We start from the raw sequence: 42,990 nt of genomic DNA on the forward strand, positions 1-42,990 counted from the left end.
CACGCCGCCAGCGTTCGTCCTGAGCCAGGATCAAACTCTCATAAAAAAATTTGATTCAGTCTTGCGACTGTTAAGCTCTTTTTGTTGACTTTGCTCGCATTTTTTGCTTGCATGTATTTTTGTTTCTAATTTAATAGAAACACCTTACACAATTGGTTCGTTTGCTTACTTTGTTCAGTTTTCAAAGGTCTACTTTGTTGTGCTGTGACAACTTTTAAATCATATCATCTATTCAAAAGAATGTCAACATTTTTTCATTTTATTTTCTAAATTTATTTGAAAACATTTCTGAAAAACTCAACGTGGTAAATCATAACACGGCATTTATTATTCGTCAACTGGATTTGGCAAATTAATTATTAAAAAATTCGCTTGTCTATCGAACCCCAATCACGAGAGATTCTAAACAACAAAAAACCAAAACCATAAAGTCTGCTCACCTTTATGGTTTTGGTCAGTATTCCAAAGGATTTCTGTTACTGAGGTCCTTGCAGCCTAAACTGCTTATTTTTTCCATAATTGTCGAATGCATCTCACCCATGTTGGGCGATCATCATTCGTTTTGGTAGATTGTTTTGGCTGGTTTGCTTGTTGTTGCTGTGCTTCGGCCACGAAAGTCGCTTGGGCAGAGAAAGAATGCTCGCTTTTTCTCCGTTGATAGGTGCCATCGTCTTGCAAATAGTAAGCCTTCAGGTCATCTTTTTGGTAGGTTTGGATAATATGAGCCATTTTATGCTTTAATTGGCTTTCTTCGATTGGCGCTGCAATTTCTACCCTCAACAGCATATTTCTAGTCATCGCATCCGCGGATGAAATCCAGTATTCTTCATGATCACTCGTAAAGGAATAGATGCGGCTATGTTCTAAGAAGCGACCAACAATACTTTTCACTTCAATTGTTTCACTCTTATTAGGTATTCCTGGTCTCAAGCAACAAGACCCCCGAACCAACAACTGAATTGGTAATCCCTTTTGACTCGCATCATACAAGCTTTGAATAATCACTTGATCCGTCAAAGAATTCATTTTAAAGAATAAATGACCGGTCTTTGTCTTTTCATAAAAAGCAGCCGTTGTTGCAATTTTTTCAACAAGCATTTGCCTTATGCCTTCAGGTGACACTGCAATTTTTTGGTAATCAGGTCGTTCACGGTACCCACTTAAATAGTTAAAAAAGGCGGTGACGTCTTCAACATAGGCTACATTTGAAGAAAATAAACTTATGTCAGTGTAAATTTTTGCGGTTGCTTCGTTATAATTGCCTGTCCCAATGTGAACGTACTGATGTAGCTGATTGCCAACTTTCTTTACTACCAAGGTTGCTTTACTGTGGGTTTTTAAGTGCATTAAGCCATAAGTGACATAACAACCTGCCTCTTCTAATTCTTGTACCCAATGAAGGTTATTCTCTTCGTCAAAGCGCGCCTTCAGCTCGACCAAGGCCGTTACTTGTTTTCCTGCCCTTGCCGCACTCTTCAATGCTTCCACTATTCGCGAATTTTTTGCCATACGGTACAAGGTTTGTTTGATAGCGATGGTATGCGGATCTTGGGCAGCTGTTTCGATAAATGAGACCACAGATTCATAGGAATCATATGGATGTTGAATCAAGACATCTTGTTTCTCCAATGTCTCGTATAAAGCTGTGCCTAACCATTGTGGATTGACGTAGGGTCGAAACGGTGGAAAGACCGATGTTGGCATTGCTGTGCTTAGCTCTCCAAGATACGCAAATAGATAAGTCAAATCCAGTGGCCCAGGTATGCTATAAACATCCCGATTTTTTAATTCAAGCATCTGTGTCAAAAACGTAATATCAATGCTTTGATGATCAGCCAACTCAGAAATTTCCAATCGCGATGGCAACCCTTTTGATCGTTCTTGGATGTATTCTTCCATTTGGATAAACAAGTTTTCTTCGGTATCTTCCTCGAATGCCAAATCTTTATCGTACGTAATGCGAAAGACAAATGAATGAACGACCCTCCACCCTACAAATAATTGTTGCAGATGCTGTTCAATTAAATCTTCAATTAAAATTACCTGCTTTAGTCCATCAACTTGAATATAGCGTGGAAACAAAGCTGGCAATGGAATGATGGCTCGTTCTTCCCGATCGCCATCTTTGACCCGTACCAGAAAATGGGCTTTTTTTTCGACAATTTTAGGGAATGCGTGGTAGGCATCCAGTGCAATTGGCGTAAGAGAAGGCAAAATCATCTCTTGAAAATAGTGGGTCATTTTTTCTTGCGCCGCTGCTGGTAACGCTTGATAGGTCGTCGTTTCATACCCCATCTTTGTCAATTCTTCAATCAAGTAATGGTACAGGTTGTATTGTTTCGCTACGTTTTCTGTCTGCATAGCAAAGAGCTTCTCCAATACTTCTTCTTGTGTCCATCCTGTTCGAGAATCAATTTTTTCTCCTGCCATTCTGGCTAAGCTTTGAATCCCCGGCACTCGAATCATAAAAAATTCATCTGCATTATTGCTTGCGATAGCCAAATAGCGCAAACGTTCGATTAACGGTATCTCGCCCTCTTGTGCCTCTTGAATAACGCGTTGATTGAACAACAACCAACTCAAATCACGATGATAATAGTCTTTCGCTGTATAAGGAGAATCTTGCACGGATTTCCCCCTCCTTTTTTAGCTTCTAGTGAACTCTAATCTTATTGCCTTATTAATGACTGTTTCAAAATTTTTCTTTTGGCGATTGCCACGATACGTCTCTGCTAATGGATCTTGGGACCATTTTATTTTTAAGACATAGGTTTTTTTTGCATCTTTCTCTAAAGAAATTGATTGAATTTGATTGACCCTTGTCACAAGTAAGGATTCTGTAAACTTAATTAAACTACCTGCTTGGCGAATCAAATTTAATTCTTGCGTGCTAAACCAACCGGGAACAATTTGGAGAAATTTGCGTGTTAACGATTTATTTTTATAACTAGCTAACAACGCTAGTACTACACGTTCTTTGTGCGAAAAGCCATTTAAATTACTATTAGCCAATAGATAAAAAGAATGCATAGAACTGTCATCTTCTTCTATATATGAGCCAATATGATACAAAAAAGCAGCGTAATGCACGTATTGCAACAACTTTTGATCAAGTTCAACTAAACCTTCTTCTTGACATAGAGTCAACAATTTTTCAGCGAGTTCTTTGCGTTTCTTAGCGAGCGGTACGTTCATATCATAGGTTTCAGTCATTCGTGCCAGCACCCCTTCTACGACACGATCTGGATTATACAGTTGTTCCTCTGCTTGATTTAATTCTTCTAGCAACAATCCTTCGCGCAATCCTTTATTACAAAAAACAAATTTGGTTGCCCCTGTCTTTTCACACAATGCTAAAAACGTCAGATTGGCTGGTAAAATGATATCTGCACGGTCCTTGCTCAACCCGTCCAAGTTCTGCAATTCAGATAAATTCATACTTTGGAACAATTCACTCGTCTCCACGAGATTCTCTTTGGTCATTTCGTATTCATGGATACCCGATAAAGGATAATTTGATGAAAGTTGATGGACACTTGCAATATTGCGCGCACTACCACCAATAGCAATAACGGGTAAGTCTCGTGGCTTCAGCCATTTTAAACTTGAAAATTGCTTTAACACGTACTCTCGAGTCTTTTTGATGGCTTTCGTATCATTCGGCTCCTTGTTTTGGAAAAAAAGATTCTTGAGCGTCACAACGCCAAACGGAAAACTATGCGAGTTTTTAATTTGATTTTCTTTGAAATACGTAATCTCGGTACTTCCTCCACCCATATCCACGGTATACCCTTCGGAAAATTGTGTTGTTCGCACGATGGCATACTGTCCAAAATAGGCTTCTTCCTCTTCTGAAAGCAGTCGCAAATGAATGTTGGTTTTTTCAGCAACTTTTGACAGCACCGCTTGGCTATTTTGCGCTTGACGAATGACTGCCGTTGCCGTCGCAATCACTTCATCTACGGCAAATTCACTTAAAATTTCTTGAAATAGTTGGATTACCTCTACTAATTTACTGGTACCTTCCTCGCTTAACTCTTGCTTTTCATCTAAATATTGATACAATCGAACAGGCAATTTCACATTTTGTAATTGCGAAATATTGCCCAATGGACTCACTTGGTAAACGACCAAACGAACAGTATTCGAACCAATATCAATAATCGCAACCTTCTTCGTTTTTCCCACCAGTTTTCCTCCTCTGTCTTTCACTATTATCATACTAAAAAAAGCGTTCATTTACACAATGAATCACTTGAAAATGAGCGAAAATTGCAAAATTTTTGTAAAGAACTTGTAAAATTTTTATACAAAAAATAAATGATCCTTCTTGCCACTGTGTAGAAGGAGAATCATTTATTTTTCTGTTGATTTGACTACTACTGCTTTGTTAATTCTTTTAAACTTTTTTCAAGTGCCTCTTTTTTTTCAGCAGAAACTGTTGGGAACGCCAAATCCATGTCAGCAAGGCGTTGATTGATAATCTGACTAACGATGAGCCGAGATGTCCATTTGTCATCTGCTGGGATTATATACCACGGATTCGCCTTTGTCGCCGTTGCTTGAATGGCCTTTTCGTATGCTTGTTGATAATCGTCCCAATATCCGCGCTCTTTCATATCCGCTTCGGAAAATTTCCAATTTTTTTCTGGCAATTCAATTCGCCGGATAAACCGATTTTTTTGCTCCTCTTTTGAAAGATGTAAGAAAAACTTCAATACGACAAAACCTTCTCTGGTTAAATACGATTCAAATTGCTTAATGGTCTTGTAGCGATGGGTATAAAATTTTTCTTTAATATCATCGAGTGTTTTAATACCTGGAAGACGTTCATTTAGTAAAATTTCAGGATGAACCCGAGTAATCAAAACATCTTCATAGTAGGAACGGTTAAAGATACCAATATCCCCTCTTCTAGGAACAGCTTGGTGAATGCGCCACATGAAATCATGATCTAACTCTAAGGTCGAAGGTTGCTTAAAGCTCGTAACAGTACACCCTTGAGGATTAATACCGCTCATCACATGCTTGATCATGCTATCCTTACCAGCCGCGTCCATCGCTTGAAACAAAATCAAGACACCTTTTTGCCCTCGCGCGTATAATTTTTCTTGATGCGACTGAAGTTCTTGTATATTCTTTTCAATTGTTTCTTTCATTTCTCCTTTTGACAACTTCAAATCAATTGCCGTTGGTTGTTCTGCGAGTTGGAACGTTTTTCCTTTCGTCACTTGGTACACTTTTTCTATGGGCATATGCTCACCATCCTTTCTTTCCATTAGACAGCGTTTTGCTTTCATCAGCAAGTCAAACGCTCATGGCTGGTACATTTTTTTTAATCCTGTCACAAATAGCTGATACGTTTTTTCGTATTCTGTTTCCAATTGTTCATCCGGAAGATAGACGTGCTGTTCATCATGTGATGGTTCGGTAATCATTGGCAATTGCTTGGTTAACAAATAGGCACCAAAATTAGGGTCGTTGGTGTCTGCGTGGATCACCTCTTTTTGCAAAATCGTCGCTGTTAATTGACTCATGGTCGGGATAGCAAAGAACCCACCTGAAACCGCGACGATTCGCTCCGCGGTCTCCAAGCCATCTGCAATATACCGCAGATTAAATAAAATCCCTTCCACCCCGGCTCGTAAAAAATCCGCCTTTGTATGATGCCAGTCAACACCAATAAAATTAGCCCGTACTGCTCCATCCCACAAAGGAGCGCGTTCACCAAATAGATACGGATAAAATAGCAATGACGATTTGGTTGCCTGCCCTTGTTGACTATACAAGGTTGGTAAGTAGTCAAAAATAGCCTTCTCATCCGGCAAGAATAATTGACTAAGCCAAGTCAGTACTTTCCCACCATTATTAGTTGGCCCACCAATCACCCAGATATCGTGTGCAAGATAATAACAAAATAAACGCCCTTTTGGATCAATCCAGCGCCGATTAGATAAGATTCGCAATGCCCCGCTTGTACCAATCGTCAAGGTCATTGCAATACCATTTGCTTGGTAACTAGCGTAACTAGCCAAACAACCATCTGAGCTCCCAATCATAACACGGCATTCTTTACTTGGTGACTTGGGTTGAAAGCACGCACTCATTGGGAATTCTTCAGTTGGTTCTACCGCAAGGGGAAATTGGTTGCTAGTCAATTTCAATAAGTCCAAAATGCCTGAATCCCAATTCATTGTGACACTATTCCATAGACCAGAAGCTGAAGCATTGGAATAGTCTGTCACCCAGTTCCCAGTCAATTTTTCCATTAGATACCCCTTCAGGTCTGTCCATTGTTCGACTGTTTGGAACCATTCTGATTGGTGTACTTGAAAATACCGTAACTTCAAAAAAGGACTCATTGGGTGAAGAGGTGTCCCCGTCCGCTGATAGATGTCCCTTCCCATAGCGGTATGGATCATCTCTTTCGCTACAGTCGCACTTTGAGTGTCTTGCCAAATATACATCACAGGTTCCTCAGCAGTCCCAAGAGGAATCAATGTATGCATAGGTGTACTCAAAACAATTAAACAAAGTGGCAACGTTTGATTGGACAACTCTTCATGAATTTTTTGCCAAATAGCGGTTGGTGATTGACAGACCAATCCGTTTGCACCATAGTGTGTGTCGACGAAATCCTGCTTTTGGTAGACCTTCTCCCCACTTTCCTGTTGATAGCCCACATATTTGATAGCGGTTGTCCCAATATCAATTGTAAAAACAATTTCCTCCAACATGCTTCTTCCTTTCGTGGTAGCATTGATTGTTAAGTACCTTCAACTGTAAAGAGAAAAGAAGGGCCGTGCAGTATTTTTCAAAAAGAACAGTTTACTCAAAAACTTTCGCAGCCTGTTCAAAGTCAGCGATAATATCCGTTGCCGACTCAATCCCTACTGACAGACGAAGTAAATCAGCTGTTAACCCATAAGACTCCCGCAACTCTTTGGGAATGTCGGCATGTGTTTGTGTCGTTGGATACGTAATTAGCGTCTCCACGCCCCCCAAACTTTCAGCAAATGTCACCAATTGAAAAGCTTCCAAAAAGGCGCCGACTTTGGTTTCATCGGCCACTCGCAAACTAACCATTGCACCTTTGCCGGGGTAAACTACTTCTTTGATTCCTTTCAATTGTTGCAAAGCGGCAACAATCGCTTTTGCATTTGCTTCCTGCTTTTCAAAACGCAAAGGGAATGTTTTCAAGCTCCGAATAAAGAGCCAACAATCAAAGCTGCTTAAGGACGGCCCAATTGTATTGGATAAAAAGACCAATCGTTCCCCTAGTTCTTTGGTTTTGGCAATGACAACACCTGCTAAAATATCATTGTGCCCAGTTAAATATTTCGTTGCAGAATGAATAACCAAATCAGCGCCCTCGTCCAAAGGTTTCTGTCTCAAAGGCGTCAAAAAGGTATTATCCACGATGAGTAAGGCATCCTGTTTATGCGCTAATTTGGCAACTTCTCGAATATTGGTTTCTGCCATCAGTGGATTCGTTGGGGTTTCCAAGAACACAGCCGTGAACTCATCTGTTAGTTGCTCCGTTAATTCTTCTAAATTGGAAAAGTAGCAGAATGAAGCGATCCCTCGTTGCTCCAATTCGTTAAAGTAGCGGTAACTCCCCCCATACAAATCTCGTGAAACAAGAAATCGACTGCCACTGGGGAACAAATCAAAAAGCAACGCAATCGCACTCATGCCAGAACTGGTAACCACTGCTTGCGCGCCATTTTCCAAAACAGCCAGACCCTCTTCTAAAAGATCTCTCGTTGGATTTTTGGTGCGTGTATAATCATACCCCGTGCTTTGCCCTAACCCTGGATGAGCAAACGTTGTTGATAAATAAATTGGTGCGCTAACTGAACCTGTTTGTTGATCTGATCGATTTCCCAACTGTGCTAGATATGTCTCAATATTGCGTGTCATTTTTTTCTTCTCCTTTATTGCTTTGCAGCCAATAGAATTTGGTTTATTGCTTGCTCAATATTTTCGGGTGTTGTCGCCAAATTAATCCGGATATATTGACGATAGTCTGGCGAAAACCACTCTCCATAATCAATCGCCAATTTGGCTTTCTGTTGTATAAATTCTTGCGCGGTTTCACCCTTTAAAAGAGGTTCGATATTTAACCATGCAAGATAGGTTCCTTGAAGTGGACTTATTTTGACACTAGGTAATTCCTTTTGAAGCGTCGTTTTAAGAAGCAAATAGTTGGCTTCCACCACTTTAAGAAACGCTTGATGCCATTCGTCGCTTTTTTGGTAGGCCGTTTTAGCTGCTACTTGACCCAACACGCTGATTTCCGTTTGTCGGTGACGTTTGGACCATTCCCCAAACGTTGCTCGTAGTGTTTCATCCGGAATCCAAATATGAGATTGCAACAAGCCAGCAAGATTAAAGGTTTTAGAGGGAGAATTACACATGATAACATTGGAAAAGCCTAGCTCTTCTGCGACGGTCAAAGCAGAGGTAAACTGATTATTGAACACAATCAAATCGGAATGAATTTCATCCGAAATGACTCGAATATTGTAGGTCTGACAAAGCGTAAAGAAGGTCACTAATTCTTCTTTTGTCCATACTCTTCCTAAAGGATTATGTGGTGAACAAAGGATGAACAATCGAATATCTTGTGTTTGAAAGAGCATTTCTAATTGGTGAAAGTCCATCGTATAGGTTTCTTGATTATTCACCAACGGCGTCTCAACCAATGTTCGCTTCTGATCTCGAATACTATTAAAAAACGGATAATAAACGGGTGGTTGAATCATGATTTTGTCCTGCTCTTCTGTAAAACAGGCAATTAAATCATACAACGATTGCACCACACCTGTAGAGAAGAAAAGCCATTCTGGGCGAACCTTTGTCCCTTCATGTCGATTCTGCCATCCCTGATAGCTACTCACATAATCACTTGCGCGTGTCGTGTACCCGTAAGCACCTTCACTGACTCGTTTAATTAAGGATTGTTTAACTGCCTCATCGGTGGAAAAATCCGCATCCGCAACCCACAAAGGCAACAAGTCAGCTGAACCATAGCGTTCCTCCAATGCATCCCATTTTAAAGAGTCTGTCTTTTTTCTTGATATCGCGTACGTTTGAATAAATGTTTCTGCGTCCATGTTTTCCACTCCTTTATTTTTCTTGTTCAAGCCATTCATCTGGATGATGAAACTCAATTTTCCCAACTTGTTCTAAGTCGAATGGTGTGCGTTGGTATACATCATTCACCCAATTCATAAAGAGCAGCGAAGCTTGCGACCGCCAGTTGTTTGGAATTTGTTGATTTTCAGGATCGTCGTTTTGATAGTAGTACTTTGGTTTGGCAGTATCTAAACCAGCCTGTAGATCTCGTAGGTATTCTTCGTGCAGCGTTTTGGTATCATACTCGAAATGCCCCAATACAAAAAGATTTTTGCGGTTATTTGATGCAAGCATACTAGGACCAATCTCTTCACTACTAGTCAAAATTGTCAATGGTGCGCTCTTCAGTTGATCCACGCAAATACCGGTATACCTAGACTGAGGGGACGCAAACGGATCAGAGAATCCTCGAATAGCCGGATGATTCTGAAGAATATTTTGAGAAAAAATACCAAACAGTTTTTCTTTGTATAATCTTTTCTCCACCCCATAATGATGAAACAATCCCGCCTGTGCGCCCCAACAGATATGCAAAACAGACGTACAATGCTCCTGGCTCCAGTCCATGATTTCGACAAGCTCTGGCCAATAATCAACGGCTTGAAAAGGTTTTTGTTCAACTGGCGCGCCTGTAATAATCAACCCATCTAAATTTTCTTTTTTCATTTCATCCGGCGTTCGATAAAACTTTTGTAAATGACGTTCACTAGTGTTCCGACTTTTATGATTAGCCATCCGAACCAACCGAATATCTAACTGCAACGGACTCATTGACAACAAACGAAGCAATTGAATCTCTGTTTGAATTTTATTCGGCATTAGATTGACGATTCCAATTTTTAATGGGCGAATATCTTGTTGTTGTGCAGAATGATCCGTTAATGCAAAAATAGATTCCGCTTTTAAAATTTTGGCTGCAGGTAAATCCTGGGCGATGATGATTGGCATAACAATCCCCTTTCCATTAAATAAAAAAAAAGCCCCTTTATCGCAAAAAAACGATAAAGGGACGTCAACTACGTGTTACCACCCTAGTTTGTATTACTTTCACAAGTAATACCTCACTTAGTATTAAATACTGCGTTCGCTAACGGGAACGATCCGCTTGTTTCGCGTAAACCAAACAAATACTCAGAGTTCATCTTCATCTTGTCGTTCACTCTCCTTTTTCACCATCCGGAGTCTCTTTATGTCCCAACTAGATTACTCTTCTCATCATTGCATTTCTCATATTATTTTCACCATTCTATAATGAATGGAAATCATTTGTCAAATCCAACCAAATGTTTGACACGCATAATAAATACCGTCATCAATATTGGCCTTGGTCACAAAGGTTGCTTTGTCCTTTAATTCCTGTACCCCGTTCCCCATCGCGATACTTGTCCAACGCGGATCGAACATCACTAGATCATTCACATCGTCCCCAAAAACCACAACATCTTTAATCGGCGCCTGCAGTTGTTTCATCATATGCAAGATGCCTAAATTTTTATCATCGAATTGATACATCAAATAATCTGGTACATAATACAAATTGTCCAAGCTGTCTTGAGAAGGCAACGTTTGCTTTGAATGCTGAGGAATCGCAAAATACATTTTATAAATCGCTGGTACGTCATCAATCGCTAGTGTCGGATTGATAATATAATTGGTTGGCTCTTTGCGTTCTCCCACTTGCTCACGAAAAAGATCATTGGCTGCATACACATTGATTGAATCATCCAGAGCTAACAGTGCACCAATCCCAGCTGCTTGCGCTTCGCGATAAATTTGTTTGGCTTTCGTCAAATCAAGTGAACGATTTTCACGTAACTGCCCATTAATGACAATTGCGCCGCCACCCGCACAAACCATATTGTCAATTCCAAGAGTCTTCATCAAGGGAACCGCCTTATAATGCGCACGCCCTGTTGCAATGGCAACAAAATGGCCTTTTTCCTGCAATTGATTTAAAGCAAGCTGCGCACTTGGCACGATTTGATTGGTTTGACGATCCGTTAGTGTTCCATCGATATCAAAAAAGAAATATTTTTTGTTCATCCACAACGCTCCATTCTATTCTCCTCCTATTTTACGCAGGATAAACTTTCTTTGTAAAGTACTTCAATAAAAATGGGGACAAAAGGGTGCTGACAATAATGACAATGACCATGGGACCAAATAAGATATGAGGGACAATTTGGACTTGATCCCCTAATTGCAAAATAATCAGCGCCATCTCACCACGCGAAACCATCCCCGAGCCAATCATCCAGGCTCCATGAGCCGAAAAGCCTGCTAAACGACTCCCCATAAAGCCTCCAAGCAATTTACTAGCAAAGGCCACTGCCAACAAAACGAAAATCAACCCTCCTTGATCAAGCAACTGTTGAAAAGAAATTGATAAGCCGATGCTGACAAAAAAAACCGGAATAAATAAACTGTACCCAACAATTTCAACATTTTTAAAGACCTGATCCTTCGCAGAAGTTTGCCCAATAGCGATGCCCGCAAAAAACGCCCCAATCACCGAACTCAATCCCACTAAGTCTGCCAAAAAAGCCATTCCTAAACAAAGTACCAATGAAGCAATCACCACCGAACCCGTGACGAACAATTTTTGACTTAGAGCAATGAGTCTTGGTGCTAACCAGCGGATTGTGAAAAAAATAAACCCAAAATACAGTGCTTGTTCGCCAAATAGAAGTGCGAGCGGGGTAGCCGTTGAGTGACCCTCCTGAAAATAAGGCAAACTCAAGCTAAAAAGCACGACCACAAGTAAATCATCAACAACAGATGCTCCTAGAATGGTCGCACCTTCTTTGGTCTGTAGTGCTTTCAGTTCTTTTAATACCTCTACGGAAATACTGACCGAGGTCGCCGCTAAAATCATCCCTGAAAAGAGAGCCACTTTTAATGAAAATCCAAAAAGGAATGTTCCGGTTGCTCCGAGTATAATCGGCAAAATAACACCAAGAACTGCGACAAGAAACGCAGGTTTAGCATAGCGACGCAACAAGGCCAAATCACTTTCCACTCCCGCTAAAAACATTAAGAGAATGACCCCTAGCTCTGAAAACTCGTGAATCATTTCCGATGATTGCAAAAGCTGTAGCCCTCCGGTTCCTAAAAAAATACCCGTCAACAATTGACCCACAACTGCTGGAATACCGATACGCTTGGCCCCATGTGAAACAAGCGTTGTGGTCACCAAAATCAAACATAATTGACCAATAAATAGCATGCTTTTTTTTCCTTCTTTCCATTTTTCAATTCGATAAAAATAAAAAAAGCATAGACTCCACGTGTGTTTCTCCCGCCCCTGAAGAAACGCACCTTGAAAGCTATGCTCAACCATTTTTTATTTGTTTATCTATTATAACAGATAATTAGAAAATTTACTTTGCCAAATGATCAAAAATTTGTTGGCTAAATTCTGACAACGATACTTCTGTTGCTCCTGGAAGCAAGCGAGCAAAATCAAATGTAACTCTTTGAGAGGCAATCGCCTGCTCAATGGCTTGCTCAATGGCATCCGCCACTTCATTCCAGCCAATATAGCGGAATAATAGGGTACCCGAAAGTAAAACAGAACATGGATTCACCTTATTTTGCCCTGCAAATTTTGGTGCTGTTCCATGGGTTGCTTCGAAAATTGCATGACCCGTTTGATAATTGATGTTGGCCCCTGGTGCTATGCCAACCCCACCAACTGTCGCCGCCAGTGCATCGGATATATAGTCTCCATTTAGATTCATCGTAGCAACAATCTCATGATCTTCAGGACGGGCAATCAGTTCCTCTAAAAAAATATCAGCAATGCAATCTTTGACAATAATCTTGCCATTTTCCTTGGCTGTTGCCAACGCTTGATTTGCTGCAGCCTCGCCCTGTTCACTTTTCAATTGGTCATACGTTGTCCACGTAAATGTCTGTTCAGAGAACTCTTCATTTGCAACTTCATATCCCCATTTTTTAAAGCCGCCTTCTGTAAACTTCATAATATTTCCTTTGTGTACCAATGTTACTGTCTGACGTTTTTGTTCAACGGCATAATTTAGCGCTGCTCGAACCAAACGTTTTGTCCCTTCGGAAGAGATGGGTTTGATCCCAATGGAACTGGTTTCAGGAAAGCGAATCGTTTGAACGTTGAAGGCTTTTTGCAAATACGTAATCAATGAGCTGGCTTCCTGACTGCCCGCAACAAACTCAATACCTGCATAAATATCCTCCGTATTTTCCCGAAAGACAACCATGTTTGTGCGTTCAGGGTGTTTCATCGGTGAAGGTGTTCCCTCAAAATACCTGACCGGGCGAACACACGTGTACAAGTCTAATTGTTGTCGTAAAGCAACATTTAAGGAACGAATGCCCCCTCCAATAGGTGTGGTCAGCGGGCCTTTAATGGCCACCAAATATTCCCGAATGGTAGCTAAGGTTTCTTCCGGTAACCATTCCCCTGTTATTTGGAATGCCTTTTCCCCAGCAAGGACTTCCTTCCACTGGATAGCATGTTTTTCACCATAAGCCATTTTAACTGCCTGATCAAAAATTTTTTGCGCTTGTTCCCATATTTCTGGACCAATGCCATCCCCGCTAATAAATGGAATAATGGGAAAATCCGGAACGTTTAGTTTCCCTTCACTCATGCTAATTTTCTGAAACGTCATACCATACTCTCCCTTTCGTCAAATGATACATATACCCGATCCCGCTTGCCAACGTATTGTGAACGTGGCCGAATCAGATGGTTGTCTCTTTTTTGTTCAGCAACATGGGCCAACCAGCCAGATACGCGGCTCATCGCAAAAACCAATGTAAACAAATCTTTGTCAATTCCCAATACATGGTAGACCGTTGCCGAATAAAAATCGACATTGGGTATTAAATCTTTTTTTTCACGGATGACCCGTTCAATTTCTTCGGAGATAAAGAACCATTTTTCATCAACGGTTCCTTGGGTCATTTTTTTGGCCATGTCCTTTAAATAAATCTGTCTTGGATCTACTTTGGTATACACACGATGCCCAAACCCCATGATTTTTTCTTTGGAATTTAGTTTTTCTGTAATATACGCTTCTGCATTCTCCACCAGATCGATTTCTTCGAGCATATCGAAGACCCGTTCATTTGCGCCACCATGTAATGAACCTTTTAAAGTACCTATTGCAGTGGTGATGCACGAATACACATCCGATAGCGTTGAAGCACAAACCCGAGCTGCAAATGTCGAGGCATTTAATTCATGATCGGCATGTAGAATAAGCGCCCGATTTAATGCTTCCACCGCCGTTTGTGAAGGGCGTTCCCCATTCAACATGTATAGGAAGTTTTCGGCAATCCCTATCGTTGGATCAGGTTCAATCGGATCGAGTCCGCGTCGCAGACGATAAAATGCCGCAATAATTCCTGGAATTTTGGCCTGTAGCGCGATACTTTGTTCATAAACAGAGTCCAAATCAGTATTCTCAGCAGATTTGTCAAACACTCCTAGCAAGGACACCGTACTACGCAAAACACTCATCGGATGCAAATTTTGTCGACACTGAATTCGCAAACAAGCCTCCACCGCTTCACCGATACCATACTGGGACCGCAAACGAGTTAAAAATAAGCGGTATTCCTCTGTCGTCGGCAACCGATGATTCCACAATAAGAAAATGACTTCTTCAAAATCGCAATTTTGTTGCATAAATTCATCTATATCATAACCGCTATAGCTTAAGCGCTCATTTTCAATCGCACTTATCTCGGTTTCACATGCAAATGTATTTGCGAGCCCATTATTTGCCACCATGACGCTCTCCTCACTTTCTGCTTAAACAACTTCTCCTAAAAATGCTTTATTGGATTTCGTGAACTTTTTTTCGAACAACCATTGGCAAAATCCCCTGGTTTTTGTAATAACGAATATCAGCTTGTGAATCGAAACGAACCAACACTGAAAAATCAATTGTTTCACCATTTTTCTTCGTGGCAGTTACAGGAATGATTTCATGAATGCCTGTCGTTTCCGTCACATGAATCGCAAAGGTCTCCTCCCCTGTCAATCCAAGTGTTTCCGCATCTTCGCCAGCTAAAAATTCCAATGGCAATACCCCCATCATGACCAAGTTGGAGCGATGAATCCGTTCAAAGCTCTTGGCAATGACTGCTTTGACACCTAACAAATTCGTCCCTTTGGCTGCCCAGTCACGCGATGAGCCCATGCCGTAGTCTTGGCCAGCCAAGATAACTAAACCAACCTTTTCTTGACGGTAACGCATCGCCGCATCATAGATTGACAGCGTTTCTGAAGTCGGCCAATAATTCGTAAAGCCGCCCTCTACTCCAGGGACCAATTGATTCCGAATCCGAATATTCGCAAAGGTACCACGCATCATCACTTCATGATTTCCTCTGCGTGAACCAAATGAATTAAACTCGCGAGGAAGAACACCTCTGTCCTGTAAGTAGGCTCCAGCAGTTGATTGACTGCCAATAGCCCCAGCCGGAGAGATATGGTCCGTTGTCACTGAATCACCAAATTTTGCCAAAACTTGCAAATCCGTCAAAGACGCAATCGGCGGAACAGTTAATGTCATGTCATCAAAATAAGGTGGGTTGGCAATATACGTTGACGTTTCTTCCCATTCATAGAGCGGTTCATCCGTTACATCAATCGCATTCCAAGCTTCATTAGCATCGAAGACTCGTGCATAATGGGTTTGATAAAGTTCAGGTGTGACGTATTCTTTCACATAACGTTGAACTTCTTCCGTTGTTGGCCAAATATCCTTCAAATAGATTGCTTCACCTTGCCCATTAACCCCGACTGGTTCGCGAGTCAAATCCTTGGTCACCGTGCCAGCTAGCGCATAGGCGACCACCAAGGGCGGCGATGCCAAAAAGTTGGCTTTGACTAACGGATGGATACGTCCTTCAAAATTCCGATTGCCACTTAGAACGGCTGAAACCACTAGCTCATTCTCTTGAATAGCTTCACTCACTTCATCCGCGAGTGGGCCAGAATTTCCAATGCAAGTCGTGCAACCATAACCAACCACCGCAAAACCAAGCTGTTCCAAATATGGAAGTAACTGTGCATCTTCCAAGTACGCACGAACCACCTGTGATCCTGGAGCTAAGGAAGTTTTGACATTTTGAGAGACGGTCAATCCCTTATCAACAGCTTTTTTCGCCAATAAGCCTGCCGCCAACATCACATAAGGATTGGATGTGTTGGTACAACTGGTAATAGCTGCAATAACCACATCACCTGTATGCAAAGATTCTTCCCCCTCTGCATAATGAACGACGGTCGTTTTTTCTAGTTCATCAGCAGTTAAGCCAAAACCTTGGTTTCCTTCAGGTGCAGTCATCGTTTTCACAAACGTTTCTTGCATTTCTGAAAGTGGGATTAAGTCTTGCGGCCGTTTTGGTCCAGATAAATTCGTTTCCACTTCTCCCAAATCGATGGCTACAATCTTGGTATAGGTCGGAATCTGATCAGGAGTATAAAATAGATGATTGTGTTTTAAATACGCTTGCGTCAACGCCACTTGTTCATCTGAACGACCGGTTAAATGCATATATCGTAAAGTTTCATCGTCAACTGGGAAAAAGCCACACGTTGCGCCGTATTCAGGTGCCATATTGGCAATCGTTGCCCGATCCGCCAAGGAAAGCTGCTGCATACCTGAGCCAAAGTATTCCACGAATTTTCCGACTACTTTTTCCTCACGCAATACTTGGGTAATTTTCAGGGCCACATCCGTTGCCGTTGCCCCAGAAGCCAGCGTTCCTTTTAAATGAACACCAACTACTTCTGGAAGAGGAAAATAAGAAGGCTCGCCTAGCATGCCCGCTTCTGCTTCAATTCCTCCCACTCCCCAACCTAAAACGCCAAGGCCATTAATCATTGTTGTATGTGAATCTGTGCCAATCACGCTGTCTGGAAATAACCATGTTTCATGATTCACTTGTTTTTCGACAACCACATCTGACAAGTATTCAATATTTACTTGATGGATAATTCCTGTAGCTGGCGGAACCACTCGGTAATTCGAGAACGCTTTTTGGGCCCATTTTAAAAATTCATACCGTTCTTTGTTGCGTTGAAATTCGAAGGCAACATTTGCAGCCAACGCTTCAACTGAACCGGCCTTATCCACTTGCACGGAATGATCAATGACCAAATCAACAGGAATCGCCGGATTGACTTGTTCGGCTACGCCACCAAAATGGATAATGGCTTCTCGCATTGAAGCCAAATCAACGACAACCGGAACTCCTGTAAAGTCTTGTAACACGACGCGCGTTGGTTTGAAAGGAGCTTCCCCCTCTGGATTTTGAGGGTCCCATGTTAATAATTGCTTGATATGTTGCTCTGTAATATCGATACCATCTTCTTGTCGCAGAAAAGACTCCAGCAAAATTCGCAACGAATAAGGCAAGCGAGCAAGCGAGGTGCCAAATTTTTCGGCAGCTTTTTTTACATCAAAATAGGTATACGTTTTATCATTTAAAACAAAGGTTGCTTTCATTAATTGATTTCGCTCCATTGGGTCGTAGCCTCCATTTCAGGTATATATTGAAGAAAGTATACACGGTTTCTTTTTCATTGTAAATTCATGTAACCAATTGCATTCTCATCGTTTTTTCATAAAAATTCTCGAAAATGGCGATTAATTTGGTTTTTTTTTGAAAAAAAATCTTTTTTGCTTCTTCTTTAATCTGTCACCATCATGTCACAAATAAAAACAAAAAAAGAAATTTCCCTATTTTTTTGAGAAATTTCTTTCTTTGCTTCTGACTATTTCATTTTTTGTAAAATACTGACAAAGGCTGCTTTTTCTAAATTTGCTCCGAATAATTCGCTACCTGGTTCAAGCTTGATGCCTTCTGCCAATGGACCTAAAAACAAGGGATCGAAACCAAAATCCTCAATCATCGTCGTTACTTGGGCGATACCTGCTTCGTCATTGCCAGCAAAAGCAATAACTTTGCGTTTGGCCTCCCCTTTTGCTCTGGCTTCATCAGCCAAATCATGATACCCCATATGATTGAAAGCTTTGATAACTCGGGCGTCTGGAAGAAGCTGTTGAACTTTTTCAGAAGAGGAGCTCGCGCCATCAGAAAAATTGTTTTCCTGTCCATCCACTTCCCACCAATAGTTCATGGCATCAATGACCAATTTATGGGAAAAGGAATCATCCAAAAGATGGGAAAATTTGCTCAATGGCAACGCAAGAATCACGGTTTCATTGGCGGAAAGTAACGTAGCTGTATCAACGGCCAACGCTCCAGGAGCCAATACATCGACTGTTAGCGCAATAGCTTCAGGTGCTCTCGAACTCGCAATCATCACTTCATAACCAGCTTGAACACCTAACTGTGCCAAGGTTAAACCGAGTTTGCCAGCCCCGATGATTCCGATTTTTTTGTCATTCATTTGACTCACCTTCTGCCAATAATTCCTTCACTCTTGGAATCACTACTTCGCCATATAGTTGGATTGTTTTGAAACGATCAGTTTGCCGCTGTCCCCCCGCACCGTAGACCAAATCGAAACGATTGACACCCACCTTGGGCATTGTCCGCGCGATTTTTTTCGCTACCGTCTCAGGATCACCTACATAGTACGAACCCTCTGATACCTCAAAGTCAAAACGTTCTTTCGTCATTTTAGCCCAACCACGATCCATACCAATACGGTCCATACTTGTTTTTAGGTAATCCCAAGCAATTTGATAAGCTTCTTCATTCGTATCCGCAATCACGCCATGCGAGTGCATGCCTACAGGTAAAATGGGGCGATTCATCTGTTTTGCTGCCCGTTGGTACAAGTTCACATACGGAGCAAAACGCGCTGGTTCGCCCCCAATGATGGCCAACATCACTGGAAAGCCATACCGCACTGCCCGTAAAATGGACTCTGGTGAGCCACCTACTCCAACATAGGTATCCAGCGTTCGCTTGTTTTCCATTTTTGGAAAGATGGTACTATTTTGTAGGGATTGAGTGAATTTTCCTTGCCAAGTAACCGGTTCTCCTTTGATAATTTCACTATACATCGCAATTTTTTCTTCAAATAAATCGTCGTAATCACGCAAATCATACCCAAATAGTGGAAAAGATTCCGTGAATGATCCTCTCCCCAGCATCACTTGCGCGCGACCATTTGATAATGCATCCAATGTTGCAAAGCGTTCGTAAACCCGCACAGGATCATCAGAACTCAGAACTGTCACACCCGTTCCCAATTTGATGGTATTGGTCGCAGTTGCCAATGCCGCCAAAACAATATCTGGGCTAGAAATAGAGTATTCCTCCCGATGATGCTCACCCAAAGCCAACACATCAATTCCTAACTGGTCTGCTAATTTACCTTCTTCAACAATCATTCGTAAAGATTCCGCATAGCTAAAGCGCTCATTTGTCCGATCATCAATCGCCACATCGCCGAATGTATCTAATCCAAATTCATAGTTCGTCATGTTTGTTCCTCCTGATTCATTTTCTTATAATCACTATAACAAGAAATAGCGCAATTAACGATTAATATGCTTACAATTTGTAAGTATATTTTCTTTACAATTCTTCGCGTTTGTCTAAGTAAAAGGAATTGCAAGTTTTCAGAAAAAGGCATACTCTTTAATTAATTATTTCATAAGGAGGATCAACCATGTTGGAAAAAGAATTATATAACAAATTATTTTCAGAATCATTCTCACTCCCTGTAACCGTTAAGTATTGGGACGGAACCGAAGAAGCGTATGGAAATCAGGACACACAATCGCCAATAATCATTACCTTTAATGAAAAGATTCCTCTCAGTGCCATTACGCACAATGCCTCACTTGCTCTCGGAGAGGCCTATATGGATCAAAAAATCACTATCGAAGGAAACTTACAAGCCCTAATCACGGACGCTTACCTCAATGCCAATAGTTTTTTGCGTTCCTCTTCTTATATCAAATGGTTGCCAAAATTAGCGAAACACACTAAAAAGAACAATATCCACGATATTCATGTGCATTACGACTTAGGAAATGACTTTTATCAACTATGGCTCGATCCAACTTTAACCTATTCTTGTGCATATTTCCGTACCCCTGAAGATACGCTTGAACAAGCACAACAAAATAAAGTTCATCATATTTTAGACAAACTATTTATCCAACCTGGAGAAACCCTCTTAGATATTGGCTGTGGTTGGGGAACGTTGATGATTACAGCTGCCAAAGAATACCACGTAAAGACAACTGGCATCACTTTAAGCCAAAAACAATATGACTTCATACAAGAACGAATTCAAAAAGAAGGCCTCGAAGACCAATGTACGGTATTACTTGAGGACTATCGTGAAGTAAAAGATTGCTTCTTTGATCATATAACAAGTGTTGGTATGTTTGAACACGTGGGAGCCGACAGCTTAGAGGAATATTTTGCCGTTATCAAACGCTTGTTAGCACCTAAAGGAACGGCTCTTATTCATGGAATCAGTCGTCAACAAGGCGGTGCCACCAATGCTTGGATTAACGAATATATTTTCCCTGGAGGCTACATTCCAGGGGTAGCAGAATTGACGCAACAAATGCAAACCAATGATTTACAACTAATTGATTTAGAAAGTCTGCGCAGAGATTACCAGTTGACTCTGGAACACTGGACAAAGAACTTTCATCGTGTGAAAGCAGAGGTTTTGCAACAACAAGATGAACGATTCTATCGGATGTGGGATTTATATTTGCAAGCCTGTGCTGCATCATTTGAATCCAGCAACATTGACGTCATTCAGTATTTGTTGGTTCATCCATTTAATAATACCATTCCTATGCATCGCAATTTTTAACCGTTTCGCAATTTAAAGAGGTAGGCGAGCCATAATCAAACGCACTGTGCGCATGGTTACAACTTACCTACCTCCCTTTTTTGATGTTCTTTTGAAAGAAGCAATCGAACTTCAGGCTTTTTGGAAAAGTATCAAAGAATCTATCAATCATCCATCCGATATGGTTATCATTCATACCACCTTTTAAGCTAGAACGTGAAGCAAATTAAAAAGATGGCTAATAAACTAAAATTAATGAGAGAAAAATAGCTAAAAAAGCGTCCCTTTTGATCGCTACTATAGGTTGAAAAGACTTTATAGCCAATGAGATTTGCTAATGACGCAATGATGGTCCCCATCCCACCAATATTGGTTCCAAGCACCATTGCACGACTATGACTAGTGAATGGGGCCAAAAGAATAGCTGCCGGAACATTGCTGATTAGCTGACTGACACCAGCCGATACCCATAACGTCATACGTTCATTTTGCACACTTTGTCGTAGCAAGTGGGCCAATGTGTCATTTTCTGCTAAGTTGCCAACAATTAGAAAGAAACAAAGAAAGGTGCCTAATAACAAATAATCAATTTTTTTAATGCTGTTGGGAAAAGGCACCCCTACCAAACACCCTACTAAGAACACCCACAACCAGCTAGTAAGGAGATTGGTTACATACGCTAGCATGAGCAACAAACCAATGAACGGTCCTATTTTCCATGTAACCGTGGGGGAAGACGTTGTTGGATTGAGTTGAAAGGACGCCTTGGAAATCAGCAGCGTTAATCCCCACATACTCCCCAACGCTAAGCCAAAGAAGGGCAACACCCATATAAAAAAGGTCGACAAGTTCAAATGGTAATAAGAAAATAAATAAATATTTTGCGGATTTCCCGTCGGAAAAACACTACTTCCCAAGTTAGCAGCTACTATCAGTAAGACTGTACCCAAAACCAATTCCTTTTTGCTAAGCGCCTGTTTCGCAATCAGCAAAAAAATGGGCAACAACGTCAAAATTGCGACATCATTCGTCAAGAACATCGAAGCAAAAAAAGATAAGCCAACTAGAGATTGGACCAATTGTCGCTTGGTCTTGGCAAGGGTGGTGATGCGCCCCGCTAGCCATTTTAATACCCCCATGCTTTTTAATGCTTCAATGACAAGCATCAAGCCAAAGAGTGCCAGAATCACTTTAAAATCAATAAAGGACACGCTGAACGTTCCGAACAAACAACTAATTATTGCACCAACCAACGAAATCGTGAAGGTTACATCTTTCAACAAATACTTTTTTATTTTTTCAGTCATTATTGACACAACGCTTTCCATTCAGAATAATCCTAGTATAGCATTGATTGCAGAGAACATAGAGAAACATCTCTCAAAAAATTGGTTTGGCTACTTCTCGTGCATCCGCTTGCCACTTGCGGTATGCTTATAGGTAGTCACTGATGAATATCCACTTGCTCGTTATCGAAACGCGGGTAAAAAAAACGTGTTTCTCTAAATCGTTTAAGAAAGGAGCATAGCTAATGTCCTTACGAAAAAAATGGTTTCCTTTTATTTTGCTCCTTAGCCTTTCTTTTGTGCTTGTTCTCCCGCAAATTGTGACCAGAAACAGTATCATAGGTGCCGACTATCTTTTTCATTACAATCGATTCTATGAAACAGCCATGCAAATCAAACACGGAAACTTTCAATACTTTCTTTCTATATACGGATTCCAAGCTTCAGGCAGAATCGTAAATGCTTTGTACGGTCCTTTAATGGCCTATATCCAAGGGGCGCTCGTTCTCCTCGCGGGAACCTGGTTTCGTTATCAAGTGTTATCAAATTTTCTGATGTATTGGCTGTCTGGAACGGCCATGTTTCTCCTATTAAAAAAACACGGACGTACCACTAGTGTCGCTCTGCCTATTAGTATCGTTTATATGACTAGTTATTGTACGCTCTACTGGGTTTTCCGTCAGTCTTTCACAAGTTGGGGGGCAGCCATTTTTCCACTGGCGTTGATTCCGTTAAAAGCATTCATTGAAGAGAAAGAAATTCAGCCAATTCCATTCGCACTTAGTTTCGCATTGATGGCTCAAACCCATCTTTTTTCTAGTCTCCTTGTTACAATTATTTATTTCCTAGCGTTCTGTTTTGTATTACCCCAAAAAGTTCCTTGGCGATTTTTTGGTCAATTAGCCAAAGCGAGTGGTCTGTTTCTACTTTTAACGGCTAACATTTGGGGCGCATTCTTCTCCATCTATCGAGGCGATACCATCCAAGCTCCATTTGTAAATGATCAAATGGCTTCTTACTCGATTAATCAATTAGGAAAAATTTGGGTTTTGTACCCTGGCTTTCTTTTACTGCTTCTTTTCGTACAAGCAATCCTTTACATGGTCCATTTTAAGCACTACTCTCCTTTTTTCCATTTTGTCTTCTGGGTTAGTTGCTTCTTTGGTATGCTATCAACATCGCTTTTACCATGGAATGAATTGGTAGCCGATCAGATTCCATTTGTCTCATTGATTCAATTTCCTTTTCGCTTTAGTGTGCCATTTATTGTGCTATTTCTTTATACTTTTGCCTGGCAAATGCAGACCATGGCACGAACAAAACCAACCAGCTGGCTCTTGCTTGCTGTGCCACTTTGCATCCTTTCGATTGGGCAAACACTTCATGAAACTTCAATAAAATTAGCCGAGTGGCCCCAATTAACACTCGCAGATTTTGAGGCCAAACATACCTATCTACAAACAGATAATAGCCAACAAATCAGAGATAGCTTTCATCAGAAAGACTTGCATCAATTGCTTTCACTTGTCATCAAATCAACACCCGATTATTTGCCAACCAATCCTGAAATTCCGGGAAATCGCTACACGATTTATGAAAAAGAAATTCTTTTTTCTCCCACCCATTTTACCAAGATTGTCCGCAAGAACGGTGAGTTGACGGTCAGTTGGGTTGCTAATCAAACGAGTCCTGTCACCTTGCCTTTAGTTGCTTATCGCCAGACACGACTCACATTAAATGGACAGCCGATTCAGCTAGACACCACCATGCAGTCTGCAATTGGTGCGATCACACTCACACAACAAAAAGGACAAAATCATTTGACCCTGCATTATCAAAAATCTCTTTTGGTACGTATTAGCCTTTGGATCAGTCTCTTTACATGGCTTTTCTGCCTATTCGCGTGGCTGTTCAACAATTGGCTAATGAAAAGACAAAGAGTCACTAACTGAGAAACGAATACGTGTTTCCTTTTCAAACAAAAAGAGTCAGTCCCTAGCAATTGTTGTTCCACGCAATATTACTACGAACTGACTCTTTCAATTATTTTTGATTGATTAATAATCGTAACCCATTCACAATTACGACCAAGGTGCTTCCCTCATGCACAATCACGCCAAACGTGATATTTGCTAAGCCCATAAAGTTTAAAACCACCAAAATACCGACGACAGCCATAGAAAAAATAATATTTTGCCAGACAATCTTATTTAGCCGTTTTGATACTCGATACGCTTCACTTAATTTTTCTAAATCATTGTTCATAACGACAACATCCGCCACATCAATCGCCACATCAGTTCCATCACCCATAGCGATTCCGATATCCGCTTTGACAAGTGCGGGAGCATCATTCACTCCATCACCAACCATACCAACTATGCCATAGGTTGCCTTTTGTTCGTCAATCATTTTTGATTTTTCCTCTGGCAAAACATTGGCAATCACTTGATCAACACCTAATGTCCGACCAACTGCTTCCCCAGTTAATTGGGCATCACCAGTAATCATCGTTGTCCGTACATTTTGAGAACGGAAATAGGAGATGGCTTGTTTGGCTTGTTCATTTGGCACATCCATCAAAGCAATTAACCCAATCACTTGTTGGTTGCAACCAATGTAAATAACGGTTTTTCCTTCGTTTGCCAAACGTTGCTGTTTAGTCTGCATTTCCTCACAAACTGTTTGAAACACTGAGGGTTTACTTATTTGATATAAGTTTCCATCAACCGTTGCTTCCAAGCCAACTCCAATAACATTTTCTACCAATAATTCCCGGACCGTTACTTGATCTTTTAAGTATTGAACAATCGCCGTTGCAAGGGGATGATTGGATTGGCGTTCCATATTGTAGACAATTTCTTTTACCAGCGGTTCTGCGTCAGGTACAACCAACTCAAAATCGGTCACGCTAGGTTTCCCCGCTGTTAAAGTCCCCGTCTTATCGAACGCGATGGCTTTCAAATCAGCTAAGTTGGCTAAAAATGCGCCGCCTTTGAACAATACACCTTTTTTGGCAAGGTTGGAAATTCCTGATAAGGTCGCTGGAACCGCACTCGCTGCTAAGGCACAGGGTGAAGCAGAAATCAAGAAAACCAATCCTCGATAAAAACTATCTTCCCAAGTCCATTGAAAGACAAACGGTCCAGCAATGATAATAAGTGGCAATAAGAGCAAGACGAAGGAAACATATCGTGGTTCAAATTGCTTAATTTTACTAGCGGTAGGGGAAAGATTGGCTTGCGATTGATTAACAAGTTGCAAAATTTTTGCAAAAACCGTATCCGAACTATCTTTCGTCACTTCAACCGTGATAACACCACTACCGTTAATCGTACTCCCGAATACTTCATCGCCAACCGTTTTTTCTTTTGGCATGCTTTCCCCATTAATAGATGATTCGTCGATTGCAGTTGTCCCACTAATAATTTTGCCATCTGTTGGTACTTGAGCCCCATTCAAAACTTTGACTCGATCCCCAATTGACAATTTAGCTACCGAAACCGTTTTAGTCGTTCCATCGGCTTGAAGTAATTGCGCTTCAGTTGGGTTCAAATTCAACAAATTGGTAATTTCCCGACGACTCTTCCCTTCTGCATACTCCTCTAAAAAGTGCGCTCCGGCAAAAATCAAAATTAATAAGGCCGCCTCCTCAAAATTACCCAGTAGCATTGCGCCTACCGCTGCTAACGTCATTAATAAATGAATATTCGGTACAAACTTTTTGGCCGCTACGCTTGCTCGATAGGTGTCTCCAAATCCTTCACCTATCACGTGGTAACCAGAGAAGACAACCACAAGGAAAAAGAGGCCATTCGAAAATTCTCCTATCACACGATGTAGCAACAGCCCCGCGATAAATAAAAGCAACCCAACGAAAAACAAAACCACCGGTGACTGACCATGATTATGCCCATGCGCATGTTCATGATTGTGTGTATGTTCATGGGTATGTTCAGGTGTGTGTTCGTATTTTTGACAGTTAACATGCTCTTCCATACTCTTCCCCTCCAAACAAATGTTTTATTAATCATATGTTAATTCATTCATATTATAATACACACATGTGTTTTTGTAAACAAAAAAAAGCAACAAATGAAAACGATTCATTTGCGCTCTTCAGGGAAGGATGATTGGCTTGGTTTATTTTTCTGCGATAACTTCAATTTCAACTAGTGCACCTAATGGCAAGTCTTTGACTGCAAATGCACTTCTGGCTGGATATGGTTCTTCAAAAAAGCTGGCGTACACCGCATTGACAGCTTGAAAATCATCAATGTTGGCTAGGAGAACCGTGGCTTTTACCACATTGGCCAATGTCAATCCATCTTCAGCCAAAACTGCCTCAACGTTTTTCAATGAAAACGTGGCTTGATTCTCTACACCCTCGACTAACGATCCCGTTTCCGGATTGATGCCTAATTGACCTGATACAAAAACAAGACCTTCCGTACTTCTGGAACGAGAATAGGGTCCTACTGGTTTTACTTTTTTCTCACTCATTGCTATTCCTCCTAATGTTGAAGCTTTTCATTAGTTTAAACCATGCCTGAAAAAAAATACAGTCCAAACGTGTTAATCGATAATAAAAATACCAAAGAAGATTTGGCCCCTCTTATACGGGGTGGGTTCCGATTAGATAGCCCTGAAAAGGCGATCATATCAGCGTATACAGCTGGTTTTCCATGTCCGCAAACAGGACAAACTGTCAGTGTAGATTAGCTCATTTGTCCAATTTACGGACAAACTGCTAACTTTATTATACACAAAACAATAATTAAGGAAAACGATTATTTCACTATCCTCATACTGTCCAAATACTCTTCTAAGTAGGCAATAAATTTCTTGCCTAAAAATGAAAATGTTGCTTGGTTTTTATAAATCAACACGAGCTGGTTGTCTTCCTCATTTTCTAAAGGAATTAATTTAATGCCTTGCCTTTCGGGGTATTTCACGAGACCTGAACCGGAGCCATAAGCATCTGTTTCATGTAAGATGCCGACCAAGGTGGCACGATCAGTGGTATGGATGACTTGTTCTGCATCAAAGAAATCCAAGATATCCTCTGAAAAGAAGGTGTAATGGTTGTCTTCTTGCGTAAATCGTACTTGCGGGAAGGGTTCTAAATCCTGGACGGTGACTGATTTTTTACGGCTTAACGGATGGTGCTCACTTAAAAAGATATGGGTTTGAAAATCGCCCATGACTCGATAGGTCAAATTGCCGCCTTCTAGCAAACGTAACAACCCTCGCCGATTGCGATTGTTGAAATACATCACGCCAATCTCGCTGCGAAAGTTTTCAACATCTTTGATCACATTCATAGTCGTATTTTCAAAAATTCGAAAATTGGTGTACTCAGGAAACTCTTTAATTAAGCGGCTCATCACTTCAGCAACAAAATCGTAATGTTGACTAGCAATGGAAAAATGATGTTCTCGCTGTTCTCTGGACAAAAAGCGATTTTCTAACAAACTAACCTGAGCCAAAACCTGCTGAGAATATTGTAGAAAATCTTTGCCATCCGAAGTCAATTTTGCGCCATGGTTGGTGCGTTCAAAGAGCGAGAGCCCAATTTCATTTTCCAATTCTTTGATTGCATGCGAAAGACTAGGTTGAGAAATATACAATTTTTTGGCCGCTTCACGAAAACTCCCGTTGTTGGCAATTGCGACAACATAGCGCATTTGCTGGATGTTCATGTTATCCGCTCCTTTTTCTTAGATTCTTCTATTATATATGGAAAACGTTTCATCGTTGCGATTCTTCTCCGATTTTTTCAATAAAACGAACGAAATAGTCCACAGCTGGCAGCAATGCCTGGTCATCCAAGCGGAAACGCGGGTCATGCAATTCATAGGGGCCGCCCGAGCCAATCATCACAAAACAACCAGGGATTGCTTCTTGGTAGTAAGCAAAGTCTTCGCCAATAGCAGTTTCCTTAACAACGCGTGTATCATAACCCATTTCTTTTGAAACTTCTAAGGCAAGTGCCGTCCACTTTTCATCATTAAAAACAGAAGGGCAATTGCCAAACCAATCCAAATCAATCGTGACATCATTTGCAATGGCTAGTCCAGCCAGGATGGCACGAATGCGTGTTTCGATGAACGCTCGATCTGCACGACTAAACGTGCGGACAGTGCCCTCAAGCATCGCTTCTTCGGGAATGACGTTCCAGGTATTGCCACCGTGAATCTGCGTAATGCTCACCACCGCATGGGCATCGGGAGCCAGATTTCGACTTACGATGGTTTGAAAGTCTTGAATAATCTGAGCAACAACAAGCAGCGGATCTTTGCCTTCATTTGGTTTGGCACCATGCGCTCCAGCACCGTGAATCTGAATGGCAAAGCGATCAACAGCAGCTGTTAATGCGCCTGCTTTCGTACCTAGTGCGCCCACGGGTAAGGATGGATCGTTGTGAAAGCCAAAGATAGCGGAAACATTTTCGAGTACGCCTGATTCTAAAACGGATTTCGCGCCAACACCCGTTTCCTCTGCCGGTTGAAACAAAACAATGAGTGTCCCCGCCAAATCTGCCTTGCGTTCATTTAGGGAAAGGGTTGCACCCAAAATCACCGCCATATGAAAGTCGTGGCCACACGCGTGCATAACTCCTGGATTTTCTGAAACATAGGGCACGCCCGATTTTTCTAAAATAGGCAAGGCATCGATATCAGAACGTAACGCAATCGTTGGGCCAGGCTTGGCTCCTTGAATGCGGGCAAAGACCCCTGTTGGTAAATCAACTGGCAGCAACTCGACCTTAGCTTCTTCCAAAATTGTTCGTAAACGACGTGTTGTTTCAAATTCCTTTGTTGATAATTCAGGGTGCCGATGCAATTCATGCCGAAAGTTGATTAAAAAATCGCCTCTATTTATTCCATCATTCATAGTGTTCTCTCCCTCTCAATCAGTGTATGCTTTCCCATGCGAAACAATTGCCTTTCTAATAAAAAGAAAACCTCCCAGTACCAATGACTGAAAGGTTCCTTTTTTTCGCTATCTGCTGTTGTCTAGTTGGTACGCAGCTATCAGTATGCGTCATTCGATTTTGCTTAGTATACCACTGCTTGAAATGGACTGTCTACATGAAACGAGTGAACCTCATTTAGCGGAATGCTTTTACTCTACGGCGCGAAAAGCTTCATCCAAGGCTGCAAGCAAATCATCAATCTGTTCAATGCCTATGGACAAACGAATGGTATTTGGTTTAATGCCTTGTTCCAAGAGCTCTTTTTCCGTTAGTTGAGAATGTGTCGTACTGGCAGGATGAATCACCAACGACTTCACGTCGGCGACATTGGCTAACAAAGAAAAAATAGGCAAATGATCAATAAAGTTCTGAGCTGTGGCTGCATCGCCTTTTATTTCAAACGTAAAAATCGACCCTGCTCCCTTTGGAAAATAGCGTTGATACAATGCATGGCTCGTCTCTGTTGGCAACGATGGATGATGAACCGCCTCGACTTGCGGATGATTGGCCAAATAGTCGACAATCTTCAGAGCATTTTCCACATGACGTTCCACCCGTAATGACAACGTTTCTAACCCTTGTAGAAACAAAAAGGCATGGAAAGGCGAGACCGTCGCGCCCGTATCACGCAATAAAATCGCTCGAATATAGGTAGCAAACGCCGCTGGTCCAGCAGCTTCTGCAAAAGCTATGCCATGATAACTTGGATTTGGATCTGCTATCCAAGGAAATTTATTGGCCGCTTTCCAATCAAATGTGCCTCCATCAACAATCACCCCACCAATTGCCGTACCATGTCCGCCAATAAATTTCGTGGCTGAATGAACCACAATATCTGCCCCATGTTCAATTGGTCGTAGCAAATACGGTGTCGCAAATGTCGAATCAATCACCAACGGAATATTATGCTCATGGGCAATTTTGGCAATTGCTTCTATGTCAATAATATTTGAGTTGGGGTTGCCTAGCGTTTCAATAAAAATGGCTTTGGTATTGGGCTGAATGGCTGCTTCAAAAGCTCCCTCTACCTGAGGATCAACAAAAGATGCCGTCACCCCGGCTACGAGTGGTAACGTATTGGCTAACAAATTATACGTCCCCCCATAAATGGTTTCTGACGCAACAATGTGTTCACCCGATTTGGCCAAAGCCGTAATCGTATAGTGAACGGCCGCCGCACCGGAAGCAACGGCTAACGATGCGACACCACCTTCTAATGCCGCGATCCGTTTTTCAAATACTTCTTGCGTTGGGTTGGTCAACCGACCATAGATATTTCCTGCATCCCGCAAACCAAATCGATCCGCAGCATGTTGGGAATCCCGAAAAACGTACGAACTGGTTGCATAAATTGGAACGGCCCGCGCGTCAGTCGCTGGATCCGCTTGTTCTTGACCAATATGCAGTTGCTTTGTTTCAAAATGCCAATTTTCTGAACTTGTTTGTTTTCCCATTCTCTTTTCCTCCACTCATTGTTGCTTCTTTTTCCACCTTACCATCTTCGAAAATCGTTTGTAGCCAACCCTGCCAGCTTCATACCCGCCACCTCTCATTTTTTAAAATAAAAAAAGCCCTTCAGAAACAATCTGAAAGGGCGTCATCACGCGGTACCACCTTATCTTCGTTATCTTTTTTGCCAAGATAACCTCTACAAGTATCCCCTGATACTCGGTGTTGTTAACGGACACTCCCGTCAATCCCTACTCATTTCGGAATCGACTGCTCCGAGACCATTTTCCTTACTCCTCATTTATCCATTTTCACCAGTCTGGACTCTCTTAGAAATGATTGAGTACCTACTTATCTCTTCTTTGCAGGCTATTTAATTGTAGCTAGCATAGCGATGTCACCGACAAGTGTCAATCGCTGGGATGATTCGTCTTTTCTATCACGACGTCCGAAAAATGAAAAAATAATGAGAAAACTTACGGAACCTTCATCTTAGCGTGATAATTTTTTTCTATCATGAAGCAGTTACAAAGCAGAACAAATTAACCAATAAAGCTGGCTTTCAGAAGGCTGTGATTTGCCAAGAATGGAAAATAGATTAGAATAAAAGCAGAGTACGCAAAGGAGGCAGCAATTATGGGAAAAGAAGTCATCTTGCAAGGATTTGAATGGTATTTACCGAACGACGGTACGCATTGGCATACAGTGGCTAGGATGGCTGATGAACTGGTAAAAATTGGCTTCACTGGCATTTGGTTACCACCTGCCTATAAAGGGGCTGCTGGCAAAGAGGATGTTGGCTATGGTGTCTATGATTTATTCGATTTAGGTGAATTCGATCAAAAAGGCACGATGGCCACCAAATATGGCACGAAAGCGGACTATCTTGCTGCCATCAGTGCGCTGAAAGAAGCCGGTCTTTCCGTTTATGCGGATATTGTCTTTAATCACATGATGGGGGCCGATGAGTTAGAAAAATTTCCCGCTGTTCAATACAATCCTGATAATCGTACGGAAGAAGAAAGTGCACAAGAGGAGATTGAAGCCTGGACCAAATTCACCTTTCCAGGTCGTGCAGGGAAGTACGATGACTATGTCTGGACTTGGAAAAATTTTTCGGGTGTTGATTATGACGAACGATCCAAAAGCCATGCGCTTTTTAACATTGGAGACAAGGGTTGGAGCGAGGAGGTCGATGATGAAAAAGGAAACTTCGATTATCTGATGGGCTGCGACTTGGATATGAATAATGAAGACACAATCGCCCAACTAGAAAAATGGGGCTCTTGGTTTTATGATTTGACCCAAGTTGATGGTTTCCGCTTAGATGCTGTCAAACACATCGAGTTTTCTTATTATGTTGACTGGTTACTCAATCGCAACAAGCAAGCAGGACGGGAATTGTTTGTTGTCGGGGAATACTGGTCAAATGAAACAGAAAAACTGGAAGATTACCTAAAATCATCTGGTAATATGGTCAATTTATTTGATGTGCCGTTGCATTTTCAGTTTTATGAAGCTTCTCATTCCAATGGTCAATTCGATATGCGGACGCTATTTGACAATAGTTTAGTTGACCGTCAACCTGATTTTGCTGTGACATTTGTCGACAATCACGATACGCAAATTGGTCAGATCCTCGAGTCATGGGTAGCTGGTTGGTTTAAACTCCATGCCTATGCATGTATCTTATTACGGCAAGAAGGGACGCCTGTTGTTTTTTGGGGTGACTTATATGGGATTCCAAGTAAAGACATCGCTCCAGTTGGGCAACCTCTACTTGATTTGTTGGCGGTTCGCAAAGCACTCTTAGGAGGAAAGGAAGTCGATTCTTTTGATGATCCATCCATTATTGGTTGGGCAACCATTAGTGAAGACAATCAATCAGATGGAGGCTTTGTTGTCTTAATGACAAACGCATCCGGCGGGGAAAAAGAAATGACACTCCATCCACGGTACGCGAACAAGTCCTTTGTTGATCTATTGCATCATAATGAAGCCATTGTCACTTTAGATGAGACAGGAAAAGGTGTATTCCCTGTCAACGATGGTCAAGTTTCTGTATATGTTCAAGAAGCATTTTACAAAAAAATAAAATAATAGTTGATTTTTAATTAATTTTTTTATTATTTTTGGAGGTATTTTTTTTGGACTAATGGCTGATAAATACGGTCGCGTCAAAGTTTTTTCATCTACTGTTCTGCTCTTTTCCATTGCTTCGCTATTGATGTACTTTGCTTCAAATATTTATCTTGTGTACCTATTTCGTTTTATTGCTGGGATTGGTGCAGGTGGCGAATATGGCGCTTGTATGGCACTTATTTCAGAGAGTGTTTCAAAAAAACATTTGGGTCTGGCAACCTCCATTGCTGGAATTGGTGGACAAGTTGGCGCGGCCTTAGCAGCAATTTTAGCTTCTCTTATTATTCCAACATTAGGATGGAAAATGCTTTATGTCATCGGAGCTCTTCCTGTTTTTATGGTCTTATTTATTCGCCGTAACTTAAAAGAACCCCCAGCTTTCCATAAAGTAAAACAAACCAAGAAACGTAGTCGGTTACAAGATCTATTCACAACAAACCACTTAATCCTGCAAACACTTGGCTTAAGTATCATGGTTACTGTGCAAATTGCTGGTTACTTTGGTCTAATGAATTGGTTACCTTCCATTATGCAACAACGCTTGAACCTCTCTGTCTCAGGTTCCTCACTCTGGATGGTCTGCACGATTCTCGGTATGTCTCTGGGCATGTTAACCTTTGGCACTATTATGGACAAAATCGGTCCCCAATTTGCTTTTGCTATCTTCCTACTCTTTTCTTCTATTAGTGTGTATTTACTGGTTCTGGCGACCAATAAATGGACCTTAATCGCCGCAGCTATGGTGGTTGGTTACTTCATTAATGGCATGTACGGTGGTTATGGTGCCATCATTAGTAGTTTGTACCCAACAGAAATACGTGCCACCGCAAACAATTTTATTATGAATCTTGGCCGAGCAGTCGGTGGGTTTTCCTCCATCCTCATCGGTTTTTTGATTGACCACTACTCCCTTGCTGCTGTCATGCTTTTTCTCAGTCTCATTTATTTGATAAGTCTGGCTGTCGTGCTTCTGTTGCCTGGCATGAAACAATTGCAACGAACAAAGGCCATCACTCGCATAAAATAATCCTAGTAGCGGCTGTCTAAAAAAGGCAGTTGCTACTTTTTTCTATTATGCTTTACATACTAGTTAATCCTTGCTATACTTCTTTCATCGACTAAGTTGTATTACATACTAGATGAAAGGATCGACTTATGAAAAATACGCAATTGCTAAAAGGTGTATTGGAAGGATGTGTTCTTTTGCTCATTCAGAAAAAAGAGGTCTATGGTTATGAATTGGTTCAAGAGCTAAAGCGAATGGGGTTTACCGAAATGGTAGGCGGGACTGTCTATCCTCTTTTGCAAAAATTAGAAAAAAAAGGCGCACTGACCAGTCACATGAAGCCTTCTGCAGATGGTCCCGATCGCAAATATTACCAAGTAACAGCGATTGGTGACGAACTGGCTGAAGCATTTCTTAAAGAATGGCAAGCACTGCTTACTACCGTCGAGCACTTTACTCAATTAGAAGGAGGATTACAACATGACTGACGGAAATACCGAACGACTTATTGAACAAAACAACCAACTGCGGGAACAACTGACAAAGGAAAATGAAACCTATTATTCTGATTTGTTGGTGTACACAAGAATTCGGGGATTCTTCCTAGATGAAAAAAAGTTAGAAGAACAACTACTTGAAATCCTGCAAGATATTCTTGATGCCCAGAAAGAAGGTTTGACGGCAGCCGATTACTATGGCCATCACCCCCAAAAGCTAGCTGAACAATTACTTGATACCCTTCCGAAATCAAGCAAAAAAAATCTGATGAAGTGGGCGGGATATATTTTTGGCCTCAGTAGTTTTTATACACTTATCTCTCAATTTAGCGATACAAGCAATCAGTTACGGCTTGGAAACTTTCTAATCAACGGGGTTTTGACAATTGTTTTCATTGCTTGCTTGTTTTTAATTATTCAAAAAAGCATCTATACTCAACTGATTAAAAATAAAATACTCCTTTACATAGTACTTTTTGTTGTTGCAGGTACGTTATTTTTTGGCGTGATTGGCGCGCAACTCTTCTTGCCGAACTTTTTTGCTATTTCTGTTTCCAATTCTTTCATGATTGGCTTCATTCTTCTTTTTCTAGCCGTCATCACCGGTTATTTTTTTATGAATCGCCAAAAACAAGCCGAACTATTGATAGCTATTCTCCCCTTTGTTTATTTTTCTGCTATCTCTGGTTTATTATTGCGTATCCCTGCTCTCCACTCTTTTTTTACCCAGTTAGCTGGTAAAATGACGCTCGTCGCTGGTAGCATCGCTTGTTTGATTTGGTTTTATATTCGCTTATTCGCATTTACCAAAAAAAAGACAACGCCATAACACGATGAATAGTTAGATAAGGCGCCATTCGTTACCTGAATCAAACAATCCCGCATCCCATCTAATAAATGGCTCTGACCGTGGATGCTTAACGGCCAAGGTGCTTGTGGTCCTCCTTAAATGAACTTGCTTTTTCATTTGATTTTCGACCCTCACTCGCAATTTCTATTCATTGAACGATAACCTATTCAAAAAAACAAACGATGGAGAATAATCACACAAGGCTCCATCGTTTGACTATGAAAAATTGCTTATACGGCAGATGCTTCTGTCAGTTTGTCACCTTCTTTTGCATCACGACTCTTCCACCAAGTTGCTAAAACCGAACCAGATAAGTTATGCCAAATAGAAAAGATAGTGGCGGCGACTGCTGCTTGCGGTGTAAAGAATTTCAAGGCAAGGGTGGCAGCTAAAGCTGAATCTTGCATTCCAACCTCAAAGGTGATTGCCTTTTGTTGGGGGTGATCCAATTTAATCACTTTTGCAAACAAAAATCCTAAGCCATAGCCACATAAATTATGCAACATCACAACTGGAATAACTAAAAATGTTGCTGCTTCAGTAAATGTTGCATGATTGGCAGAAAATACAGCCACAATGATTGCCAAAATAGCTAGTTGTGAAACCATGGGTGTAACTTGATTCACCTTATCCAACTTGTGACCAAAAAAGGTATGCAAAACAACCCCTAAGACAACTGGAATCAAGACAATTTTTACCGTATTTAAGAACATGGCTTCTGCTGGAACATCGATATAACTACCTGCTAAGACGGAAACCAGTAACGGCAACATAACAGGGGCCAACAATGTTGATAGAAACCCAATTGAAACATCTAATGCGACGTCGCCTCCTGCAATAAATGCCATTACATTGGAGGAGGTCCCTGAAGGTGCTGATCCAACCAAAATAACGCCAACAGCCAATGCTCCATCTAAACGAAAAAGCTTCACCAAAAGAAACGCCAATGATGGCATAATCACATAATGAGCGATGGTCCCAAGAATAACGGGCAATGGATTTTTGGCGATTCGTTTAAAATCAGCTACACTTAGACTCAAGCCCATTCCAAACAAAACAAGCATTAATAAATAAGAAGTATACGGAACAATAGCTAATCCGACACTTGGCACGACAAAGGCAAAGACTGCCACAACGACGACTAAGAGTGTAAAATATTTTGAAACCCACTGACTAAATACTGCTACTTGTTTCATTTTTTCATTCCTTCTTTCTTCAATTCAACACACAACTAATGAACCATTCATCAATAGAACTGCCTATTTAGACTCACCAAAATACTAGGGCTCAATCAAAAACACTTTTCTTCTTTAAACGCTCCCCCATCTCAAATTTCTATTCTTTGAGGTCTTCCGAGATTGCGTATTTTTGTATAAAAAAAATCCTATTCGACGAAGACGAATAGGACCTAGTCATTAGCATTCACTTTGCTAATTGTCTATGTCCTACACCTAATAATAATGACTAATAAAACTTTGACTTGTTTCATGTCTTTCACCCTTTCTTTTGATGAGTTTTCCATTAGTTGTTAATTAAAATAATCCTAATTTATAATTAAGTCAATGATTTTTCAGAAAATTCTTTCATTATTTTGTCACTTTTCGCTTTTTGGCTAAAAAAAGAACATCTTTCGCTAATGAACGCTTTGTTGTTCATTGGTGAAAGATGTTGTTCTTAGGTTTGTTCAAAAAAAGTATCGGGAATGAAGAGGTTTCCCAAAGTAACTGCCATGATTGCCTTAATCGCATGCATCCGATTCCCGGCTTGTTCAAAGACTTTGGACTTTGGCCCTTGAAAGACCTCATCCGTTATTTCCAATGCTGCAACTTGAAACTGATCCGTCAATTGTTTTCCTTTACTTGTTTGCTTATCATGAAAAGCAGGCAAACAATGCAAAACAATCGTGTCAGGATTGCCTGTTTTTTGAAGTAGATCCGCGTTAATTTGGTAGGGCAACAACAACTTCACACGTTCGTCGACGTCAATCGACTCACCCATTGAAATCCAGACATCGGTGTACAAAGCATCCGCCCCTTTGACGGCTTCTGTTACTTCTTCGGTAATAAAAATCGTTGCACCGGTCTGTTCGGCATAACCTTCCGCCAGTTCACGAACCCATTTCTCTGGTTGTAATGCAAGTGGTGCCCCTATCTGAATCGAAACACCAAGCATAGCACCCGTAACTAGTAGACTGTTGGCCACATTGTTTCGGCCATCTCCTACATAAGCCAGTGTTTTGCCTTCAAGTGTGCCAAACTGCTCCTTGAGTGTCATAAAATCAGCGATCATTTGAGTCGGATGCCAACTATCCGTTAAGCCATTCCAAACAGGAACCCCGCTATCGGCTGCCAGTTGTTCAACCACTTGTTGGTCAAATCCCCGAAATTCGATTCCGTCAAACATACTTCCCAAAACTTTAGCCGTATCACTCACCGATTCTTTTTCCCCAAGCTGGATATCCTCTTTTCCTAAAAATTCCGGATGGGCTCCTAAATCATTGGCGGCAACCGTAAATGCTGAGCGCGTTCTTGTGGATGTTTTTTCAAACAAAAGTGCAATATTTTTACCAGCTAAATAAGGGTGAGGAATATGTTGCTTCTTCAATTGCTTTAAATGAATGGCAAAATCAATCAAATAATGTAACTCACTACCTGTAAAATCAATCTCTTTTAGAAAAGATTTTCCTTGAAAATGCATACGAACCCTCCTATTGGTGAACCATGCTCATTTGTAAGACTTGTTTTATCTTTTGACTTGCTTCAATCAGATCAGCGCCTTTAATGACAAGTGGGGGTAATAAACGTAGCGTATTGCCGTGTGCAGATAGTGTCAACACACCTTCTTGGTGCAATGCTTGAATAACGTTGCCTACAGGTAGTTCAGGTGCTAGGTGGATGCCTATCATCAACCCTTTCCCAGAAAGACTTTCTACAACTGCTAAATTGGCTAGGTCTTTTTCTAAATAATACCAGAATAAGGCAGCTTTTTGCGTGACAGCCTCCAAAAATTCATCATCCAAAATCGTTAAGACTTGATTTGCAGCGGCCATTGCAAGCGGATTTCCACCAAAAGTTGTCCCATGAGCACCTGCTGAAAAGGCCGAAGCGAGTTCTTTTTTCCCAATCATAGCTCCAACTGGAATCCCGTTTGCCAACCCTTTGGCCGAAGTGACAATATCCGGATCCATCGCATAATGTTGATACGCGAAAAGTTTGCCTGTTCGGCCCATACCAGATTGCACTTCATCAATGATTAACAAGACTCCTTTGTCCTTGCATTCTGTATCCAATGCCTCTAACCAATCTGCCTCTCCAGCGGTCATCCCGCCTTCCCCTTGAACTACTTCGACAATCACTGCCGCATAATCTTCCGTGATTGCTTGTAACGATTGAAAATCGTTGTACGGCATGAAGGTGACATCGCTCAGCAATTCTCCAAACCCTTCTTTTATTTGTTCATTTCCCGTCACTGACAGAGAACCCGTAGAACGTCCATGAAATGAATGGTTGAATGAAAGTATCTTGGTTTTCCCAGTCGCTTTACGTGCCAGTTTTAACGCAGCCTCATTTGCTTCCGTACCTGAGTTGCAGAAAAATACTACTTTGTCTTCGCCTTGAACCAATTTTTCGGCTACTGCTTCTTGAAGATGATTTTCATATAAATTTGAAGTATGCCAAATTTGGCCCAACTGTGCCGTTACTGCCTCATTTAATTGTTTGACATTGTACCCCAGATTACACACCCCAATGCCACTTGTTAAATCCAGGTATTGCTTGCCTGTTTGATCTGTGATGGTCACACCTGATCCTGAAATAATTTCAAATGGAAACCGGTTATAGGTTGGAAATAGTGTAGTCATATTGATGAGCCCCTTCCTTTAAAATTGCTGTACCTGCTTGACTGAGTGTATTGGTGATCATTATTTTTTCAACACCGTTTTGAAGAGCATGAAACGCGGCCCTTAATTTGGGTTGCATCCCCGCTGTAATGATATTCTGTTGTTGCAGCAAACTAGCCTGATTCGCATCAAGTTGAGGAAGAACTTTCCCCTCGTTTAATACTCCTGGAACATCCGTTATTAGATAAAGAGCCTCGGCTTGTAACAGGCTGGCAATGCTTGCTGCTGCAGTATCCCCGTTGATATTAAGCCAGCTACCTTCTTCATCAATGGCTAATGGTGCCAATACACCAATATCAGTCTCTAGAATACTGGCGAAAACTTCTTCATTTACCTGCGTAATCTCGCCGACAAACCCGTAACGTTCCCGATTCACACATGTGCCGGTAATCAAGTGATTAATCGCAGCATGTAACCCAATAGCTGACAGGTCATGATCAGCTAAGTGCTGTAAAATTTGCGGTTGAGCAAAACCCAAGAGAACCATCCGTGTAAGTTCTAATGTTGCAAAATCGGTTACTCGAATCCCGTTGTCTTTGCGAACTGGTAGATGCAATTTCCTTGAAAATTCGGTGATTTTATTGCCACCACCGTGAACAATCAAGACCTTTTTTCCCATCATTCGCCAATTCATCACTTGCGTATAAAATGCTTCGGTTAATTCGTTCATGGCATTGCCACCAATTTTAATAACGATTAGATTTTCCATCGAATCCCTCTTCTCTCTTGTTATTGCTCAACGTGGTCTTTTTTAGGTTGAATAGGTTGCATTAATTTTGACGTAATCATAGGTTAAATCACAACCCCACGCCTTCCCCACTTGTGAATCAGTTTGTAAATCGACATCAATAAAAACAGTTGCTTGTTGCAATGAGTTGCTTACTTCTTGCTCCGAAAATGGAACGGGTTGACCATCTTTCACTACTTCTATTTGGTTTAGTTTTACGGTCACTTTGTCTGGTTGAAACTGGCAGTTTGTCGCACCAATTGTACTGATGATGCGGCCCCAATTGGGATCATTACCAAACATGGCCGCTTTTACCAAATTCGAGCCCACAATCGCTTTGGCTATTATTTGTGCTTCATTTTTGGTCTTTGCGCCATTGACTGTTGCTTCAATCAATTTGGTAGCACCTTCTCCATCGCGGGCAATCATTTTGGCTAGCTCCGTCAATAAAAAACGATACAGTTCTTTCACAAATGGATACTCTTCCTTTGTCAATGTCACCACCGGGTTTTCTGCCAAACCATTGGCAAGTAACACTACCGCGTCATTGGTTGACGTGTCGCCATCGACCGTGATTTGATTGAAGGTTTCATCCGTTAATTCACTAAGCATGCTTTGCAAGCACTCAGCTGCAATCGCACAATCCGTCACAACAAATCCCAGCATTGTCGCCATATTGGGATGAATCATACCCGAACCTTTGGCAAACCCACTAAATGTGCATTTCTTCCCTGCAATCGTTGCCGTAAGACAAAGGGTTTTGGTTTTTGTATCAGTGGTTAAGATGGCTTCTGTCAGTAGAATATTGGTGGTTTTTTTTAATGCGGCTATGCCTTTTGCCATTTTTTCCATTGGTAGGTAGGCGCCAATCAAACCCGTAGAGGCCACCCCCACTAAAGACGGATCAATTGCCAATTTTTCTGCCACCCATTGTTGCTCTTGTAGGACATCTTTGATACCTTGTTCGCCCGTACATGCATTAGCAAAGGCACTGTTCATAACCAGGGCTTGCAGTTGATGATTGGTTTGAATCAACCGCTTCATGCTAGCAGTTGGTGCTGCACAAAATTGATTGGTGGTGTAAACTCCTGCCGCCGCGGCTGGTACATCAGATACCAACCATCCAACATCTAATTTGCTGTAGCGTAACTTGGCATGAACTGCATCACTTGTGTATCCTTTGGGCCACGTAAAAACTTGCTCCGTCCATTCATTCATGATTTGTTCCTCCTCTTTATGGACATTGAGGAAGAAGCGGCAGTCCAGCTGATTCCTCAAATCCAAACAACTTATTAAAATTCTGCACTGCCTGACCCGCTGCCCCTTTCACCAAATTATCTAAAACTGAGACAATCGTCAGAACTTGGGTTGTTTCATTCATGACTAATCCAATGTCACAAAAATTTGATCCGGTGACATCTTTAATCATTGGTAATTCCTGTCCCCTAAATCGAACAAATAAACATTCATCATAATAATTTCGATACACCTTTTCTAGCGTTTCTTGGGTCATCTTTTTCTTTAATTTGACGTAATGGTTAGCGATGATTCCTCGAGTAATCGGTAACAAGGTAGTTGAAAACTGTATGGATTGAATCTCCCCATCCCACTTTTGCAATTGCTGAATCATTTCCGGAATATGCTGATGATGATTCAATTTGTATACCCATGCATTTTCATTGATGAAAGGAAAATGACTGGATGAAGCCAACTTTTTCCCTGCACCGGATACTCCAGACTTGGCATCAACGATAATGGAATCAGTCTCTAACAGTCCTTCCATCGCCAGTGGTGCGAGTGCTAATAAAACAGCAGTGGCATAACAACCTGGGTTTGCTACATAGTTTGCGTAGTCCTGAGTGAATTCACTTAAGCCATACGTCACCTTCGCTTGATCAGGAAGCATTCGATTGGGTTGCCCATACCATTTGTCGTACTCTGCAGCTGAATGAAGCCGATAGTCCCCCGATAAATCAATGACAGGAAACGCACTTTCAATCAAAGATGCAGCGAATTGACTCGCTGTACCAGAAGGAGTTGCAAAAAATAAACAATCCACCTGCTCTTTCACTTTCTCCGAATCAAATGGATAAATCACGAGATGATTCTCGCCAAAAGCCGGTAAAATTTTGGATAGTTGACGCGGCTCTGCATTGGTTTGATTACCATAAAGGTAGATTTCATCAACTTCTGAATGATTGATGAGAAAGGAATATAAAACCATCCCACTGTATCCCGTCACACCCACAATACCGACATTCATTTTATCACTCTTTTCTGAATAAACATTCAATAATTATCTAATAATATAATCTATATTATCAGTTTTTTCAATCATTTTATTAATAAAAATTAATTATTTCGGCATAAAATTGAATATAAAACGAATTCATCCGTTTTAAAATGAACATTCTATTGTTTTTGACTACTTGAACGGAAAATAATAATTGCATAAAAATAACTTATACGGATAAAAATATTCAATTCCGTTTTTATCAAATTTAAGATAGAACTTGCATTTTAATTAAAATTCGATTATAAATGAGAAAATACCTGCGTGTTGTGAGGGAGAATTTCTCTGCCATTCATGCTAGAAAGAAAGGTGATCTGATGAAAAATTTTGTTTTGATTTCTCCCCATTTTCCAACGAATTTTCTTCCGTTTGCTGCCCGTTTAAAAGAAGCTGGGATGCGCACACTTGGCATTGCTGATGCTGCTTATGAAAGTTTGCCAGAGGAATTACGAAGAAATTTAACCGAATATTATCGGGTAGATGATATGGAAGATTACAATCAAGTTTATAAAGCAGTTGCTTTTTTTGCCTTTAAATATGGTAAAATCGACCGAATTGAATCCCACAATGAGCACTGGTTAGCACTTGACGCCAGACTACGTCAAGATTTTAATGTTCTGGGTTATCGCCCTGAAGATGTGGATATTGTTACGCACAAATCCAAGATGAAAAAAGTCTTTCGTCAAATTGGTTTACCCGTAGCCAATGGTCGCGTATTTAGCGGAACAGAAGATGCCTTATCATTAGCAGAAGAACTTGGTTATCCAGTAATTGTTAAACCGGATAATGGGGTCGGAGCAGGCGATACTTACAAATTGGGCCACTAGTGTTGCATTAAAAAATTTTTTTATTCCATGAAACAAAAAAATCCTTTATACTAGCACTTGGATGACTTATCCAAGACCAATAAAAAGGACCACAACAT

The 42,990-nt window shown here is 41.1% G+C and carries 31 protein-coding genes, 2 pseudogenes and 2 other annotated features; of the genes and pseudogenes, 7 read left to right on the forward strand and 26 right to left on the reverse strand.

Annotated elements, in window-relative coordinates; genetic code table 11:
- Positions 1-504: 504 nt before the first annotated feature.
- The 14 genes from ppk1 to ACFSR0_RS00910 form a co-directional block, all read right to left on the reverse strand.
- A complete protein-coding gene (gene ppk1, locus ACFSR0_RS00845) occupies positions 505-2,628 on the reverse strand; it encodes a polyphosphate kinase 1 (protein WP_379978951.1) in 2,124 nt (707 codons plus the stop codon).
- An 18-nt stretch (positions 2,629-2,646) separates the two neighbouring features.
- A complete protein-coding gene (locus ACFSR0_RS00850; RefSeq protein WP_379978953.1) occupies positions 2,647-4,188 on the reverse strand; it encodes a Ppx/GppA phosphatase family protein in 1,542 nt (513 codons plus the stop codon).
- 191 nt (positions 4,189-4,379) lie between these two features.
- Positions 4,380-5,255, reverse strand: a complete 876-nt coding sequence (locus ACFSR0_RS00855; RefSeq protein ID WP_379978955.1) for a polyphosphate kinase 2 family protein — start codon at positions 5,253-5,255, stop codon at positions 4,380-4,382.
- A 60-nt stretch (positions 5,256-5,315) separates the two neighbouring features.
- On the reverse strand, positions 5,316-6,734 hold the full coding sequence (locus ACFSR0_RS00860) for a gluconokinase (RefSeq protein ID WP_379978957.1): 1,419 nt from the start codon (positions 6,732-6,734) through the stop codon (positions 5,316-5,318).
- A 94-nt stretch (positions 6,735-6,828) separates the two neighbouring features.
- Positions 6,829-7,923 carry an aminotransferase class I/II-fold pyridoxal phosphate-dependent enzyme gene (locus tag ACFSR0_RS00865; protein WP_379978959.1) on the reverse strand — a complete coding sequence of 365 codons (1,095 nt, stop codon included), beginning with the start codon at positions 7,921-7,923 and terminating at the stop codon, positions 6,829-6,831.
- Positions 7,924-7,937: 14 nt separating this feature from the next.
- Positions 7,938-9,119 carry a MalY/PatB family protein gene (locus ACFSR0_RS00870; RefSeq protein WP_379978961.1) on the reverse strand — a complete coding sequence of 394 codons (1,182 nt, stop codon included), beginning with the start codon at positions 9,117-9,119 and terminating at the stop codon, positions 7,938-7,940.
- A 13-nt stretch (positions 9,120-9,132) separates the two neighbouring features.
- Positions 9,133-10,089, reverse strand: a complete 957-nt coding sequence (locus tag ACFSR0_RS00875) for a homoserine O-succinyltransferase (RefSeq protein ID WP_379978963.1) — start codon at positions 10,087-10,089, stop codon at positions 9,133-9,135.
- A gap of 54 nt (positions 10,090-10,143) precedes the next feature.
- Positions 10,144-10,369, reverse strand: a binding site (T-box leader).
- Positions 10,370-10,410: 41 nt separating this feature from the next.
- On the reverse strand, positions 10,411-11,184 hold the full coding sequence (locus ACFSR0_RS00880) for an HAD-IIB family hydrolase (RefSeq protein ID WP_379978965.1): 774 nt from the start codon (positions 11,182-11,184) through the stop codon (positions 10,411-10,413).
- 31 nt (positions 11,185-11,215) lie between these two features.
- Positions 11,216-12,367, reverse strand: coding sequence for a cation:proton antiporter (locus ACFSR0_RS00885; RefSeq protein WP_379978967.1), 1,152 nt, complete (start codon positions 12,365-12,367; stop codon positions 11,216-11,218).
- Positions 12,368-12,521: 154 nt separating this feature from the next.
- Positions 12,522-13,793 (reverse strand): NADP-dependent isocitrate dehydrogenase, encoded by a 1,272-nt coding sequence (gene icd, locus ACFSR0_RS00890; protein WP_379978969.1) that lies wholly within the window; start codon positions 13,791-13,793, stop codon positions 12,522-12,524.
- Complete coding sequence (locus tag ACFSR0_RS00895) at positions 13,790-14,920, reverse strand: citrate synthase (protein WP_379978971.1); 1,131 nt, start codon at positions 14,918-14,920, stop codon at positions 13,790-13,792. The genes icd and ACFSR0_RS00895 overlap by 4 nt, the downstream gene beginning before the upstream one ends.
- A gap of 46 nt (positions 14,921-14,966) precedes the next feature.
- Positions 14,967-17,666, reverse strand: a complete 2,700-nt coding sequence (gene acnA, locus ACFSR0_RS00900) for an aconitate hydratase AcnA (protein ID WP_379978973.1) — start codon at positions 17,664-17,666, stop codon at positions 14,967-14,969.
- Between the two features lie 251 nt (positions 17,667-17,917).
- The gene (locus ACFSR0_RS00905; protein WP_379978975.1) at positions 17,918-18,556 is read right to left on the reverse strand and encodes an NADPH-dependent F420 reductase; all 639 of its coding nucleotides are present in this window, start codon (positions 18,554-18,556) and stop codon (positions 17,918-17,920) included.
- Entirely contained in the window at positions 18,549-19,601 is a 1,053-nt protein-coding gene (locus ACFSR0_RS00910) for an Atu2307/SP_0267 family LLM class monooxygenase (RefSeq protein WP_379978977.1), read from the reverse strand. The genes ACFSR0_RS00905 and ACFSR0_RS00910 overlap by 8 nt, the downstream gene beginning before the upstream one ends.
- A 188-nt stretch (positions 19,602-19,789) precedes the next feature.
- On the opposite strand from ACFSR0_RS00910, the gene ACFSR0_RS00915 reads away from it, so the two are divergent.
- Positions 19,790-20,959 carry a class I SAM-dependent methyltransferase gene (locus ACFSR0_RS00915; protein WP_379978979.1) on the forward strand — a complete coding sequence of 390 codons (1,170 nt, stop codon included), beginning with the start codon at positions 19,790-19,792 and terminating at the stop codon, positions 20,957-20,959.
- Positions 20,960-21,147: 188 nt separating this feature from the next.
- Here ACFSR0_RS00915 and ACFSR0_RS00920 read toward each other — a convergent pair whose 3' ends face one another.
- Positions 21,148-22,266 (reverse strand): SLC13 family permease, encoded by a 1,119-nt coding sequence (locus tag ACFSR0_RS00920; RefSeq protein WP_379978981.1) that lies wholly within the window; start codon positions 22,264-22,266, stop codon positions 21,148-21,150.
- Positions 22,267-22,469: 203 nt separating this feature from the next.
- On the opposite strand from ACFSR0_RS00920, the gene ACFSR0_RS00925 reads away from it, so the two are divergent.
- Positions 22,470-24,176, forward strand: a complete 1,707-nt coding sequence (locus ACFSR0_RS00925) for a hypothetical protein (RefSeq protein ID WP_379978983.1) — start codon at positions 22,470-22,472, stop codon at positions 24,174-24,176.
- A 91-nt stretch (positions 24,177-24,267) separates the two neighbouring features.
- On the opposite strand, the gene ACFSR0_RS00930 is transcribed toward ACFSR0_RS00925, so the two are convergent.
- The 5 genes from ACFSR0_RS00930 to ACFSR0_RS00950 form a co-directional block, all read right to left on the reverse strand.
- Positions 24,268-26,223, reverse strand: coding sequence for a heavy metal translocating P-type ATPase (locus ACFSR0_RS00930; protein ID WP_379978985.1), 1,956 nt, complete (start codon positions 26,221-26,223; stop codon positions 24,268-24,270).
- A 144-nt stretch (positions 26,224-26,367) separates the two neighbouring features.
- Positions 26,368-26,727 (reverse strand): Rid family detoxifying hydrolase, encoded by a 360-nt coding sequence (locus ACFSR0_RS00935; protein ID WP_379978987.1) that lies wholly within the window; start codon positions 26,725-26,727, stop codon positions 26,368-26,370.
- A gap of 287 nt (positions 26,728-27,014) precedes the next feature.
- Entirely contained in the window at positions 27,015-27,926 is a 912-nt protein-coding gene (locus ACFSR0_RS00940) for a LysR family transcriptional regulator (protein WP_379978989.1), read from the reverse strand.
- A gap of 49 nt (positions 27,927-27,975) precedes the next feature.
- Positions 27,976-29,121: an amidohydrolase gene (locus ACFSR0_RS00945; RefSeq protein WP_379978991.1), complete on the reverse strand. Its 1,146-nt coding sequence runs from the start codon at positions 29,119-29,121 to the stop codon at positions 27,976-27,978.
- A gap of 231 nt (positions 29,122-29,352) precedes the next feature.
- Positions 29,353-30,657 carry an O-acetylhomoserine aminocarboxypropyltransferase/cysteine synthase family protein gene (locus ACFSR0_RS00950; RefSeq protein WP_379978993.1) on the reverse strand — a complete coding sequence of 435 codons (1,305 nt, stop codon included), beginning with the start codon at positions 30,655-30,657 and terminating at the stop codon, positions 29,353-29,355.
- 133 nt (positions 30,658-30,790) lie between these two features.
- Positions 30,791-31,024 (reverse strand) — a binding site (T-box leader).
- A 264-nt stretch (positions 31,025-31,288) separates the two neighbouring features.
- Here ACFSR0_RS00950 and ACFSR0_RS00955 point away from each other — a divergent pair.
- The 4 genes and pseudogenes from ACFSR0_RS00955 to ACFSR0_RS00970 all read left to right on the forward strand — a co-directional run bounded on the left by ACFSR0_RS00955 (position 31,289) and on the right by ACFSR0_RS00970 (position 35,126).
- The gene (locus ACFSR0_RS00955) at positions 31,289-32,752 is read left to right on the forward strand and encodes an alpha-amylase (RefSeq protein ID WP_379978995.1); all 1,464 of its coding nucleotides are present in this window, start codon (positions 31,289-31,291) and stop codon (positions 32,750-32,752) included.
- Between the two features lie 31 nt (positions 32,753-32,783).
- A pseudogene (locus ACFSR0_RS00960) lies at positions 32,784-33,821 on the forward strand (MFS transporter); the annotation flags it as partial.
- 128 nt (positions 33,822-33,949) lie between these two features.
- Positions 33,950-34,288 carry a PadR family transcriptional regulator gene (locus tag ACFSR0_RS00965; RefSeq protein WP_379978997.1) on the forward strand — a complete coding sequence of 113 codons (339 nt, stop codon included), beginning with the start codon at positions 33,950-33,952 and terminating at the stop codon, positions 34,286-34,288.
- Positions 34,281-35,126: a DUF1129 family protein gene (locus ACFSR0_RS00970; protein ID WP_379978999.1), complete on the forward strand. Its 846-nt coding sequence runs from the start codon at positions 34,281-34,283 to the stop codon at positions 35,124-35,126. The genes ACFSR0_RS00965 and ACFSR0_RS00970 overlap by 8 nt, the downstream gene beginning before the upstream one ends.
- Positions 35,127-35,377: 251 nt before the next feature.
- Here ACFSR0_RS00970 and ACFSR0_RS00975 read toward each other — a convergent pair whose 3' ends face one another.
- The 6 genes from ACFSR0_RS00975 to argC all read right to left on the reverse strand — a co-directional run bounded on the left by ACFSR0_RS00975 (position 35,378) and on the right by argC (position 42,035).
- Complete coding sequence (locus ACFSR0_RS00975) at positions 35,378-36,343, reverse strand: bile acid:sodium symporter family protein (protein ID WP_379979001.1); 966 nt, start codon at positions 36,341-36,343, stop codon at positions 35,378-35,380.
- A 478-nt stretch (positions 36,344-36,821) separates the two neighbouring features.
- Positions 36,822-37,844 carry an ornithine carbamoyltransferase gene (gene argF, locus ACFSR0_RS00980; RefSeq protein ID WP_379979003.1) on the reverse strand — a complete coding sequence of 341 codons (1,023 nt, stop codon included), beginning with the start codon at positions 37,842-37,844 and terminating at the stop codon, positions 36,822-36,824.
- A 10-nt stretch (positions 37,845-37,854) separates the two neighbouring features.
- Positions 37,855-39,012, reverse strand: coding sequence for an acetylornithine transaminase (locus ACFSR0_RS00985; protein WP_379979011.1), 1,158 nt, complete (start codon positions 39,010-39,012; stop codon positions 37,855-37,857).
- Complete coding sequence (argB, locus tag ACFSR0_RS00990; protein WP_379979005.1) at positions 38,981-39,754, reverse strand: acetylglutamate kinase; 774 nt, start codon at positions 39,752-39,754, stop codon at positions 38,981-38,983. Before argB ends, ACFSR0_RS00985 begins: the two co-directional genes overlap by 32 nt.
- A gap of 42 nt (positions 39,755-39,796) precedes the next feature.
- Positions 39,797-40,990 carry a bifunctional glutamate N-acetyltransferase/amino-acid acetyltransferase ArgJ gene (gene argJ / locus ACFSR0_RS00995; RefSeq protein ID WP_379979007.1) on the reverse strand — a complete coding sequence of 398 codons (1,194 nt, stop codon included), beginning with the start codon at positions 40,988-40,990 and terminating at the stop codon, positions 39,797-39,799.
- Positions 40,991-41,006: 16 nt separating this feature from the next.
- Entirely contained in the window at positions 41,007-42,035 is a 1,029-nt protein-coding gene (gene argC / locus ACFSR0_RS01000; RefSeq protein WP_379979009.1) for an N-acetyl-gamma-glutamyl-phosphate reductase, read from the reverse strand.
- 347 nt (positions 42,036-42,382) lie between these two features.
- Here argC and ACFSR0_RS01005 point away from each other — a divergent pair.
- A pseudogene (locus tag ACFSR0_RS01005) lies at positions 42,383-42,883 on the forward strand (ATP-grasp domain-containing protein); the annotation flags it as partial.
- Between the last annotated feature and the right edge of the window lie 107 nt (positions 42,884-42,990).

The sequence above is a fragment of the Enterococcus camelliae genome (assembly GCF_042685105.1).
Lineage (GTDB): Bacteria > Bacillota > Bacilli > Lactobacillales > Enterococcaceae > Enterococcus_G > Enterococcus_G camelliae.

Bases quoted from the DNA above. Each gene is read 5' to 3' on its own strand.
- ACFSR0_RS00940 (WP_379978989.1), bottom strand. From the start codon at position 27,926: ATGAACATCCAGCAAATGCGCTATGTTGTCGCAATTGCCAACAACGGG.
- argF (WP_379979003.1), bottom strand. From the start codon at position 37,844: ATGCATTTTCAAGGAAAATCTTTTCTAAAAGAGATTGATTTTACAGGT.
- argC (WP_379979009.1), bottom strand. From the start codon at position 42,035: ATGAATGTCGGTATTGTGGGTGTGACGGGATACAGTGGGATGGTTTTA.
- ACFSR0_RS00935 (WP_379978987.1), bottom strand. From the start codon at position 26,727: ATGAGTGAGAAAAAAGTAAAACCAGTAGGACCCTATTCTCGTTCCAGA.
- ACFSR0_RS00865 (WP_379978959.1), bottom strand. From the start codon at position 7,923: ATGACACGCAATATTGAGACATATCTAGCACAGTTGGGAAATCGATCA.
- acnA (WP_379978973.1), bottom strand. From the start codon at position 17,666: ATGGAGCGAAATCAATTAATGAAAGCAACCTTTGTTTTAAATGATAAA.
- ACFSR0_RS00880 (WP_379978965.1), bottom strand. From the start codon at position 11,184: ATGAACAAAAAATATTTCTTTTTTGATATCGATGGAACACTAACGGAT.
- ACFSR0_RS00875 (WP_379978963.1), bottom strand. From the start codon at position 10,089: ATGCCAATCATCATCGCCCAGGATTTACCTGCAGCCAAAATTTTAAAA.
- ACFSR0_RS00950 (WP_379978993.1), bottom strand. From the start codon at position 30,657: ATGGGAAAACAAACAAGTTCAGAAAATTGGCATTTTGAAACAAAGCAA.
- ACFSR0_RS00945 (WP_379978991.1), bottom strand. From the start codon at position 29,121: ATGAATGATGGAATAAATAGAGGCGATTTTTTAATCAACTTTCGGCAT.
- ACFSR0_RS00855 (WP_379978955.1), bottom strand. From the start codon at position 5,255: ATGCCCATAGAAAAAGTGTACCAAGTGACGAAAGGAAAAACGTTCCAA.
- ACFSR0_RS00915 (WP_379978979.1), top strand. From the start codon at position 19,790: ATGTTGGAAAAAGAATTATATAACAAATTATTTTCAGAATCATTCTCA.
- ACFSR0_RS00885 (WP_379978967.1), bottom strand. From the start codon at position 12,367: ATGCTATTTATTGGTCAATTATGTTTGATTTTGGTGACCACAACGCTT.
- ACFSR0_RS00895 (WP_379978971.1), bottom strand. From the start codon at position 14,920: ATGGTGGCAAATAATGGGCTCGCAAATACATTTGCATGTGAAACCGAG.
- argJ (WP_379979007.1), bottom strand. From the start codon at position 40,990: ATGAATGAATGGACGGAGCAAGTTTTTACGTGGCCCAAAGGATACACA.
- ACFSR0_RS00920 (WP_379978981.1), bottom strand. From the start codon at position 22,266: ATGGAAAGCGTTGTGTCAATAATGACTGAAAAAATAAAAAAGTATTTG.
- ACFSR0_RS00970 (WP_379978999.1), top strand. From the start codon at position 34,281: ATGACTGACGGAAATACCGAACGACTTATTGAACAAAACAACCAACTG.
- icd (WP_379978969.1), bottom strand. From the start codon at position 13,793: ATGACGTTTCAGAAAATTAGCATGAGTGAAGGGAAACTAAACGTTCCG.
- ACFSR0_RS00905 (WP_379978975.1), bottom strand. From the start codon at position 18,556: ATGAATGACAAAAAAATCGGAATCATCGGGGCTGGCAAACTCGGTTTA.
- ACFSR0_RS00925 (WP_379978983.1), top strand. From the start codon at position 22,470: ATGTCCTTACGAAAAAAATGGTTTCCTTTTATTTTGCTCCTTAGCCTT.
- argB (WP_379979005.1), bottom strand. From the start codon at position 39,754: ATGGAAAATCTAATCGTTATTAAAATTGGTGGCAATGCCATGAACGAA.
- ACFSR0_RS00910 (WP_379978977.1), bottom strand. From the start codon at position 19,601: ATGACGAACTATGAATTTGGATTAGATACATTCGGCGATGTGGCGATT.
- ACFSR0_RS00870 (WP_379978961.1), bottom strand. From the start codon at position 9,119: ATGGACGCAGAAACATTTATTCAAACGTACGCGATATCAAGAAAAAAG.
- ACFSR0_RS00955 (WP_379978995.1), top strand. From the start codon at position 31,289: ATGGGAAAAGAAGTCATCTTGCAAGGATTTGAATGGTATTTACCGAAC.
- ACFSR0_RS00930 (WP_379978985.1), bottom strand. From the start codon at position 26,223: ATGGAAGAGCATGTTAACTGTCAAAAATACGAACACACACCTGAACAT.
- ACFSR0_RS00965 (WP_379978997.1), top strand. From the start codon at position 33,950: ATGAAAAATACGCAATTGCTAAAAGGTGTATTGGAAGGATGTGTTCTT.
- ACFSR0_RS00975 (WP_379979001.1), bottom strand. From the start codon at position 36,343: ATGAAACAAGTAGCAGTATTTAGTCAGTGGGTTTCAAAATATTTTACA.